The 57,671-nt window shown below is 61.5% G+C and carries 46 protein-coding genes (2 of these 46 running past the window's edge); 10 read left to right on the top strand and 36 right to left on the bottom strand.

The features are described 5' to 3' along the window. Window positions 1–1,158 carry the 3' portion of a malto-oligosyltrehalose trehalohydrolase gene (treZ, locus tag QWU44_RS00995; protein ID WP_370913854.1) on the top strand. Its footprint begins 561 nt before the window's first position, so only the last 1,158 of its 1,719 coding nucleotides appear in the window; the start codon falls outside the window, past its left edge; the stop codon is at window positions 1,156–1,158. A 34-nt stretch (window positions 1,159–1,192) separates the two neighbouring features. Here treZ and QWU44_RS00990 read toward each other — a convergent pair whose 3' ends face one another. The 3 genes from QWU44_RS00990 to dnaE form a co-directional block, all read right to left on the bottom strand. Then, on the bottom strand, window positions 1,193–2,683 hold the full coding sequence (locus QWU44_RS00990; RefSeq protein WP_370913853.1) for an MFS transporter: 1,491 nt from the start codon (window positions 2,681–2,683) through the stop codon (window positions 1,193–1,195). A gap of 82 nt (window positions 2,684–2,765) precedes the next feature. Next, window positions 2,766–4,076: a threonine ammonia-lyase IlvA gene (gene ilvA, locus QWU44_RS00985; RefSeq protein ID WP_370913852.1), complete on the bottom strand. Its 1,311-nt coding sequence runs from the start codon at window positions 4,074–4,076 to the stop codon at window positions 2,766–2,768. A gap of 459 nt (window positions 4,077–4,535) precedes the next feature. Continuing rightward, window positions 4,536–8,093: a DNA polymerase III subunit alpha gene (gene dnaE, locus QWU44_RS00980; protein WP_370913851.1), complete on the bottom strand. Its 3,558-nt coding sequence runs from the start codon at window positions 8,091–8,093 to the stop codon at window positions 4,536–4,538. Between the two features lie 140 nt (window positions 8,094–8,233). Here dnaE and rarD point away from each other — a divergent pair, with 140 nt between their 5' ends. Next, window positions 8,234–9,124, top strand: coding sequence for an EamA family transporter RarD (rarD, locus tag QWU44_RS00975; protein ID WP_370914277.1), 891 nt, complete (start codon window positions 8,234–8,236; stop codon window positions 9,122–9,124). Here rarD and QWU44_RS00970 read toward each other — a convergent pair. Genes QWU44_RS00970 through lspA form a run of 3 tightly spaced genes read right to left on the bottom strand, consistent with a single transcriptional unit; the run spans window position 9,111 to window position 11,134 of the window. Continuing rightward, entirely contained in the window at window positions 9,111–9,683 is a 573-nt protein-coding gene (locus QWU44_RS00970; RefSeq protein WP_370913850.1) for a hypothetical protein, read from the bottom strand. The two genes, rarD and QWU44_RS00970, sit on opposite strands and share 14 nt — an antisense overlap. A 3-nt stretch (window positions 9,684–9,686) precedes the next feature. Then, window positions 9,687–10,616 (bottom strand): RluA family pseudouridine synthase, encoded by a 930-nt coding sequence (locus QWU44_RS00965; RefSeq protein ID WP_370913849.1) that lies wholly within the window; start codon window positions 10,614–10,616, stop codon window positions 9,687–9,689. Continuing rightward, on the bottom strand, window positions 10,613–11,134 hold the full coding sequence (gene lspA, locus QWU44_RS00960; RefSeq protein WP_370913848.1) for a signal peptidase II: 522 nt from the start codon (window positions 11,132–11,134) through the stop codon (window positions 10,613–10,615). Before lspA ends, QWU44_RS00965 begins: the two co-directional genes overlap by 4 nt. Before the next feature lie 68 nt (window positions 11,135–11,202). On the opposite strand from lspA, the gene QWU44_RS00955 reads away from it, so the two are divergent. Continuing rightward, on the top strand, window positions 11,203–12,258 hold the full coding sequence (locus tag QWU44_RS00955) for a hypothetical protein (protein ID WP_370913847.1): 1,056 nt from the start codon (window positions 11,203–11,205) through the stop codon (window positions 12,256–12,258). A gap of 65 nt (window positions 12,259–12,323) precedes the next feature. On the opposite strand, the gene QWU44_RS00950 is transcribed toward QWU44_RS00955, so the two are convergent. Further along, window positions 12,324–12,914, bottom strand: coding sequence for a hypothetical protein (locus QWU44_RS00950; RefSeq protein WP_370913846.1), 591 nt, complete (start codon window positions 12,912–12,914; stop codon window positions 12,324–12,326). A gap of 233 nt (window positions 12,915–13,147) precedes the next feature. Between QWU44_RS00950 and QWU44_RS00945 the strand changes: the two genes are divergently transcribed. Next, entirely contained in the window at window positions 13,148–14,116 is a 969-nt protein-coding gene (locus tag QWU44_RS00945; protein ID WP_370913845.1) for an asparaginase, read from the top strand. Window positions 14,117–14,490: 374 nt separating this feature from the next. Here the strand turns inward: QWU44_RS00945 and QWU44_RS00940 are convergent, their stop codons facing one another. From QWU44_RS00940 to QWU44_RS00830, 23 genes are all read right to left on the bottom strand, one after another. Beyond that, a complete protein-coding gene (locus tag QWU44_RS00940) occupies window positions 14,491–15,882 on the bottom strand; it encodes a DNA polymerase IV (protein WP_370913844.1) in 1,392 nt (463 codons plus the stop codon). Window positions 15,883–15,983: 101 nt separating this feature from the next. Beyond that, window positions 15,984–19,175, bottom strand: a complete 3,192-nt coding sequence (ileS, locus tag QWU44_RS00935; RefSeq protein WP_370913843.1) for an isoleucine--tRNA ligase — start codon at window positions 19,173–19,175, stop codon at window positions 15,984–15,986. Between the two features lie 297 nt (window positions 19,176–19,472). Beyond that, window positions 19,473–19,652, bottom strand: a complete 180-nt coding sequence (locus QWU44_RS00930; RefSeq protein WP_370913842.1) for a hypothetical protein — start codon at window positions 19,650–19,652, stop codon at window positions 19,473–19,475. Between the two features lie 117 nt (window positions 19,653–19,769). Further along, window positions 19,770–20,780, bottom strand: a complete 1,011-nt coding sequence (locus QWU44_RS00925) for a DivIVA domain-containing protein (RefSeq protein ID WP_370913841.1) — start codon at window positions 20,778–20,780, stop codon at window positions 19,770–19,772. A gap of 206 nt (window positions 20,781–20,986) precedes the next feature. Continuing rightward, window positions 20,987–21,274, bottom strand: a complete 288-nt coding sequence (locus tag QWU44_RS00920; RefSeq protein WP_370913840.1) for a YggT family protein — start codon at window positions 21,272–21,274, stop codon at window positions 20,987–20,989. Window positions 21,275–21,406: 132 nt separating this feature from the next. Then, a complete protein-coding gene (locus tag QWU44_RS00915) occupies window positions 21,407–21,874 on the bottom strand; it encodes a cell division protein SepF (RefSeq protein WP_370913839.1) in 468 nt (155 codons plus the stop codon). Between the two features lie 76 nt (window positions 21,875–21,950). Next, complete coding sequence (locus tag QWU44_RS00910; RefSeq protein WP_370913838.1) at window positions 21,951–22,649, bottom strand: YggS family pyridoxal phosphate-dependent enzyme; 699 nt, start codon at window positions 22,647–22,649, stop codon at window positions 21,951–21,953. Beyond that, entirely contained in the window at window positions 22,646–23,404 is a 759-nt protein-coding gene (gene pgeF, locus QWU44_RS00905; protein ID WP_370914276.1) for a peptidoglycan editing factor PgeF, read from the bottom strand. The genes QWU44_RS00910 and pgeF overlap by 4 nt, the downstream gene beginning before the upstream one ends. Before the next feature lie 13 nt (window positions 23,405–23,417). Then, on the bottom strand, window positions 23,418–24,695 hold the full coding sequence (gene ftsZ / locus QWU44_RS00900) for a cell division protein FtsZ (RefSeq protein WP_370913837.1): 1,278 nt from the start codon (window positions 24,693–24,695) through the stop codon (window positions 23,418–23,420). 209 nt (window positions 24,696–24,904) lie between these two features. Next, entirely contained in the window at window positions 24,905–25,561 is a 657-nt protein-coding gene (locus QWU44_RS00895) for a cell division protein FtsQ/DivIB (protein WP_370913836.1), read from the bottom strand. Then, complete coding sequence (gene murC, locus QWU44_RS00890) at window positions 25,558–26,997, bottom strand: UDP-N-acetylmuramate--L-alanine ligase (RefSeq protein WP_370913835.1); 1,440 nt, start codon at window positions 26,995–26,997, stop codon at window positions 25,558–25,560. Before murC ends, QWU44_RS00895 begins: the two co-directional genes overlap by 4 nt. Window positions 26,998–27,030: 33 nt before the next feature. Next, window positions 27,031–28,122 carry a glycosyltransferase gene (locus QWU44_RS00885; protein WP_370913834.1) on the bottom strand — a complete coding sequence of 364 codons (1,092 nt, stop codon included), beginning with the start codon at window positions 28,120–28,122 and terminating at the stop codon, window positions 27,031–27,033. A gap of 7 nt (window positions 28,123–28,129) precedes the next feature. After that, a complete protein-coding gene (locus QWU44_RS00880; RefSeq protein ID WP_370913833.1) occupies window positions 28,130–29,635 on the bottom strand; it encodes an FtsW/RodA/SpoVE family cell cycle protein in 1,506 nt (501 codons plus the stop codon). A 22-nt stretch (window positions 29,636–29,657) separates the two neighbouring features. Further along, on the bottom strand, window positions 29,658–31,040 hold the full coding sequence (murD, locus tag QWU44_RS00875) for a UDP-N-acetylmuramoyl-L-alanine--D-glutamate ligase (protein WP_370913832.1): 1,383 nt from the start codon (window positions 31,038–31,040) through the stop codon (window positions 29,658–29,660). 1 nt (window position 31,041) lies between these two features. Continuing rightward, window positions 31,042–32,142 carry a phospho-N-acetylmuramoyl-pentapeptide-transferase gene (gene mraY, locus QWU44_RS00870; RefSeq protein WP_370913831.1) on the bottom strand — a complete coding sequence of 367 codons (1,101 nt, stop codon included), beginning with the start codon at window positions 32,140–32,142 and terminating at the stop codon, window positions 31,042–31,044. After that, window positions 32,139–33,638 (bottom strand): UDP-N-acetylmuramoyl-tripeptide--D-alanyl-D-alanine ligase, encoded by a 1,500-nt coding sequence (gene murF / locus QWU44_RS00865; protein WP_370913830.1) that lies wholly within the window; start codon window positions 33,636–33,638, stop codon window positions 32,139–32,141. Before murF ends, mraY begins: the two co-directional genes overlap by 4 nt. Before the next feature lie 5 nt (window positions 33,639–33,643). Further along, window positions 33,644–35,191, bottom strand: coding sequence for a UDP-N-acetylmuramoyl-L-alanyl-D-glutamate--2,6-diaminopimelate ligase (locus QWU44_RS00860; protein WP_370913829.1), 1,548 nt, complete (start codon window positions 35,189–35,191; stop codon window positions 33,644–33,646). 132 nt (window positions 35,192–35,323) lie between these two features. Beyond that, complete coding sequence (locus QWU44_RS00855) at window positions 35,324–37,165, bottom strand: peptidoglycan D,D-transpeptidase FtsI family protein (RefSeq protein WP_370913828.1); 1,842 nt, start codon at window positions 37,163–37,165, stop codon at window positions 35,324–35,326. 128 nt (window positions 37,166–37,293) lie between these two features. Next, entirely contained in the window at window positions 37,294–38,184 is an 891-nt protein-coding gene (locus tag QWU44_RS00850) for a hypothetical protein (protein WP_370913827.1), read from the bottom strand. After that, window positions 38,181–39,191 (bottom strand): 16S rRNA (cytosine(1402)-N(4))-methyltransferase RsmH, encoded by a 1,011-nt coding sequence (gene rsmH / locus QWU44_RS00845; RefSeq protein WP_370914275.1) that lies wholly within the window; start codon window positions 39,189–39,191, stop codon window positions 38,181–38,183. The genes QWU44_RS00850 and rsmH overlap by 4 nt, the downstream gene beginning before the upstream one ends. Before the next feature lie 178 nt (window positions 39,192–39,369). Continuing rightward, entirely contained in the window at window positions 39,370–39,801 is a 432-nt protein-coding gene (gene mraZ / locus QWU44_RS00840; RefSeq protein WP_370913826.1) for a division/cell wall cluster transcriptional repressor MraZ, read from the bottom strand. A 501-nt stretch (window positions 39,802–40,302) separates the two neighbouring features. Further along, entirely contained in the window at window positions 40,303–40,716 is a 414-nt protein-coding gene (locus tag QWU44_RS00835; protein ID WP_370913825.1) for a DUF3040 domain-containing protein, read from the bottom strand. Between the two features lie 147 nt (window positions 40,717–40,863). Further along, the gene (locus QWU44_RS00830; RefSeq protein WP_370913824.1) at window positions 40,864–41,292 is read right to left on the bottom strand and encodes an SAV_6107 family HEPN domain-containing protein; all 429 of its coding nucleotides are present in this window, start codon (window positions 41,290–41,292) and stop codon (window positions 40,864–40,866) included. 232 nt (window positions 41,293–41,524) lie between these two features. Here QWU44_RS00830 and QWU44_RS00825 point away from each other — a divergent pair, with 232 nt between their 5' ends. Then, window positions 41,525–42,142, top strand: a complete 618-nt coding sequence (locus tag QWU44_RS00825; protein ID WP_370913823.1) for a GNAT family N-acetyltransferase — start codon at window positions 41,525–41,527, stop codon at window positions 42,140–42,142. Here QWU44_RS00825 and QWU44_RS00820 read toward each other — a convergent pair. Beyond that, on the bottom strand, window positions 42,117–43,103 hold the full coding sequence (locus QWU44_RS00820) for a methylenetetrahydrofolate reductase (protein WP_370913822.1): 987 nt from the start codon (window positions 43,101–43,103) through the stop codon (window positions 42,117–42,119). The two genes, QWU44_RS00825 and QWU44_RS00820, sit on opposite strands and share 26 nt — an antisense overlap. 117 nt (window positions 43,104–43,220) lie before the next feature. Here QWU44_RS00820 and QWU44_RS00815 point away from each other — a divergent pair, with 117 nt between their 5' ends. After that, window positions 43,221–44,309, top strand: coding sequence for a polyprenyl synthetase family protein (locus QWU44_RS00815; protein WP_370913821.1), 1,089 nt, complete (start codon window positions 43,221–43,223; stop codon window positions 44,307–44,309). A gap of 13 nt (window positions 44,310–44,322) precedes the next feature. Continuing rightward, entirely contained in the window at window positions 44,323–45,861 is a 1,539-nt protein-coding gene (locus QWU44_RS00810) for an alpha-(1->6)-mannopyranosyltransferase A (RefSeq protein WP_370914274.1), read from the top strand. Here QWU44_RS00810 and QWU44_RS00805 read toward each other — a convergent pair. Further along, on the bottom strand, window positions 45,830–46,195 hold the full coding sequence (locus tag QWU44_RS00805) for an Rv2175c family DNA-binding protein (protein WP_370913820.1): 366 nt from the start codon (window positions 46,193–46,195) through the stop codon (window positions 45,830–45,832). The two genes, QWU44_RS00810 and QWU44_RS00805, sit on opposite strands and share 32 nt — an antisense overlap. Before the next feature lie 109 nt (window positions 46,196–46,304). Between QWU44_RS00805 and pknB the strand changes: the two genes are divergently transcribed. Then, a complete protein-coding gene (pknB, locus tag QWU44_RS00800; RefSeq protein ID WP_370913819.1) occupies window positions 46,305–48,575 on the top strand; it encodes a Stk1 family PASTA domain-containing Ser/Thr kinase in 2,271 nt (756 codons plus the stop codon). 176 nt (window positions 48,576–48,751) lie between these two features. Here pknB and QWU44_RS00795 read toward each other — a convergent pair whose 3' ends face one another. Then, entirely contained in the window at window positions 48,752–50,143 is a 1,392-nt protein-coding gene (locus QWU44_RS00795) for a class II 3-deoxy-7-phosphoheptulonate synthase (RefSeq protein WP_370913818.1), read from the bottom strand. Window positions 50,144–50,226: 83 nt separating this feature from the next. Further along, window positions 50,227–50,742, bottom strand: coding sequence for a polyadenylate-specific 3'-exoribonuclease AS (locus QWU44_RS00790; RefSeq protein WP_370913817.1), 516 nt, complete (start codon window positions 50,740–50,742; stop codon window positions 50,227–50,229). A 131-nt stretch (window positions 50,743–50,873) separates the two neighbouring features. Here QWU44_RS00790 and QWU44_RS00785 point away from each other — a divergent pair, with 131 nt between their 5' ends. Further along, complete coding sequence (locus QWU44_RS00785; RefSeq protein WP_370913816.1) at window positions 50,874–53,177, top strand: glycosyltransferase 87 family protein; 2,304 nt, start codon at window positions 50,874–50,876, stop codon at window positions 53,175–53,177. On the opposite strand, the gene QWU44_RS00780 is transcribed toward QWU44_RS00785, so the two are convergent. Then, on the bottom strand, window positions 53,164–53,910 hold the full coding sequence (locus QWU44_RS00780) for a cyclase family protein (RefSeq protein ID WP_370913815.1): 747 nt from the start codon (window positions 53,908–53,910) through the stop codon (window positions 53,164–53,166). The genes QWU44_RS00785 and QWU44_RS00780 overlap by 14 nt on opposite strands. Before the next feature lie 96 nt (window positions 53,911–54,006). Then, window positions 54,007–56,376 carry a 5-methyltetrahydropteroyltriglutamate--homocysteine S-methyltransferase gene (metE, locus tag QWU44_RS00775; protein ID WP_370913814.1) on the bottom strand — a complete coding sequence of 790 codons (2,370 nt, stop codon included), beginning with the start codon at window positions 56,374–56,376 and terminating at the stop codon, window positions 54,007–54,009. Between the two features lie 402 nt (window positions 56,377–56,778). Here metE and QWU44_RS00770 point away from each other — a divergent pair, with 402 nt between their 5' ends. Then, window positions 56,779–57,671, top strand: the 5' portion of a protein-coding gene (locus tag QWU44_RS00770) for a hypothetical protein (protein WP_370913813.1). Its footprint extends 133 nt past the window's final position; 893 of the gene's 1,026 nt are visible here — the first part of the coding sequence; it begins with the start codon at window positions 56,779–56,781; its stop codon lies off the right edge, out of view.

Here is a 57,671-nt window from a genome sequence, read left to right as displayed (position 1 = left end):
AACCATTTCGGCCCAGACGGAAATTACAACGGATTCTTCGGCCCCTACACCGCCGGTGGCTCCACCGGCTGGGGTGACGTGGTCAACCTCAACGGACCAGACAGCAACGAGGTGCGCCGGTACATCATCGACGCCGCACGCGGCTGGTTCGAGGACTTCCACGTCGACGGGTTACGCCTCGACGCGGTGCAGGCCTATCACGATCCGGGTGCCCTGCATCTACTGGAGGAACTGCAGATCATGGCTACCGAGGTATCCGCAGCGACAGGTGTGCCGCGCAGTCTCATCGCCGAATCGGATCAGAACGATCCCCGCCTGGTCACCGCACGCCAGGCCGGTGGTTACGGTATCGCCGGCCAGTGGGACGATGACATCCATCACGCACTGCATACCCTCGTCTCCGGGGAACGCCACGCCTACTACGCGGACTTCGGCACCACTGAGGTCCTGGCAAAGACACTGCGGGAGGTGTTCCTCCACGACGGCACGATGTCGACGTTCCGGGGCAAGCGCCACGGTCGTCCGGTGAACCGGGAGTTCACCCCGGCTAGTTCCTTCGTCACCTACACCACCACGCATGACCAAGTGGGCAACCGGGCCACCGGGGACCGGCCAAGCATGAACCTCTCCCCCGCCCAGCAGGTACTCAAGGCTGCGACAATCCTCACCTCGCCCTACACCCCGATGCTGTTCATGGGAGAGGAGTTCGGTGCGACGACGCCGTTCGCGTTCTTCTGCTCCCACACCGACGACGAGCTGAATCGACTCACCGGTGAAGGCAGAAAGCGCGAGTTCACCCGCTGGGGCTGGGATGAGCAGGAGATCCCGGAGCCCTCCGATCCCGCGACGTTCGAAGCCTCGAAGCTGGACTGGGACTTCACCACCGAACAGTGTGGCATCCTCGAGGCCTACCGGACGCTGCTCCGGCTCCGCCACGAGCACCGGCTCGCACGCCCGTGGCTGCCTGACGTCGGCGTCACCCACGGTGACCGGTGGGTGGCGGTCGACCGTGGCGACGTGGTGTTCGTGGGTAACTACTCCGACCAGCCAATCGAGGTCGAGGTCGGCGGTGAACTGATCTACTCGTTCACCGCGCCCGAGGTCCAGACAGATACGACGACGCTGGATGCCTGGGGCTTCGCGCTCATCAAACGCTGACTCCCGCTCAGCGAGAAAGATGCTTCCTGCGGTCTCAGTCCGACTCTCGCAGAGTCCGGTTCGCGACGAGAACGGTCAGGAGCGCCACGAGCGCGGCGACCGCGCTGGCGGCGACGACCCCGTAGCGGAACGCCAGGTCCGCGGCGGCGATGAGGTCGGTGTTCCCGCCCGCCAGATGGTGGGCGCGCACGAGGGAGTCTCCGGCGGTCTCGGGGAGATCGGTTGTCACGGCCAGCCGGTGGCCGAACACCCCCATCACCGTCGCGCCGAGTACCGCGGTACCGAACGCCCCACCGAGCTCGTAGCCGGTCTCTGACAGTGAGGCGGCGGCACCGGCGCGCCTGGGTGGTGCCGCTGTGAGGATGTAGTCGTTGCTGACGGGGTCGATCATGCCGCAGCCGATGCCGAGGACCGTGAATCCGATAGCGAGCCACGGGCCCGAGCCGCCGAGGTGCTCCCCCATGCCGAGGGCGTCGGCGGCGAAGATGACACTCGCCACGGCGGCGAGGATCAGTGCGGCGACGAGCAGGGGGCGGGGCGGGATCCGCACCATGAGCCGACCGGTGACCAGCGTCGCGAGGACCGAGGCGATCAGCCCGGGGAACATGAGCAGACCAGCGGCGAGCGGGGTGTATCCGAGCACCGTCTGCAGGTACTGGGAGAGGTAGAACAGCACCCCGATGTAGAGGAACATCGACACCCCGTTGATGACGACGACCGTCGCGTAGACGCGGTTGCGGAGGAGCTCGACGTCGATCAGCGGTGTCTCCGTGGTCCGTAGATGCCGGACGAGCAGACGGGCGGAGACGACGCACACTGCCGCGCATGCGAGGACCCAGACGTCGATCCCCTCGACGGGCACGACCTTCACCACATAGACGAGGGTGAACAACGCGAGAATACTCAACACGGCGCCGGGGCCGTCGAATGCCGCACCGTTCTTCCCGGCGGACGCCGGGAGACTCACCAGTCCCCCGACGATGATCACGGCGACGAGTGGCACGTTGATGAGGAACACGGAACCCCAGTGGAAGTGCCCGAGCAGATAGCCGCCCAGCACGGGGCCGATGGCGGCACCCACGGCGTACACCGACACCCACACCGATACGGCACGTGCCCGTTCCCGGGAGTCGGTGAACATCTCCCGGATGAGCGACAGCGTCGACGGCATGAGCGTCGCCCCGGCGGCACCCTGGAGTGCACGCCCGACGATCAACCATTCGGGCGTCTGGGCCGTGGCGGCGAGCACCGAGGCCCCACCGAACAGTCCCGCCCCGATGAGCAGCACCTTCCGGCGTCCCACCCGGTCGCCGAGCGTCCCCATCGTGATGAGGAGCGCGGCCAGCACGAAGGCGTAGACGTCGATGATCCACAGCATCTGCGTCGCGGACGGGTCAAGGTCCGCGGCAATCGCCGGTACGGCGAAGTTGAGTACGGTGGTGTCGATCGCCAGAACAGCGATGGCGAAGCAGAGGACGGTGAGTCCCCACCAGCGTCGCGGGTGGGCCTGAGCGGTATCTGTCACGGGTTCTTCCGGGGTCGGTCCGAGTGTGCTTACCTAGTTCAGATAACACGACCGCTTCCGACCTCGACAAACCGGTGGAGCGCTACGTGAGGAAGTGGTACTCCGGGGTTCCGGGCTGCAACTGGCGGCACCCGATCCGCGACTGCGCCATCCGCTCGAGCAGCGGGTCAAGATCCGTGGCGGCACCGAGCTGGAGACCGACCAGTGCGGTTCCGGTCTCCCGGTTGTTACGCTTCAGGTACTCGAACAGCGTGATGTCGTCGTCCGGCCCGAGGATCTCCTCGAGGAACATGCGCAGTTGCCCCGGTTCCTGCGGGAAATCAACCAGGAAATAGTGCTTGAGCCCACGGTGAACGAGCGAACGTTCCACGATCTCGTTGTAGCGCAGCACATCATTGTTACCGCCTGAGATGATGCACACCACGACATCCCCCTTACGGGGGCGGAACTCCTTGAGCCCCGCGACGGAGAGCGCCCCGGCGGGCTCCGCTACGATCCCCTCATTCTGGTACAGACCAAGCATTTCCGTACAGACCGCGCCCTCGCTGACACTCATCATGTGCACCCGGGAACGGTTCCGGTCGATCACCTCGTAGTTAAGATCACCGATCCGTTTGACGGCGGCACCGTCAACAAAGGGGTCGATGGAGTCGAGTGCGACGGGACCGTCGGCCGCGAGTGCGGCCTGCATGGATGCAGCACCGGCGGGTTCGACGCCGACGACCGCGGTGCGCGGGGCCATGTCCGCGAGGTAACTCGTGACACCGGCGATGAGTCCACCGCCACCGACAGGTACGAGGATGCTGTCGGCGGTCTTCCCCAGGGACGTGAGCTGGGAGAGGATCTCTGCAGCCACTGTTCCCTGGCCGATGATGGTGTTCCGCGCGTCGAAAGGTTCCACGACGGTCGCACCGGATTCCGCAGCCGCGGCCCGTGCCGCGGCGGAGGCCTCGTCGAAGTTGTGGCCGGTCACGACGACCTCAATGCGGTCCCCACCGTGGACGCGGATCCGGTCAAGTTTCTGCTTCGGAGTCTGGTCCGGCACGAAAATCCGACCGTCGATCCCGAGAGTCCGGCACACATACGCAACTCCCTGTGCGTGATTACCGGCGGATGCGGCGACGATCCCGGCCGCCCGCTGTTCCTCGGTAAGCTGAGCCACATTGTTGTAGGCCCCCCGGATCTTGTACGAGCGGACATCTTGAAGGTCCTCGCGCTTGAGGTACACCTCGGCGCCGGATTCCTCACTCAACCGGGGACAGTACTGGAGCGGGGTCGGGCCGATCACCGTGGAAATTCGCGCCTGTGCCATCTGGATGTCTGCAGCATGAATCGGCATGGTCGCCGTCGATACAGGGTCGGATGAGACAGAATTGGTTCGATGATCGGTCATGACCGTTGATTGTAGTGCGCCCAACATCATCTCCGTATCTCCGGGTCTCGGGCACCGGAACACACCCCGCAGTTACCGGGACTGTTCGCCCAACCCCAGCTTTCCGTGCACCATGATGCAAGAAAATGGAGCTCCCCGACCAAGGTCACCGTGTTCCGACAATCACTGCGCCACAATCCTCCGCCGTCGCCATACCACCGGATGGGTGTTAGGACTCTTCCAATCCCAGCGATAATCCCCCACCCCACTACAGGGATCTCACCTGGAAGCTCGGACGTCCCAAGGGAAAGAAACACCCAGAACAGCACCTCAACCCGGGCCCGGAGCTGCTGTATCCCGCCATCACACTGGTTTCGCAGAAGATACCCCCTGCTTCAATGGCGATCGATTCAGTGTTCGCGTCCGCATATTCAAAACGGTGCTTTCATCGGCGACCGTGACTTGACGGAATACCGTCAGCTAACCCAATATCCCCGGCCCCATTGTTGCCTTCAAGTCACCCATGAGGTTTCCGTCACGGTTGACCCGCAGATGCTCCCCGAGGATCATCACCGTTGATTCATCGCCGTCGACCAGGTTCAGGTACACGTCCGAGTCCCCCTTGTTCGCCATGAGCACCTGCTTGAGCTTCGCTATGGTGGGCATGGTGCATTGGTCGGTGCGCAACGTCAGCCGTAGGGGAAGCCCGGCGCCGTTGCCCGGCCCAAGATCCGGCGTCTTCAGATCATCGCAGAACAGGCTGGTGCGATCGTCGCGGATCGAGATGTGGGCCTTGGCGAGGATAATGTTGTCCTCCACGATCTGTGGCGCAACCAGTGCATAGACCTTGTTGAACACGAGCAGTTCCACGGAGGCCCCGTTGTGGTCCTCCACGGTGACGATCGCCCACGGGGAGCCATCTTTCTTGGAGAAGCGTCGGTCGACGGCGGAGATGATCCCGCCGATCTTGACCTCGGCCTTGTTCTTCAGTTCCCCGGCGAGGATCGTCGTGAGCGGGGTATCGGTCTGCGCGGCCAACGCCTGCTCGAACCCGTCGAGCGGGTGCCCGGAGACGTAGAGGCCAAGCATCTCGCGTTCGAGGGCGAGCTCGTGTTTACGCTCCCATTTCTCGTCCGGTACCTGTACCGCGAACGCGTTGGCGAGGGTCTCGTCCTGTCCACCGAGATCGGCGAAAAGGTCAAACTGTCCCTTATCAGCAGCCTTCTTCGTGGTGATCACGGCATCGACCGCTTCCTCGTGGATGAGCATCAAACCCTTGCGGGGATGTCCGAGGGAATCGAAGGCACCGGCCTTGATGAGGGATTCGGTGACGCGTTTGGAGCAGGGGCCGGTGTCGATCTTGTCCAGGTAATCAGAGAAGTTCGCGAACGTCCCCTTCTCCTCACGGCTCTTCACGATGGAGGCGACGACGTCGGCACCGACATTGCGCACCGCCCCGAGACCGAAGCGGATGTCCTCGCCAACGGACTGGAACGTGAGCTGAGATTCGTTGACGTCCGGGGAGAGCACCCGGATGCCAAGGTGTCGACAGTCGGCGAGGTAGATCGCCGACTTGTCCTTGTTGTCCGCGACCGAGGTCAGCAGGGCGGCCATGTATTCGGCGGTGTAATTGGCCTTGAGGTATCCCGTCCAGAAGCTGACCAGGCCGTAACCGGCGGCGTGGGACTTGTTGAACGCGTAGGCGGCGAACGGCTCGATGGTGTCCCAGAGTTTCTTGATCGCCTCGTCTGAGTAGCCGTTGGAGCGCATACCCGCCTGGAAATTCACGAACTCCTTGGCCAGCACCTCGGGCTTTTTCTTACCCATGGCTTTGCGGAACCCGTCGGCTTGGCCGGCGGTGTAGTTCGCGAGTTTCTGGGAGATACGCATGATCTGCTCCTGGTACACGATCAGACCGTAGGTGTCCTCCAGGATTTCCTTGAGTGGTTCCTCCAGCTCGGGGTGAATCGGGGTGATTGGCTGGCGGCCGTTCTTCCGGTCCGCGTAGTCCCAGTGCGCGTTCATTCCCATCGGGCCCGGGCGGTAGAGCGCGAGAGCGGCGACGATATCGTCGAAGCCGGTGGGCTCCATCCGCTTCAGTAGCTCACGCATACCGCCGGAGTCGAGTTGGAACACGCCGAGAGTGTCTCCGCGGGCGAGCAGCTTGTAGGTTTCCTCATCATCGGTGGTGAGTGCTTCTAGGTCAATGTCGACGCCCCGGTTGACCTTGATGTTCTCGATGCAGTCACCGATGACGGTGAGGTTGCGCAGACCCAGAAAGTCCATCTTCAGCAGGCCGATGGCCTCGCAGGACGGATAGGGCCAGCCGGTGATGATCGCGCCGTCTTGGGCACGTTTCCACATCGGTATGCAGTCGAGCAGCGGGACGCTCGCCATGATCACCGCGCAGGCGTGCACACCGGCCTGGCGGATGACGCCCTCGAAACCACGTGCGGTGTCGTAGATGGCACGCACATCAGGGTCATTCTCGATGAGCGTACGCACCTCCTGAGCCTCCCCGTAGCGTGCATGTGAGGGATCCATGATCCCGGACAGCGGGATGTCCTTGGCCTGCTGTGCCGGAGGCAGGGCCTTGGTGATCCGGTCGGCGATCTGGTAACCGGGCTGACCGAACTGCACACGCGCGGAGTCCTTCAGCGCCTGCTTCGTCTTCACGGTGCCGAAGGTGATCACCTGCGCGACCTTGTCCTCACCCCACTTGTCCGCCGCATATCGGATCATCTCACCCCGGCGGCGGTCGTCGAAGTCAATGTCGATGTCGGGCGCGGAAGGACGTTCCGGGTTGAGGAACCTCTCGAAAAGCAGATCGTGCTCGATGGGGTCGATGTTGGTGATCGTCAGGGCGTAGGCAACCAACGAACCGGCTGCGGAACCTCGACCTGGCCCGACCCGGATTCCCACCGAGCGGGCGTGCTTGATCAGCTCCGCGACGATGAGGAAGTAGGAGGGATAGCCCTTGCCGTCGATGACATCGATCTCGTAGGTCGCCCGATCCAGGTACTCCTGCGGAACCTGACCACCGTTGAAACGCTCCTTCAGTCCTTCCATCACCTCGTGGGTGAGCCACGAGGTGGGGGTGTACCCATCCGGAACGGTAGCAATCGGCATGCGGTCGTGAGTGTGCGGCGTCCACAGTTCGCTGTAGTCCTGGACCCGCTCCGCGATGAGCAGGGTGTTGTCGCAGGCCCCTGGGACGGTGTCATCCCACATGGAGCGCATCTCCTCGGCGGATTTGATGTAGTAACCGTCACCGCCGAACTTGAACCGGTCCTCATCGTGCAGAGTCTTGCCGGTCTGCACGCAGAGCATCGCCTCGTGGGCTTTGGCCTGGTCCTTGACGACGTAGTGGCAGTCGTTGGTCACCAGCGGCGGTAGGTCGAGGCGTTTACCGATCTCCAGTAGTTCGCGCCGGACCCGGGTCTCGATGTCGATCCCGTGGTCCATCAGCTCGAGGAAATAATTGTCTTTGCCGTAGATGTCCTGCCACATCGCCGCAGCCTCGAGAGCCTGATCAAACTGCCCCAGGCGTAGGCGGGTCTGGACGTCACCGGACGGGCAGCCGGTCGTAGCGATGATGCCGGTGGCGTTCTCCGCGATGAGATCGGCGTCCATGCGGGGCCACTTACCAAGCTGCCCCTCGTAGGACGCCATCGAGGACAGGTAGAAGAGATTACGCAGCCCGGTGGCGTTCTCCGCGATCATCGTCTGGTGCAGATATGCACCGGAGGCCGAGACGTCATCGGATTTCTGGTGAGGTTCACCCCAACGAATGCGCTGCTTGTTGAACCTCGACTCCGGAGCCAGGTATGCCTCGATGCCGATGATCGGTTTGATCCCCGCATCAGTCATGGCGTGATAGAAGGCGTCGGAACCGAACATGTTGCCGTGGTCGGTCATACCAACGGCGGGCATCTTCTGTCGGACAACCTCCTCGGCGAGCATGTCCACCTTGGCCATGCCGTCAAGCATGGAGTATTCGGTGTGGTTGTGCAGATGGACGAAAGAAGAGCCGCTCATGGCCGCATAGTCTATCCGTCGGAGCAGACCCCGGCGAGGGGTGCAGGTCATGACCCCACCCCGTGGGTGACAGCAATGCGATCCGGATCAAGACGAAACGTGGGACAGTCACCGGAAACGGGAAGAGTAGTGTGTTCCGAATGATATTCGGTGTTCTCGCCTATCTTCTCTGGGGAGCGTTCGCGGCCTATTTTCCACTGCTCAAACCGGCTTCACCGCTAGAGATCCTGGCCCATCGCATCGTGTGGACCGCGCTGGTCATGCTCATCATCATGGGTACCACCAGAGGAATCCCCGCGCTCCGCCGCGCTGACCGGCGAACCTGGCTGACAATCATCGCAGCGGCGTTCCTGATCGCCCTCAACTGGCTGGTCTACGTCATCGCCGTCAACACCGGCCACGTGTCGGAGGCCGCCCTCGGCTACTTCATCAACCCACTCGTCAGTGTCGCTATGGGGATGATCTTCCTGAAGGAACGACTCCGCCCGGCGCAGAAAATCTCGGTCGCGATCGCTCTCGTCGCCGTCCTCATACTCACCATCGTCGGGGGTGAACCGCCGCTGCTCGGACTCACCCTCGCCGTGACTTTCGGTGCCTACGGCCTACTCAAGAAAAGAATAGGGATCTCCGCCACGGCTTCCCTCGCCGGAGAGACCCTCGTCCTTCTCCCCATTGCAACCGGTTACCTGGTATTTCTCGGAGTACGGGGAGAAAGCACATTCACCGGCCACGGCACCGGACACACACTGCTGCTCATGAGCACCGGTGTCGTTACTGCAGTCCCGCTGCTGTTGTTCGGTATGGCTGCACGTCGCATCCCGTTGGCCACGGTCGGCATGCTCCAGTACATGACCCCGTCGATTCAGATGCTGTGGGCCGTACTCATCGTCGACGAGACTCTCTCCCCCGTCCGGTGGATCGGATTCTGCATCATCTGGGTCTCAGTGGCGATCTACCTCACAGACCTGCTCGCGCAGCAAAGATCCCGGCGCCGATCCACCGCGACGATCGAGGACGTCACTCCGGCCTGATCACCGGCTGCACACCGATCCGCCCCCAGACGGCATCCGGTGGCAGTACCTCGATGGCCAGTACCTCCGGTTCCCGGGCGAGGAACCGGAGGTGCCGACCGTCCTCCCAGACCACCACTGCACGGAGTCGCCGATCGAGAAGATCGTGACCTTCTCCGAGAGAGTCACCGATGAGGGTCAAGGTTCTGTCGAACACTTCGCGCCGCCCCTCCGCTCCCGTGGGCTCTGGGAGTGCGACTGGAACAGCTCCCTCAAGAACCAGGGCGTTGACCCGTCCGATGTCCGCCTGCTCCAGAATCTGGGCCGCGGACTCAGTAGGCTGCAGTTCACGGAAGGTCACCAATGCAAACCCTGGATCATTCGCCGACGCCGAGCGAAGACTCTCGGACGCCCTCAACCGGTATTCCTCCAGGGATTCGGTGTTATCCCGGCCGAGGGTGTCACCGTTGACGGGCATTGGTTTCGCCACCCGGTCTGAGGTGGACAGCCAGGCCACGGATCCCACCAGCACCGCGGTACTCACGACCGCGATGCCCATCCGGATCTTCTCGACGTCCATTGTTCAGACCTGCCGGAGGATATCCAAGGCGTGTTGAAGATCGTCAGGATAGGGGGAAACGATCTCCATCGCCCGACCATCGGCCGGGTGCGTGAAACCGAGGGACACTGCGTGCAACCATTGGCGGTCGAGCCCCAGTCGTTTACTGAGATTCGGATCTGATCCATACATCGGATCACCGCAGCACGGATGATGCAGTGCGGAAAAATGCACACGGATCTGGTGGGTGCGCCCGGTTTCCAAATGAACGTCGAGAAGCGACGCCTCCCGAAACGCCTCGATCGTCGAATAGTGGGTCACCGAGTGTTTCCCATCACTACGTACACAGAACCGCCAGCCTGCGGACGGATGCCTACCGATGGGCGCCTCGATGGTACCCGTCGACGGATCGGGATGCCCCTGCACCAGTGCATGGTAGGTCTTGGTCACGGTACGGTCCCGGAACGCGCGCTTCAGGTGAGTATAGGCACGCTCGCTGGCGGCGACCACCATAACTCCCGATGTGCCCACATCGAGTCTCTGGACGATGCCCTTCCGTTCCGGTGGACCCGAGGTGGAAATCCGGAAACCGGCTGCTGCGAGACCACCGACCACAGTCGGCCCCTCCCAACCGACAGTCGGATGTGCGGCCACACCGACGGGCTTGTTCACGGCGATCACATCATCATCGGAGTAGAGGATGTCCATGCCTTCCACGAACTCCTCCTTCGGGACCAGAGGACGCTCGGGTTCCGGCAGAGTGACGTCAAGCCAGTCACCCGCGGTCAACCGATCTGATTTACCGACCACCCGCCCGTCCACCAGTACGTCACCCGCGGCAACGAGGTCCGCGACGACCGTACGTGACAGACCGAGGAGCTTCGCCAGACCCGCGTCCACACGCATGCCTGCGAGACCATCCGGCACCGGAAGTTGCCTCGAAGGACGGGTCATGCCGACACCTCCGACCGATGGCCCCCGGCACGCGAATCCAGGAGAGCCGACACCAGGAACACGATGACCCCGACGGTAATACACGAATCCGCAACATTGAAGACAGCGAAGTTCCCCACAGAAATGAAGTCGACGACATGCCCGAAGAAGAAAGCGGGATCACGGAACAACCGGTCAATCAGATTCCCCGCAGCCCCACCACCAACAAGCGCCAGACCGAAAGCGGCAAGCCTCCCGTCGACACGAGGCGAATTCCAGAGGATACCGACGACGAACAGCAACTGGATCGCGGTGAACACCCATGTGAATGAGGTACCGAAGGAGAACGCCGCACCAGGATTGAACACCAGGTGGAACCGGAACCACTCCCCGATGAGCGGCACAACCTCACCCGGTTCCATACCCGCCAACACCAGAGCTTTACTCATCTGGTCAACGGTGGCGGCAATGACGATCACGACCACCGTGAACGCCAGATAACCCTTGTTTCGCCTCACCATGTCAGTCACGGACACCATCTTCCCCCAAAACGGACGCAAAACCCACTTGACCACCTGAACCGGCGGTCACCGGTAGCGTTGTCGGGGTGAGACGCTCCCCGATCAAAACCAGCAGCCGTATCCGTACCGCTTGTGTCGTCGCAGCAACAGTGTTCCTCCTGACCGCCTGTTCCGGCGTCACGGACCCCATTGAGGATCCGGCACAGAGCAACCAGGACTCCGAAGACACCGTGACCATCACCCTCGACCCACCGCGCGTCACCCTGCTCGATGCCGGAGACGCCACGAAGGTGCTCACCTACGGAATTCCCACGGAGGAGGCGGACACCCAGCTACTTCCCGTGCGGCTCGGTGGCGGCTTCAGCACACTCATCGATCCTGACACCGGGCTGGACACCACACCCCCCGCTGAACCAGACAACCTCCCAGTGTTGAACTTCGACGCAGAAGCTACCGTACGGGCAGTTGACGGTGACACCGTCACCGCAGAAGAAACCGGTGCGACACGAAGGGTGACTATCACCGCACGCACCCCACGGTTCGCGGGCGGAGACCCGCGCCTGACCAGTTATGGTGACTCCGACATCGACTGGAACACCGAGCTGGCGGGTGCCGATGGATTCACGCTGAGTTATGCGACCACCCCGTCAGGCAAACCATTGACAATGTCGCTCCACGCTCCTGAATCGGCATCAGACATCAGTAGAGCGAGTATGGAAACCAAACTGGGAAGTCTCGTGACGCTAGCGGTCGTGTTTCCCGGGGAGCCGGTGGGGCCGGGCGCACGATGGACCGTCGAGAGCCGCATCACCGGATCGACCACAATGCTGCAGACCGTGACCTACACGCTCACCAGCCTGAATGACCGAACCGTCAGCCTCAACGTCGAAGTCGATCAACGCCCGAGTATCGGGGCGTTGTCCCTCGATGCGATCCTGCCCCCCGGAGCAGACGGGACATCCGCCGGTGAACTACGCGTCCAGAGTACAGAGACCACATCCACCGGCCGACTGGACCTTGATCTTGGTGACCCGTTACCGAACTCCGGTGGTGTGGCCTTCACCACCCGGATCATCTACACCGGAGACGGCTCCGATATCCGGGTGGTCCAGGACAGTCACACAGCCACACACTTCGGCTGAGACACACATTGAAAAAGCCGGCCCCGCGTCGGGGACCGGCTTAGCTATCTGCGGGACCGGAAGATCTACTCCGCCGGAGCTTCCAGCGTTGTTGCCTCCGGGGCAACCGGATCAACGGCCGGCAGCGGAGCACCACCGTCCTCAAGACACATCGGAGGAACCTGTTCCGGCGGGACAGTGTTCGTGATCAAGGTACATGCCCAACTCTGGGACAGCTTCCATGTCCCGTCCTCATAGACAAATTCAACGTTGTCGGCGACCTGACTGGGCCGATCCGGAAGCGTGAAGTTCACTGTTGCCAGGACCGAATCGGTGGTGTATCCCGGAAGAACCGGGGGAACCACCTGGAAATCAGCACCGGACTCCTGCTTCGACCGGGTCATCGTCTCGAAGAGTTCAGGGGCCTGCTCTCCTCCCTGCACCGTGCGGATCTTCTCTTCGACGGAGGCATCCGGGTTCGTCGCCGTGGCCAGGATGGCATTCAGGTCCTCGGCTGTCGGCTGCTGCTGAATCGGTGCAACACCCGTACTGGAAGCAATGCTCTCCGACGACGAAACGACAGTGGCGTCCATGCCCTCATCACCACCGGAGCAGGCTGCGAGCAACAGGATGGCGGCCCCCGCTGCGGCGGGGGTCAGGTAGGTGCGAATGTTCACGTTATCTCCTCATGAGTAGGACGCCCGGTACCTCGTTCGGTGTCCGTACGGGGTCCAACGAAACCGAGCCGGTTCACGGCTACGGCCGCGATCCACCGCATGGCGGGCGTGCACAGGTGCCCAGCTTACCAGCGTGTCTGACGGGAACAGAAGTTACTGACGCTGCCATTCAAATGGTTGCACGCCCTGTACCGAGCCATTCTCCAGCCACACGATATGGCAGGCTTGAACCCATGAACAAGCATCAGCACGGTTCACAGACGCTCCTCGATACTCCTCCACAGCGAATCGTCGTGATCACCACAGGAGGAACAATCGCCTGCACCGCGGCACCTGACGGTGCGCTGGTCCCCACGGTGAACGGTCACGATCTCCTCGCCCCAGTGGCGGCACGATTCGATACCGCAGACGTGGTTTTCGACATCCGTGAACTGAGCCGCCTCGATTCCTCCTCGATGACGTTCGCCGACATCGATGAACTCCGTCGCGCAGTGGAGGAAGCGCTGGGGGACCCGGATGTCACCGGTGTGGTTGTCACCCACGGGACCGATTCCATGGAGGAGACAGCGGTCGCGCTCGACACCTTCCACCGGGACGAGCGGCCAGTAGTACTCACCGGTGCACAACAGCCCTACGACCATCCGGAGTCCGACGGCCCATTGAACCTTCTTGACGCGATCAACGTGGTCACCTCACCGACCGCCCGGGGAATCGGGGTTCTGATCGTTTTCGGAAGGGCCGTGCTACCTGCCCGTGGCGCGGTGAAGTGGCACACCACTGATGAACTGGCCTTCGCCACGAACGCTCCCGAGGAGCCCACCCGCGCGGACCCCGTCCCCCCGGTTGATCTGGCCGATATTACGGTGCACATCATCAGCGCCTACCCGGGAGCTCCGAGAGAACTCGTCGACTCGGCTCTGGCATCAGGAGCAGATGGCTTGGTCATTGAGGCGATGGGGTCCGGAAACATCGGCACAGCACTCGCCACAGGTGTCGGTGATGCGCTACGCGACGGGGTACCCGTCGTAATCAGCACGCGGGTTCCTCGAGGCAACGTCAGTGGATCGTACGGTGGCGCGGGTGGCGGAGCCACACTGAATTCTCTCGGAGCGGTCGGCTCCACATACTTCCGGGCAGGGCAGGCACGGGTTCTCCTGGCTATCGCGATTGCAACCGGGCGACACCCGGCGACCTTTTTCTAATTTTCTGATTGCCCACAGATCATCCCGTTCCGCCGCCCGACCGGGCGCGTCGAGCTCCCGATAACCACTGCAGCGAATCTCCACGGGGATCCCCGGAAATCGACCCGATGAGAAGCTTGCCGAGATAGGCTACGAAGCACTCTCGCCCCCCAGGAAAGGAAAGCGGATAAAAATCCGCTGTTCATACGCAACCTCAAGGGATAATGGGATCGTTTACGGGAAAGTCCCCCGCTTTCAGCGCAGTGCGTGTTTTCTTCAGGAATCGTTCCTGTTCAGATAATCTGAGGCAACCCCGATGCCGCCTTCCTGCAGAGAACCACAAGCCTCACCAGAACCACCCGCCCGGTCTGATTTCTCACCGCCGTGATGAGAAATCAGCCGGTCGAGTACCTCTGGTCCGCAAACCAGTCCCCCCAATCCAGTGAGTCGAGGGGGTCCGCCGCCTCCAGGGCAGAATCATCCTCATCAAATGTCCGTGTCTTTCCGGGGCCCGTGGTACGTGTCTCGAATCGAACCGAGACAATCCCGTGTCCCGCCCCCTGCACCCAGCCGTGACCGTACTCCGGATGGCGTACATCCTGGGTGGCTTTCCATCTCGATTCCGGTGCAGGTTCCGTCACCGTGATCACCGGAGTTTGGTGATCCGTTCCACGAACGCCCACCTCATAGTCAGCATCAGCTCGGGGCACGGTGATCTTCTGATCGAGTTCGGGAAAGAGGATGTTCTGCCTGGCGTGCTCAAGCCCGGAGAAACTCACCCCGACCAAACGGATCGGGCCGACCTCATCCGGGTAGCGGGCGAGGTTGTGCGCCACGGCGACGAGAGTCGCCTTCTCATCCGTCGTGTACGGCAGAGACTGGGAGCGGGACTCAGTACGGAAGTCCGCCATCTTGAGTTTCACCGTGACGGTCCGCGCTCCTCGTCCGTCAGCGAGCAGCCGGTTGTACGCCCCGGAAGCCGCCCGGTCAATCGCGTCATCGACCTCCGCCACGGTGGTCAGATCCTTCGGATAGGTGTGCTCGGTGGAAATCTGTTTGGCGACGGCACGCGGCATGACAGGTCTGTCATCATGACCGCGAGCGAGATGCCAAAGCGCCACGCCAACGGTGCCACCGAGACTGATACGTACCTCAGCTTCCGTCATCGCCGCGAAGTCCGCGATGGTGTTTACGCCGAGCTGACGCAGCTTCGCCTCCGCAACCGGCCCGATCCCCCAGAGCTTGCGTACCGGTAAGGGATCGAGCATCTCCCGTTGACGCTCCACCGGAATCACGTACACCCCGTCGGGCTTCGCTTCACCGGACCCGATCTTCGCGTACTGTTTTCCGGATCCCGCACCGATCGAACACGGGAGACCCGTCTCCGACTTCACCTCCGCGCGCAGATTCTCCGCCCAGGACAGAACCTCTTCCGACGTCGCTCCAACGAGTTCCGGTGGCTCCATGAACGCCTCGTCGATGGAGAGCTGTTCAATGACACCTGCCTGCCGACGTATCACTTCAAAGACCCGCCTCGACGCCGCCGAGTACACTTTTCCACGCGGACTCACCACGACGGCCCCGAATCCGACGAGTTTCCTGGCCTGGTGCATGGGCATCGCAGAGTGCGCGCCGAAAGCCCGTGCCTGATACGACGCGCCCGCAACCACGCCTCTCCCCGAGACTCCACCAACCAGTACGGGCCGCCCACGCAGCGTGGGCCGGGTCATCTGTTCAACTGACGCGTAAAACGCATCCATGTCGACGTGCAGCACCCACCGTTGCATACCGGACAGCGTAGCGTGAAACGAACATGTGGGCGAATGTCCGCAACCACACCCCGCCACCCGGATCGCACAACCACGCGGATGCCGACATCGGCACCGAGTCAGGCCTTGGCCACCATCGCGGTCACCCCGCTGATCACCTCATGGATGTCCGCTGCGTCACCATCGAGTTCACCGGTCACCAGTTCACACTCGACGGCGAGCACCTCTCCCGCGATGAAGTCACGGTGTCGTTCCGCCCATTCCAGTTTTTCCCCGGGAACCGACAGCACCACGGTGATCCTGTCCGAAACCTCGAAGCCACTGGATTTGCGGGCATCCTGAAGACCCCGGACAACGTCCGCAGCCCACCCCTCGGCCTCCAGCTCCGGGGTGACACTGAGATCGAGGACAACCAGCCCCTCGGCTCCGTCCACCTGTGCGGTCGACTCCGGATCAGCCGCTTTCAGACGTTCGGTGTACTCGTTAGCTTTCAGCTCGATGCCATCCGCGATGACACTGTCGCCCTCGCGAGTGTAGTTCCCTGACTTCACGGCCCTGATCACACGCTGTACGTCCTTGCCCAGACGCGGTCCCGCCTCACGTGCATTGACCACGACCTCAAAACGTCCAACCGAATCAACATCGTCAGTGAGTGCGACCTCCTTGACGTTCACTTCGTCGCGAAGAATCGAAGCGAATGGTGCGAGCAGGCCAGACTCTGGCATCGCGACCGTGAGTTTGGGCAGAGGCAGACGATTACGCAGTTTGTGTGACTTGCGCACGGAGCTCGCCGCCGAGCAGACACCACGAATCTGATCCATAGCGCGCACCAGATCGTCATCCACCGGGAAATCGGACGGATCAGGGTAATCCGCCAGATGCACGGAACGGCCTCCCGTGAGGCCTCTCCAGATGACCTCCGTAACCAGCGGTAGCAGGGGTGCCGAAACACGGGTCAGAGTCTCCAACACCGTGTAAAGGGTGTTGAAGGCCTCCGGATGCTCGGTATCACCCGCCCAGAAACGCTCGCGGGAACGCCTCACATACCAGTTCGTGAGCGCATCGCAGAACCATCGCACCTCATCACAAGCCCGCGCAACATCGGTCCCGTCGAGTGCATCCCGGACATTGCCCACCAGATTATGCAACTTCGCCAGGATGTACCGGTCGAGAACATTGTCAGAGGCGGTACTCCACTCCGCAGACTTCGACGAATAGAGCTGCAGGAAACTGTAGGCGTTCCACATCGGTAGTAGCGCCTGCCGCACGCCCTCACGGATTCCCTGCTCCGTGACGATGAGATTACCTCCCCGCAGAATCGGGGAACTCATCAGGAACCAGCGCATCGCGTCGGACCCGTCGCGGTCGAAGACCTCGTTCACGTTCGGGTAATTACCCTTGGACTTGCTCATCTTCAGGCCGTCGTCACCGAGCACAATGCCGTGGGCGACGCACTTCCTGAATGCAGGCTTGTCGAACAGCGCCGTCGAGAGCACGTGCATGGTGTAGAACCAACCACGACTCTGACCCGAGTACTCGACGATGAAATCTGCGGGCCAGTGGGTCTCCACCCAATCCTTGTTCTCGAAGGGATAGTGCTTCTGTGCGAAGCTCATGGACCCGGACTCGAACCAGCAGTCCAGCACCTCGGGGACACGGCGCATGGTGGACTTACCCGTAGGGTCGTCGGGGTTCGGACGGGTCAGCTCATCGATATGAGGACGGTGCAGTGACTCAGGACGACGACCGAAGTCACGCTCGAGTTCGTCGAATGAGCCGTAGACGTCGACGCGGGGATACTCCTCGGAATCGGACACCCACACAGGGATCGGAGAACCCCAGTAACGGTTGCGGGAGATATTCCAGTCCCGTGCACCTTCGAGCCACTTACCAAACTGGCCGTCCCGGATGTGAGCCGGCATCCACTCGATTTCCTCACGGTTCAACTCAACCATGCGATCACGGAACTTGGTGACAGCGACGAACCAGCTCGGTAACGCCATGTAGATGAGCGGTTCACCGGAGCGCCACGAGTGCGGGTAGGAGTGTTCGATAGTCTGGTGCCGCAGCACACGCCCCTTCGCTTTTAGATCCCGGATGATGTCCTTGTTCGCATCAAACACGAGAGTCCCCGCATAGTCCGGGACCATGGAGGTGAACTTGCCGTCCATGTCGACGGGCACGACAACCTCGACGTCGTTGGCCTGACAGATGAGCATGTCGTCCTCACCGAAAGCCGGAGCCTGATGGACGATACCGGTACCGTCCTCGGTGGTCACGTATTCAGCCGCGAGGATCTGGAATCCATTTTCCACCGGGAAGAACGTGAAGATGGGTTCGTAGGTGAAGCCCACCAGATCAGCGCCCGCAAAAGTCGCCAATACCTCGTGATCTTCCCCCAGCTCCTTAACGTACGCCCCGACGAGGGCCTCGGCGAGGAGGATCATCCGACCGGTGAAGTCCGAATGCCCCTGCTCTCCTATGCGGACGAGTACGTAATCAACACCCGGATTCACCGCGAGTGCGGCGTTGGACGGCAACGTCCAGGGCGTCGTCGTCCAGGCGATAGCCGCGGCATCTGCGAGTTCGGGGTGAGTGGACAGGGTCTTTTCCGCGGCCGAACCGGGGAGCGCCCCAGTCAACGGCATCGTGATAGTCAGGGTCGGATCCTGGCGCATCTTGTAGGAATCATCCAGTCGGGTCTCCTGGTTCGACAGAGGCGTGTGCTCCGCCCAGGAGTAAGGAAGAACACGGAAACCCTGGTAGATCAGCCCTTTGTCATAGAGCTCCTTGAAGGCCCACATGACGGATTCCATGAAATCGGAGTCCATCGTCTTATACCCGTTGTCGAAGTCAACCCAGCGGGCCTGCCGGGTAACGTAATCTTTCCATTCCTCGGTGTACCGAAGGACAGAGGAAGCGCAGTACTCATTGAACGTCGACAACCCCATGGACTCGATCTCGCCTTTGTCCTTGATGCCGAGCTGCTTCTCCGCTTCCAACTCAGCAGGCAAGCCGTGACAGTCCCAGCCGAAGACTCGATCAACCTTCTTTCCCCGCATCGTCTGAAACCGTGGCACGATGTCCTTCACGTATCCGGTCAGAAGATGACCGTAGTGCGGCAGGCCATTCGCGAAAGGCGGACCGTCATAAAAGACATACTCCGGTGCGCCCTCTCGCTGTTCGATGGATTTGCGGAACGTACCGTCCGTCCGCCAGAAGTCTAGGACCGACTTCTCCATGTCGGGGAAACGGGTGGAACCACCGGTAAGATCCACCTTCGGGTAGACACCGCCAACTGGGTTATTCATGGGAGATCAACGCTCCTTGCGTTCGAGGACAATCACTGTCAGGTGTTCATCGTGCGCGGGGACGCGTCGGAAAACCGACACGCGGTACCACCCTGCTTGGACACCGGTGTACGGCGCCCCACTTGATTGTCTTCGAGAAGGTCTATCACGGTCCCAACCGTCCGGTTCTACTTAGCTCCCCCAACAAGGGGAAACTGTTCTTCCGGAAGGCTCCCCGGTGATGGCCGGATCATAGCCTAGCGCGCTCCGAAAACGGAACCGCAGCGTGAATAAAGTATAACTCACCACCGCACCGGATCAATCTTCGGATGCCGTCCGTCTGCGTCGACGTTTTACAGTGAAGTCCGCGGCCAGTAGCCCGAGACCGACCGCGGCATCGACGATCAGCAACCATGAGTAGACGTCAGAACCGGACTGGACCGTCATCACCAGCAGACCAAAACCGATGAGTGCGGTGATGAGCGCAGCAATCAGCATGAAATTCCTTCCTCTTCCCGACGAGAGGCCATGTCGGTTGTGTCAACCGCAAACGACAGGCCTCCCGAACGCATAACCGCCGGGAGGCCTGTCTGTGTATAAAACCGTGGTGAGGGGTTAAGCCTTACCCTCGGTGTCCCCACCGTTGGGGGCAGCGAAACCGCGACTAGACAGCTCCTCAAGCTGGCTCTCGAGGAAGGTCTTCATGCGAGTACGGTACTCCCGCTCGAAGGTGCGCAATTCAGCGATCCGAGCTTCCAGAACCGACTGCTTGTTCTTGACCGTCGCCATGATCTCGGTGTGCTTACGCTCAGCGTCCGCCTGAAGTGCATCAGCCTTGTCCTGAGCCTGCTTAACCTGCGCGTCAGCTTGTGCATTCGCATCCGCAACCATCGACTCGGAGGTCTGCTTCGCCTCCGCAACCATGGTTTCCGCCTTATGGGTTGCCTCATTCACCAGGTTCTCTGCGCGAGAATTTGCTTCCGCGATCTTCTGATCAGCCTCGGAGTTCGCCGCGGCGAGCTTCTCGGAAGCACGCTTCTCGGCATCGGAAACGAGCGACTGAGACTTGCGGGATGCCTCGGAGATCTCCTGCTCTGCAGCCGCGTGAGCCTCATCCAGCATGGACTTGGACTCCGCACGGGCGTCTGCCTGGATACGATCCGCAACTTCCTGGGCCAGGCCGAGAACACGGGCAGCCTGAACCTGCGTGTCCGCACTGGACGCTGCGGGCTGGGAAGCTGCCGACGAGGAAGCCTCGGCAGCCTTCGCCGCCTCCGCCCGGGCCTCTTCAGCGTCAGCACGGGCCTGTTTCGCATCGGCGCGGGCCTTGTCAGCCACCGCGTTCGCATCAGCGAGCTTGCGCTCGTACTCCGCGCGGATTTCCTTCTCGAGCTTGGACCGGAGAGCGCCCTCATCAACCCCAGCAGAGCCGGATCGGGCCTGCCTCAGTTCATTGTGCGCTTCCTCGACCTGCTGCTGCAGATCTTCCTTCTCGTCGATCAGACGACCGAGGGTGTCTTCAACCATGTCGAGGAACTGGTCAACCTCGTCCTCGTTGTAGCCACGCTTTCCGATCGGCGGTTTGCTGAAAGCGACATTGTGCACGTCGGCTGGAGTCAGCGGCATGGACGGTTCCCTTCGCTCGTTGGTGGACCCTGGTGAAAACGGAGAAATCGGGCCCCTGGTGCCCACAGGGGTCACCTGTGGCTCATTGACTGAACCAATATTACTTCTAATTATCAGGAAAGTGTATCCGGACACTTCACTGTGTCGGAATTAAACGACCCACCCTTTGGCAGCCCGAACATCCGTGTTCCAGAATACACATCTCCTCAGAGCAACATGTAGAGAACGACACGGGCCAGCGAAAGCAACAAAAACAGCACGATGATCGACATGTCGAGCGCGACATTTCCCATCCGGAGTGGAGGAATTACACGACGCAACGCCTTCACCGGCGGGTCGGTCACCACAAACAGAGGTTCCGCGAGATACGCGAACCACCGCGGCGGGCGGAAATTCCGGGAGAAGGAGTGGATCATCTCCACAATGATCCGGAGGATGAGAATGTAGCTGTAGAGCCGGAGAAGGAGCAGCAGAATCAGGATGAGAGAGTACACCGTTCTGAGCTTATCGGATCGTAGTGCCGACGAGCGAAACCCCCGTCTCCGGGCAATTCACGCCGGAAACGGGGGTTGGTTCAGTACCGGAGAGATGGTACCCGAGATATTCGGACCGACCGCACGAAGTGACTAACGGAGCCCCGCCGCGTCCTCGAGCTCCGCGATGGTCACCTCAACCCCATCAGGGATCAGCGCGAAGGTGAGCGACGAGAGCTTACGCATTTCCCCGCGCAAAGCGAACACGAGTCCTGCGGCGAAATCAATCACCCTGCGGGCTTCCTCGCGGTCCATCGCGTTGAGATCAATCACCACCGCGTCACCGGCACGGAAGGGTTCCCCGACACGGGTGCACTGCTTGAAGCTGACTAGGCGGACAGGAACGATCGTGGGGGCGTACGTCGGAGCTTCATATGCTGGACGCCCCGTTCCGTAGCCATACCCGCGAGATGACGCAGCACGCGGAGCTGCCCCATAGTGGTCCTCGGGACCGACCATCTCGTCGTACGCGACATCATCACGGTAGTAGGCCGCGTCGTGCGTTCCATCCTCGTAGGGCGCCAGTCCGAAGAACTCCTTGAACTTCTTGACACTCGACATGTAAATTCCTTTGCTTCTCAAGGGACGTCGACTTAAGCGACCTCCGGTCATCTCCCACTGCGGTTCGGACCCCACCCTATCCACGCGGACCGAGAATCGCGGTACCGACACGCACGATCGTCGAACCCGCGGATACCGCCTCGGTGAGGTCTGCGGACATTCCCGCGGAGAGCTCCATCGGTCGCCCCTCCGCCTGGGCAAACCGATCCCGGATCTCCGCAGCAACCGCGAAGACCTCGGCGGGGTCACTGTCCAACGGCGGCACACACATCACACCGGCCAGGATCAGACGCGGACAGCGGGACAGCGCGTCCAGAAGTTCTCCGAGATCCCCCTCTGCGACCCCACCACGAGCCGGATCACCGTCCGCACTGAACTGGACGAGTACCGGCAACGGCGTATCCGGCCGCTGGCCCCGATCAATCGCCAGCTCCATACCCCGATCGAGCGCCTCAGCGAGCCGGACACTGTCCAGGGAGTGCACCGCCGCCGCGATCCGGGCGGCAGCGTTGGCCTTGTTGGTCTGGATCTGTCCGATCAGGTGAACCGCTATATCCGGGTACGCGGTAGCTTTCTCCACAGCATCACGGACCCTGCTCTCGCCCACCGCCTCGATACCGAGACCACGCAGGATTCCGATGTCGGACACCGGGTGGAACTTCGTCACCGGGAGGAGCCGAATCCCGGAAGGATCACGGCCTGAGCATCGTGCAGCCTCTGCGATCCTCCCCCTCACCACCAACAAACGGCGCTCGATCTCCTCGGCACGGTTCACGGTGAATCTTCCTCGGGCATCCAGATCAGCCCGGCCTGTCGACCGGTTTTACCATCCCTGCGGTACGAGAAGAACTCGGGATCCGCGATAGTGCACCTTAGATCGGCGTCGATATGCGTGACTCCAAGCTCCTCCAACCTCCTGGAGATACCGATCCGGAGATCTGCACCCCAGGTACCGAGGAGTGTACGGGTCCGGACACCCGGAAGCCTCGCTTCGAGATCGGTGAGTACGGGTTCCGGGAGTTCATAATTGACGCCACTGGCTGCGGCACCCATCCAAACATGCATACGCACCGGATCCGCCCCCAGGTCAACCATGCATGAAACGGTACGTTCCACGATGCCGTTACGCGCACCGATCCGACCGGCATGGACCGCCGCAATGACACCCGCCTCGTGATCACTGATCAGAAGCGGTACGCAATCAGCGGTAAGAACAGCGAGGGCCAGTCCCCTGACCGTAGTCACCAATGCGTCCGTCGCCGGGACTGGTTCAGAACAGGGCCCCTCGACCACTGTGACCGTCGGAGTGTGTAACTGCTCCATCCAAACGATCTGATCCGACGAGAGCCCCATGACCCGAGCCAGCCGTTCCCTATTCGCTCCGACCGCAGAAGGGTTATCACCGACGTAGTCGGCAAGGTTGAAGGAGTCGAAAGGCGGCTCCGAGAGACCTCCGGACCGAGTGGTGAACACCTTCCGGACCGGACGTTCCCCGGGGTCTTTCTCCCCGGGTACTGCATCATCGACCATCATCGTTTTCCGGTCAGCGCAGGAAATCCGGGACGTCCAGATCATCGGTGTCATCGATGTCGTCACGGCGGCCACGTGAGCCGGTGAACATCCCTCCCGCCGACCGGTCGGCCCCAGTCCGTTCTGAACCGAGCCGATGCCGCACCGAGTCCGCGCGCTGATCATAATTGGAGCTCTCCGTGCGGCCGACGGGATCACGATCCGTAGGACGGTCCTCCTCGTGACCACCACCGCCAAACAAGGACTGTCCCCGGGCCGGTTCCGGCGTCGGGGTCGGGGCTGCCGGGGGAACCGGCGTCGAACTCGTTTCCCGGGGCGCCTGTCGACTACTCTCCGCGGGGGCAGGCTTGAAATCGAATCCTGCCGCAATCACGGTGACCCGTACTTCATCACCGAGATTGTCGTCAATGATCGTTCCCCAAATGATGTTGGCGTCTTCGTCAGCCTTCTCCTCAACGAGAGCCGCCGCCTCATTGACCTCCTGCAGTCCCAGGTCGGAACCGCCAGCAAAACTCAGCAGGACACCCCGTGCCCCCTCCATAGTGGATTCCAGCAGCGGTGAATTGATCGCCTGTTGTGTGGCTTCAACCGCACGATTCTCACCGCTCGCGGAACCGATTCCCATCAGTGCAGAACCGGCATCAGCCATAACAGAACGGACATCCGCGAAGTCGACGTTGACCACGCCGGGAGTGGTGATGAGATTGGTGATGCCCTGGACGCCGTTATGCAAAACCTCATCAGCGGTACGGAATGCCTCCATCATGGAGAGATTGAGGTCACCGAGCTGCAGCAAGCGGTCGTTCGGAATGACGATGAGGGTGTCACAGACAGCGCGCAGTGCCTCGATCCCCTCCATAGCCTGCTTAGTACGGCGGCGCCCCTCGAATCGGAACGGGCGGGTAACCACACCGACGGTCAGCGCGCCCGCCTTCTTGGCGATGTTGGCCACGACGGGGGCCGCACCGGTACCTGTTCCACCGCCCTCACCTGCGGTGACGAAAACCATGTCGGCACCCTTGAGGCAGTCTTCGATCTCGGACTTATGGTCCTCGGCGGAGGTACGTCCGACATCGGGGTTGGCTCCCGCCCCAAGCCCCCGGGTGGCCTCACGTCCGATGTCGAGCTTGACGTCCGCCTCTGAGAACATCAGTGCCTGCGAGTCGGTGTTGACGGCGATGAACTCGACGCCCTTGAGCCCCTCCTCGATCATGCGATTGACGGCATTAACGCCGCCACCGCCGACACCGACGACTTTGATGACGGCGAGGAAGTTTTTCGGTGAGGTCATGGTCTTAGGCACTCGCCTTTCAGGTTGTTGGATCAGATGGAGAAGGCCGCACAGCTCCAGCACCGTGCGCACGGGAGAGTTCGGAAGACTTGTTGTACACCATCATGTGCGATGGAGACACAGATGTGGCGGACATTCGCGCGGCGTGTCGGTAGTCTCAACCACAGCTTTAAGGTTTCTGACATGGGCAAACAGTCGCTCCAGAAACGCTATTGACGTACCGTGACCTGCACCGGGTCCGAAACATTGTAGACCCGGCCTGCACGACTCAGTGCAGCAGCGGCGGCACGTGCCTTGTCCCGGTTTCCCTCCGGAGCACCCCAGTAAATTTCACGACCGTCTAGAAGGAAGAGTGTTATCTCGTAGGTATCGGGTGCACGCACTCGCGCAAGCTGCCGACGCAGGGGATTGTCGAGGCTCTCAAGGACCGAGGCTACACCCGCAAACACATCGGGATCGTCCTCGGACGTACCCGTGATCTCGACCGCACCGACCGGTGGATCCGCGATGATGAATGGAACACCCCTGGCATCTATGAGATGATCGCCGTCCGACCGCGTCGCATACAGCACCGCGTTCCGCTCGGCGACCTCCACAACTACGGTTCCCGGAAGGTGACGCTCGACATGGGCGCGCTCAACCCACGGCAACGCGGCGACCTTCTGAGCCGCTCCAGCGGGATCAACGCGCACCATGTTCGCCCCGGGAACGATACCTGTGGCAGCCACAATCTCGGCTTCGGTTGTCTGCTTCGCCCCGCTGACCTTGATCTCACCGACCTGCAGTACCGGCGCGAACCACACGATGAACCCGATACAGATGACGGCTGCCAGCACACCGACCGTCCAGGAGGTCCGCCCTCTCACTGCCCCAACTCCGCGAGAATCTCCTCGGCGAGGACAGTGACACTTCCGGCCCCCATCGTCAGCACGATGTCACCAGGACCCGCCAGGTCCGCTACGACACCGGGGACTCGGTTGAATTCCGGCACGTAAACACAGCGTTCCGTCTTCACCTTGTCCGCGATAATTCGTCCGTCGATGCCCTCGACGGGTCTTTCCCTGGCACCGAAGATGTCCAGGACAACGACACGCTCAGCTAGGGAGAGCGCCTCCGCGAACTCAACGGCGAATTCACTGGTCCTGGAATAGAGGTGTGGCTGAAACACCACGACGATACGACCGTCCCCGTCCTCACCGTCTAGTTTTTCCCGGGTCGCCCGAAGCACCGCACTGACCTCAGTCGGATGATGGGCGTAGTCATCGTAGACACGAACTCCCGCATGTCGCCCCGCTCCATCGAGAATTTCACCGCGTAGCTCGAACCGACGGCGCACCCCCGTGAATCCGGACAATCCTGCAGCGAGACGATCCGGATCAGCTCCGAGCAGAATCCCCGAAAGGAGAGCCGCGGTCGCGTTCAACACCATGTGTACACCCGGGGTGTGCATGTTCACCGTCAGCGTTCGCCCGGAGACGTCAACGGTGGCACGTGAGCCGAACGCTTCTGTGGTGATCCCCGTGACTCTGGCCCCGCACTCGATGCTCGGATGAGCTGCGGCTGCAGCGGCGGTACCGTACCCTTGAACACGGATTCCAGCTTCGATGCATCGCTGACCTAGGGCGGCCGCGTGATCATCATCAAGACAAACCACCAGTGTGCCATCCGGGGTCAGACGGCGAGCGAAGTCGTCGAACACCCGGAAGTACGCTTCCGGAGTGCCGAAAAAATCGAGGTGGTCAGGCTCGATGTTGGTCACCACGGCGACTGTCGGTTCATATCGGAGAAGTGAGGCGTCCGATTCATCCGCTTCAGCGACAAAAATATCCCCCGTACCGTGGTGCGCATTGGTACCAGCTTTATTGAGCTGACCACCGATAGCGAAGCTCGGATCACAGCCTGCGGTCTGGAGAGCCACGACAGCCATCGAGGTAGTCGAGGTCTTGCCGTGTGTGCCCGCAAGCAGGAGCTGCCGGCGCCCCGACATCAGTTCCGCGAGGAGATCCGAGCGTCGGATAACCTCGATACCTGCGGCGTGAGCACCCGCGAGTTCCGGATTGTCCTCCGGAATCGCCGCAAAAGAGGTGACAACGACGGTAGGTCGTTCACCCAACAGTTCAAGATTCTTCACATCGTGGCCGATCGCAATAGTCGCCCCCATCGCCCGAAGCGCGAGAACGATGCGGGAGTCCTTCACATCGGAACCGGAGACCTGCATTCCACGGGCGAGGAGTATCCGGGCCACCCCCGACATCCCGGCGCCGCCGATGCCGATCAGATGGACACGGGAAAGGTCAGTCATCATCTACCTCGTTGTTTTTCTTGGGGCGGGAATTCAGTTGGTTTGGGCGGCTTCGGCCACCAGATCGGCAATCGTCTCCGCGGCATGCCCGAGACCACTGCCACGGGCGGCCGCGGCAAACCGTGCGAGGACGTCCTCATCGCCGAGGATAGCGTTCACCCGCTCCGCGAGGACGGAGCCGGTGAGGTCGGCATCACGTATGAGTTCAGCTCCCCCTGCCCCGATCACGGGGCGGGCGTTGAGTTCCTGCTCTCCATTTCCATGAGGAAGCGGAACATAGATTGCGGGGCGGGCCGATGCCGTAACTTCAGCGACCGTCATCGCGCCCGCACGACAGACCACGAGGTCAGCCGCAGCGAGAGCAAGTTCCATCGCGTCAATGTAGGGCAGTGCACACCAACCATCACAGGTCTCCGGTGCCGCATTACGAGGCCCGTACGCGTGCAGGATCTGGTGACCCGCAGCAGTGATCGCTGGGGCGGCCTCACGCACAGCACGGTTGATCGATGCAGCCCCCTGAGATCCGCCGGTGACCAGCAGCGTCTTCTTATCGGCGTCGAGCCTGAATTTTGCGACGGCCTGCGCTTTACGGGCGGCCCTCCCGGAATCGGTGAGTTCTTCACCGGACAGTCCCGGCCGAATCGGAACCCCTACCACTTGTCCCCGTAGACCCGAGCCTTCCACCGCGTTGAGACCGGTTCCTCCGCACCAAACACCAAGCTTGTTGGCAAGTCCCGTACGTGCGTTGGCCTCATGAACGAAGAAGGGGATCCCCACCTTCCGGGCGGCGAGATACGCCGGGGCCGCGACATAGCCACCGAAACCGATGAGAACATCAGCGTCGACCTCCCTAAGAATGTCGACTGTCTGGCGGACCGCACGACGAACACGCAGCGGCAACCTGGCGAGATCCAGACCTGGCTTTCGAGGTACCGGAACAGGATCGATGAGTGCGAGTTCGTACCCGCGCGCCGGAACCAACTCCTGTTCCAGGCCACGGCTGGTTCCCAGCGCCGTGACCCGAGCACCGTGGCGGCTACGCAGGGCATCCGCGACCGCGAGTGCAGGCTCAATGTGACCGGCGGTTCCACCTCCAGCGACAACGACGGACAACGGGGTGTTCATGGGTGTTTCAGCCTCTTCTGCGAGTGTGACGACGGTCGGATCGGGTGGGTTCGCCGAGCTGCGTTCTACGCGGCGGGGTCTTCCTGCCAGTGACGCTACCATCGGTGGAGCGGGCGGATCGTGCTGACTGACGGGCACGTGATTCTCCCGCGTCCCCACCCCGTGATCTCCGAGTCACCTGTTCCGCCCGCTTCCTCGTCGGACGCGGCTTCCTGTGCACGAACCCTCGTGATCCCTCAGGGTCGGGTTCCCGTAACCGGAGGAGTCGGTCGAGTGCGGGACGTCCATAGGACTGCATCGTCGACACAGCCTCGGGTTCATGGCGGGCTGCGCTGGCGAGTAATCCCATCGATCCGATTGTGATGATGGCTGAACTCCCACCGGAGGAGATCATCGGCAACTGGATACCCGTGACCGGAAGCAGCCCGATGACATATCCGATGTTGACGAAGGCCTGGGAGACGACACCTGCCGTGAGCGTACCGGCGAGGAGTTTCAGGAACGGGTCCGAAGACCGGATCGCACACCGGAGTCCGACGATACCGAGCGCACCGAAAAGCATGATCACGATGGTTCCACCGACTAGTCCGGTCTCTTCACCGATGATCGCAAAAATGAAGTCGTTCTTCGCTTCCGGAAGATAGAACCACTTCGCCCGGGACTGTCCCGGGCCGACGCCACTGGCGCCTCCCTCAGCGAGAGAGAGGAAACCCTGGTATGACTGGAATGCTTTACCACGGACATCATCGAAGTCACCGAGAAGGGCATCCCAATAGACCTCAAGTCGGTGCGTACGGTAGGCACCGTTATTGTTGCGGAGCCGGGACAGCACAGAGAAACCGATAGCCAGGAACCCAAAGGCTCCGACAATCGCTGCGATGAACCGTCCGGGGACACCTGCGAAAATGAGAACAAGGGCTGCAACTGAAAAACAGACGATTGCCATTCCCACATCGGGCTGGCCGAGGATCAGAAACACGATCAACATTGAGACCGCGCTGTACTGCATGTAGGGGTTGTTGATCCAGTGCCGGACAGGTCCACGATCACTGAGATGGTGTGCACCCCACACCGCGAGGGTGACCTTCGCCAGTTCAGAAGGTTGGAATGTGAAGGAGCGGTACGCTAACCACGACCTCGCACCGGATTGCTCCAGTCCCGTACCGATTCCCGGGATGAGCACCGCGACGAGAAGGATGATCGTGACCACGAGCAGAGGATTCGCGAGTCGCCGGACCATCGCCGGATGCATCCAGAGGGCCAGCCACAGGACTCCGTAACCGATGAGGAGGAAAATCATGTGGCGGATTCCCTGCGTCCAAACCCCGCTCTTGAGTGCGGACCAGGTCGTGGACGATGAAAGAACCATGACGGCCCCCACCGCAGTGAGGAGCCCAACAACGGACAGGATGACGAAATAGTCGAAGAAAGGGCGCGAAAGATAGTCTCGGCACCTGGCACTCAGCCGGTCCGGTGCTGATTGTTTTCGTTCTGCGGTGGTGTCCTGGGTCATGGTCGTAGGGCCTCTCTTCAAATCAGTCGGTCAAAACTCGGGCGGCCCGGGCGAAGCAGTCACCGCGGTGCCCCATGCCGCGGTACATGTCGAGCGAGGCGGCCGCCGGGGCAAGTAAGACGATATCTCCGGTTTCGGAAATCTGGATGGCACGGTTGACCAGTTCTGTCATCGCCTCCTCCGGATCAGTGGAGCCGGTGCAGTGGATGTGTGCTTGCGGTGCGTACTTTTCGACGGCATCAGCGATCAGACGCCGGTCGACGCCCAGTAACAGCACTGCCTTCAGTTGGTGGGCGTGACGCGCGACGAGATCATCGACGTCCGCTCCCTTGAGCTGTCCACCCGCGATCCAGATGACGGAATCATGTCCGGTGAGCGCGGTGTCCGCGGCATGAGGATTCGTCGCCTTCGAGTTGTCGATATAAGTCACACCGGCATGCGTGTGGACCACCTGTCCCCGATGCCCGGATACCTCGAATACCTCCAGTGCCTCTCTGATCGCCGAAGGTCCGAGTCCCTGGGACCGTGCCAGCGCAGCCGCGGCCAGAGCGTCGTAGATACCCGCTGGGCCGGGAGGAGAGATACCGTCAGCCGACGCCAGGATCAGATTGTCGCCATAGGCGTTGTCGATGAGATGTCCGTCGTGTACTCCGAGTTGCCCTTCCTCCGGGTAACCCAGGGTGAAGCTAACGATCCGGTTGGCGGTTGTCTCTACCCCCGATACGCGGGTGACCACTTCTGCATCATCTGCACCGATGACCGCAGTCTTCCCGCGAAGTGCCCTGAGTTTCGCGTTTGCGTAACCATCGAAGGATCCGTGCCAGTCGATGTGGTCCTCTGCAAGATTCAGCAACACGCCTGCATCTGGGACGAGTGTCGGTGCCCAGTGCAACTGGAAGCTGGAGAGTTCCACAACGAGGACGTCAATACGTGGTTTCGCGGAAAGAGCGTCGCCGATGGCCACACCGATATTCCCGACCGCGGCGGCTGTCCCCGATCCCCGCATCATCATCGCGGCGCACATTGCGGTGGTGGTGGTCTTTCCGTTGGTTCCAGTCACCACGAGCCAGGTCCTCGGGTTCCCGAAACAACCGGCGCGGTCGAGCCTCCATGCGAGTTCGACGTCTCCGATGACCTCGACTCCGCATTCCGTCGCTTTGCGGAGCAGCGGCGTATCTGGACGCCAACCGGGTGAAGTGATCACCATGCTGTACTCCCCGATCTGAGAGAGCGCCGTAACGACATCCGTCGTCTCACACCCAGTAGCTTCCGAAACCCGCAGTCGGGCGGTCTCGTTATCATCCGCAACCACCACCCGTGCACCAAGCTCACACAACATGCGTGCGCATCCGGTACCGGAAACACCGGCTCCTGCGACGAGGATCGAGTCATCGAAAGAGATCATTTTATACCCCGGAACTTGTGAGCCACTCGCCGTAGAACAGCGCAATGCCTGTCATGCACGCCATAGCGGTGAGTAGCCAGAAACGAATGACCACGGTTGTTTCTGCCCACCCGCCGTTCTCGAAGTGGTGATGGAAAGGGGCCATGCGGAAGAACCGCTTGCCGCGGGTCCGGAACACCACTATCTGGATCGCGACGGAGGCCACTTCGATGACGAAGAGCGCTCCGACGACAACCATCAGAAGTTCAGTGCGGGAGGCAACGGAGACACCGGCTACGAGACCTCCGAGAGCGAGAGAGCCGGTGTCTCCCATGAAGATCTTGGCGGGAGCTGCGTTCCACCACAGAAATCCGAGGCATGCACCCAGGCCCGCCGACGCGAGGATCGCCAGATCCAGTGGATCACGCACCGAGTAGCAGCCGGGCTCCACTGAAACTGAACAGGAGTTCCGGAACTGCCAGAAAGTCACCAACGTGTAGGCTCCCATGACCATCGCGGTCGCCCCTGCAGCCAGACCGTCAAGTCCGTCCGTCAGGTTGACCGCATTGGACCACGACGCAATGACGATGTTCATGAACACAAGGAATAGGATGAGCCCGATGGCGCCACCTCCGAGAGCAATGTTGAAGGTGTCGATGTCCCGGATGAAACTCAGATTGGTGCCACCAGGGGTCAGACCATCATCGTTCGCGAATTGCAGGACCAGCCAACCGAAAGCCAGAGCGAGAACCATCTGGCCAATAAGCTTGGCTTTTTTGTTCAATCCAAGGTTGCGTCCCTTTGCGAGCTTGATGTAATCGTCGGCGAATCCGAGTAGCCCCATCCCCACGGTGAGTCCTAGGACGATGAGACCGGAGGCGGTGAAACCTCCGAATCCACGGGCTACTCCGATCAGAGACGCCAGAACATAGGCCACGACGATTCCGACGATGATCGCGACACCTCCCATCGTCGGAGTTCCGCGCTTACGCATGTGGGAGGCGGGACCGTCTTCGCGGATCTGCTGTCCCAGGCCTTCGTTGCTGAACCAGCGGATCAGCACCGGGGTGAGGAAAATGGCGACGAGGAAGGCGATGGTTCCACTGATGATGATCTGAGTCACTGTTCTACGTCCTGCTCCTCTAGATTGTCCGTTACCGGCAGTGCGAGCAGCGTTTCAGCCACCCGCCAGAGTTGCTCGGAGGATGACGCTTTGACCAGCACCACATCCTCCGGTGCAAGCGCCGGTTGAACCAGGTTGATCGCCGCATCAACTGAATCAGCCGTGGCAACCCGGGTTCCCGCAACTTCCGCCGCCTGTGCCAGAGCGTGGGTGTTGACCCCGGTCCCGACAACGACGAGGCGCTGAATTCCGGCATCACCGAGCAGGGTACCGATTTCCGCGTGCCGCTCCGCGGAATCAGGACCGAGTTCGTTCATCTGACCGAGCACCGCCCACGCGGTACCTCCGCGGGCACCGGCACTGTGCGCCAGTGCCCGGATCCCGGCCGCCATCGAGTCGGGATTGGCGTTGTAGGAATCATTGATCACGGTGACCCCGTCACCCCGCTGGGTAACTTCCATCCGACGCCCAGACACGGGTTCGTGCGCAGCTACCGCTGCGCACGCGGACGCGGGATCCGCTCCCGCAGCTATACCGGCGGCGACCGCTGCCAACGCGTTGGAAACCTGGTGCTCCCCCACGAGTTTCAGCTTGATGCTCGCCGAAAGACCGTCGGGACCGGTGAGCTTGAAGCTGGGTCGACAACCGTCGTCAAGACGAATATCTGCAGCTCGGTAGTCGGCTTCGAGCCTGCCGGCTGCGCTAAACGTGACAACCCGGGCACGGGTGCGCCCCGCCATAGCGGCGACCTGTGGATCATCGGCGTTGAGAACGGCGACTCCGCCGGCCGAGGACGTCGGCAGCACCTCCACCAGTTCCCCCTTGGCCCGGGCGATGGTGTCCCGGTCCCCGAACTCCCCGATGTGAGCGGTACCCACGTTCAGTACTGCCCCCACCACCGGGGGCGCGATCGCCGCAAGCTGCGCGATGTGTCCGGTTCCCCGGGCGGAGAGTTCTGCGACCAGATAGTCGGTGTCCGTGGAGCAACGGAGTGCGGTGTACGGGTGCCCGATCTCGTTGTTGAAGGATCCGGGCGGAGCTACAACGGATCCCGCGGTATGCAGTACGGAGGCAATCAGGTCCTTGACGGTGGTCTTCCCTGCTGAGCCTGTGACTCCGACCACGCGCATCCCGTGACCGGCTGTGACATCGACGACGTGGCGGGCGAGCCGACCCAACGCAGCGAGCACCGCAGCACCGTGGCCCGCAGGATCATGCTCATACGCCGCCGCGTTACTTTCTGGAATCGGTACCTCCGGGACGACGATCGACGGGACACCGATCTCGCGTGCCGCGAGCACCACTACTGCGCCGGCTTCGATCGCGCTGCCTGCGAAATCGTGACCGTCCACCTGCGCTCCAGGTAAACAGACGAAGAGTCCCCCGGACCGGACCCTCCGCGAATCAAACTCGACCGACCCCGTGACAACGGCGTTCGGGTTGGCTCCATCAGCGAGATAGCCGCCGGTGATCCCGACGATGTCGCTCACAGACATCCGAATCATGCCGGTTCCTCCGTTTCTGCTTCCGCCCGTACCCGGGCCTCGATGGCTTCGGTCAGAATCTCCGCATCATCAAAATGATGGCGAACATCACCGATCAATTGCCCTGTCTCATGTCCCTTACCTGCGATGATGATCGCGTCCCCCGCACGCGCCCAGTCGACGGCGGTCCGGATCGCATCCGCCCGGGAACCGATCTCCCGGATATCAGCCAACCTTTTCTTTTTTCCCGTATTTTTACCTTCCCTCGCAGCTTCCCGGGCCCCCTGAAGGATCGCCTCCCGGATCGTCTCCGGATCCTCGCTCCTCGGGTTGTCATCCGTTACCACGACGAGGTCCGCCAACTGAGCCGCCACAGCCCCCATCAACGGCCGCTTCGTCGTATCTCGGTCTCCCCCGGCCCCGATGACGACACCGACTCGCCCCTCAACCTGATTCCGCAGGGTCGTGAGTACCGCGGACACTGCGGCAGGCTTGTGTGCGTAATCGACGACCGCGAGGAAATCCTGACCACGGTCGATGTTCTGCATGCGGCCCGGTACATTCACGTGGCTCAACCCTTCCGCTATGGTTTTCGCATCCTCACCCACCGCGACAGCCATACTCAACGCCAACGCTGAATTAGCAACGTTGAACCGTCCGGGCAGAGGAACATCGCAACCGATGTCGAGTCCGTCAATACGCATCGTGAATCGCTGAGTACCCGCCTTCCCCGTCTCCGTATCAGTCACCGTTACCGAGGCGGGGTGTGAACCCGTGGACACGGTGACGGCTGCCGGGCCAGCGAGGCGGGACAGTTTCTGCCCAAATTCATCGTCAACGCAGATGACCGAATGCTTCGCACGGATCGACGATCCCGGGCGGAAGAAGCGGGCCTTGGTGGCGAAGTAGTTCTCCATTGAGCCGTGGAAATCAAGGTGATCCTGCGACAGGTTGGTAAAACCCGCGACATCGAATTCAGTGCCGACGATCCTCCCCAGAGCAATCGCGTGCGAGGAAACTTCCATGACCACATGGGTGACCCCCTCATCCCGCATCCGGGCCAGCAGCTCCTGTAGGACGGGTGCCTCGGGTGTGGTCAGTTCCGTCCGGAGCGGCTCACCATTGATCCGGGTACCGTTCGTACCGATGACACCGACACTGTGCCCAGCAGCGAGAAGCCCGGCTTCCAGCAGATAGCTCGTTGTCGTTTTACCCGATGTACCCGTCACACCGAACAACGTCAGATCACGGGACGGGTGTCCATGCACCGCGGCAGCAACCTCGCCCAGAACCGACCGGACATCATCAACAACGATGAGCGGTCGTTTCTCGTGCCGGTCCATCAGTATCCGCTCTCCCTCGGCGTCAGTCAGGATTGCAGCCGCCGCGGACTCCCGTGCGTACGTTGCCCCATGTGCCCTGGTCCCGGGAACAGCGGCGAACAATCCCCCGTCAGGTAACTCCTGGGCGTTGATACCGACCGCGTTGATGCATACCGAAGTGTCGGCACCCTGGCTCAGGTTTCCGCCACTCGCTTCGACGATGGTATCCAGTGTGATGGCCACGATTCTGGCACACTCCTTATTGCTTTCATATGTGTACTGCCTCGGTTAAGGGGCGGAACGTGATTCTATCTGTGGTCACCGAAGGACGAGAGTCCTGGGCCGCCTTCCGGGGTGGATTCCGATTCGGCGCCCTCACTGCGCCTGGAGGATCAGGTCTTCCTCCAGGGGGTCCGACAACGGAACATTGTCCCGGTTCAACAGCCACGCCGCGATGTCGTGGAACAACGGTGCAGCGGACTGACCTCCTTCACCGTGCACACCCCGCTCCGGATCATCCAGCATGATCCCGATCACGAAACGGGGCGCATCCGCCGGAGCGATACCCGCGAAAGTAATCCAGTAATCGGAGTTGGAGTAACAGTTGCACGTCGGGTCGACCTGCTGGGCGGTTCCGGTCTTCCCGGAAATTCGGTACCCCTCAACCGCAGCCTGCGGCCCTGTCCCCTGCTGAACTCCCGAAGGATCCTGCTGGGTAACGGCCTGGAACATGTCCCGAACGGTCCTCGCGGTCTCCGGACTCACGACCCTCACCCTCCCGGGCTCCGGCTGTTCGATGACCTCCCCGTCCGCGGTGGTCACGGACCGGATGATACGTGGCTCGATCCGCTCACCGTCGTTCGCGATGGTCTGGTAGACCCCCGCCATCTGCAACAGGGTAAGAGACATACCCTGTCCGATCGGAAGGTTGGCGAAGGTACCACCGGACCACTGGGAACGATCGAGAAGCAGACCAGGGGATTCACCCGGAAGCTCGATTCCCGTATACCTGCCCACACCGAACCTATCCAGCATCTCCGCGAACCGATCCTGCCCGACCCGATCAGCCAACATCAACGTGCCGACGTTCGAGGACTTTCCGAACACACCGGTTGTGGTGAACGGGACTACACCGTGCGGCCAGGCATCCTTGACGGTGACCCCGGACATGTTGATGGACCCCGGTACCTGGAGAACCTCATCGGGTGTGGTGACTCCGTCCTCGATCGCGGTCGCGGCGGTGATGATCTTCGCCACGGAACCGGGCTCGAACGGAGCCTGAACCGCCGGATTCCCGAAGAACTTTCCTCTGGCGAGCTGTGCTTCAATGTCACCGGTCGGATCGATCGTATCCGTGTTAGCCATCGCAAGTACCTCACCAGATTCCGCATCAAGGACAACCGCGGATGCAGACTTGGCCCGGGAATTCTCTTTCGCTTGTTCAAGCTCCTGTTGCACGTAGGTTTGCAGGTTGAGATCGAGAGTCAGCCGAACATCTGAGCCGTGTACCACGGGAACCTGATCCCGGAGGGTCCCCGGAATGATCTGTCCGTTGGTGGACACATCTTCGGTTGATTTCCCGTTGATTCCGGACAATACGGCATCTGACGCAGCCTCCAACCCAAACTGCCCCTCACCGTCGATGGAGATCTTCCCGATCACGTTTTCCGCGATCGCACCGTTCGGATACTGCCGGATATCCTGGCGGTCCGCGGCGACACCGGGAAAACGCTCGGCGATCTCCACCGCGACGTCTGGATCAACGTTGCGGACCAGAACGGTGTAGGAGTTGTCCGCCCGTAGCTTTTCCAGGATCTCCGTGGGTTTGACCTTCTGGACCGAGGCCCCCGCATCCTTCACCATCTTCGGGATGACCTCGGACATCTCTTCTAGGACGTCATCCAACGGCGGATTTTTCTCCAGCAATTCCGGATCACCACTCCTCACCGCCAGTTCATGCCGTTCCGTGATCTCCCGGCGTAACACGAGCGGTGCTACCGTCAACGAACGAGCTTGCATCGTGTAGGCGAGTTGCGCACCGTCACGATCGGTCACCATTCCACGACGCGCGAAATCGGTGTACTCCCGGGTACGTTGACTCTGCGCATGAGCCGCTAGTTCAGGCCCCCAGACGAGCTGCACACAGGCGAGCCGAACCGCGAGTACCACAACGCCCACGACAACGAGTGATCGGACAATTTTCATCCGACGCACCATCTGATCGGTCCCCTGCGCCTGCCGCGGAACACTTTCATTTCTGAACGGCACCGTCGACACGGGCTTTCCGGACCGGGAAGTCCGGGGCGCCGAACGACGTTTCCCGCCCCCCTGGTCCGGAGGTGTCGTCACTGTCCGCTCCCACCCGTCCGGTCAGTTCGGACATTCGGCGCATATGGTGCGATTGCAGGAACCAGACTGTTGGCACCTGACACCGGAGGAGCCGCGGGAGATTCAATCGGTGCAGGAGCAGGGGGCTCAGATGGCACGGGAACAGGCATCTGCTCCGCACCGGGGAGTCCACCGCGGGGTAACGGCTGAACCCGGTCCACGACAGCGTCGGTCTCCACCGGATCACTACTGGCAGGACCCGGAATGACACGGGATCCGTTGACGTCGATAATCGGTCGGACGGCATCGGGTTCCGCTGCACGCAGCTCGTCAACACCTCCATCGGACCTGACGGAGAGAACACCGGGCTGATCCGGAATGACCATTCCGAGTTCCGCCGCCCGGCGCGCGATTTCCGCGGCAGACGTCGCCGACTGATGATCCCGGTTCAGTGTCTCGATCTGATTTCCCAGTCGACTGTCCGTACGCGACAGTTCCTGGAGCCGAAAGGTCTGCTGAGTGGTCAGACCGGAAAGGTAAATGGTCAGCATGACCCCGGCGAGAAGCGTCACAACGAGAACAATCGCGAATCGGACACGAACCGGATCGGCCTTCGGAGCCACGATACGACGACCTCGGACCGACACCACCTGTCTGGATCCAGGTGCCCACTGGAACCTCCGACGCTGCGGCATCGGCGGAGTCGCATTCGGACGCTGAGGACGGACCCGTGGAGCAGGCCGCAGATCAATCACCGTAGCGTCAGCTCCACCTCCCCCACGTACCGGGGTTCTGGTATCTCCTCCTGGGGTAGACATCCGACCCCGTGAGGGGCCACGGGTGGGGGTTGCAGGGACATGGGCGAAATCTGATTCAGGGGTCGCCCGGAGGCGTGCTGTCGTGCTCATCGGGTCTCTCCGTTCGACTGTGCTATCCGTTCCACTGCGCGCACCCGCACTGGGGCAGCCCGGGGATTGTCTTCAATCTCGTTCTGTGGTGCCTTTTCTGCACCACGTGTCACGAGGCGGAACTCAGGGGCGGTACCCGGTAGATCAACCGGTAGCCCCTGTGGAGTCCTGGAAACGGTCAGTCTTGCGAGTTCCCGTTTCACGATGCGGTCCTCCAACGACTGGTAGGCCATGAACACAGCACGGCCACCAACCCTCAATTCCCGGGTGATCGCCGGAACCATCGCAGCCACCGAATCAAGTTCACCATTGACCTCGACGCGCAGTGCCTGGAACGTCCGCTTCGCGGGGTGCCCTCCCGTACGTCGGGCGGCCGCCGGGATCGTGGTATAGAGCAACTCGACGAGTCGGCCGGACGTCGTGAACGGTTCCTTCTCCCGTTCACGGAGCACCGCTGAAGCAATCTTGCCTGCAAAACGCTCATCCCCGTAGGCCTTCAGTACATGGGCCAGTTGACCGTGGTCGTAGGTATTGAGGATGTCCGCGGCGGTGATCCCTGAAGTCGGATCCATCCGCATGTCCAATGGTGCGTCCTTCGAATACGCGAAACCACGTTCAGTCTGGTCGAGCTGCATGGATGAGACGCCCAGATCAAACAGCGCACCAGCGACCCCGCACTCCCTCACGAGAGCACAGACTGCACCACCATCATCGGAAATCGCGGAAGAGAAATGGTCGAAGCGGGTGTGAATGCCACGGAACCTGTCTCCGAAGGACGCCAACCGCTCAGTCGCCCGGGCCAGCGCGATGGGGTCACGATCCAGCCCAATCACGCGAACATTGGGAAAAGTCGTGAGGAAATGCTCTGTGTGTCCACCGGCCCCGAGTGTCCCGTCGATGATCACCGCCTGGTCTCCTGCGGCTTCAACCGCAGGTTGAAGCAACTCCGTGACTCGGTCACGCAGGACGGGAACATGTCCGTGGTCGCCGTCGACGGTCATCATCATCGCCCCCTCCTGGTCGGTCGGCCAGGCCACCGGGCCCGGGTTGCTGTTCATATGGTCGATGGGGTGAGTGCAGGGCCCTGTCCGGGGCATCTATCTGATGTCGGGGAAGTACACCAGAGCGACGCTCCGGACAGAGTCCGTGCACGCACTCCACTCGATTCGGTTGTTGTGGTCACGGTCAGAGCAGACCACTGAGATCCGGATCAGCAGCAGCAGAGAACATCTCCTCTGTCTGCTTCTGATATTCATCCCAGGACTGGGCGTCCCAGATCTCGAGGGATTCGACTGCACCGATGACCACGCACTCCTTGGTGAGCCTCGCGTATTCACGATGCGCCGGAGAGAGCGTGATCCGACCGTGCCCATCAGGCCGCTGCTCCACCGCGCTCGCGGCGAGATTACGGATGAAGGCACGCGCCCTCGGATTGGTCCGTGAGATCTCGGCGGCACGCCGGGTGCGCGCCTCGAACTCTTCTTTGGGGAAGACCGCCAGAGAGTGATCCTGCCCCATGGAAACAACGAGACCACCGGCAAGCTCCTCACGGAACTTCGCCGGAAGAGTCAGCCTTCCCTTGTCATCGAGCTTCGGGGTGTAGGTGCCGAGAAACATGTCCGGCACCGCCTTTCACTCGCGTGTCCTCAGGAGGATGAATCCATCTCCGACGGTCCAACCGGGACACGTATCCCCGGTCTTCCCGCCACTGAGCACCACAGTACCCCACTTTCCCCCACCAGCAACACCAGAGGACTCAATTCACAAACCTACAGTTCATCAATCAATGCTTTAACCTGCATTTTTTATCAAGATTTCAAGTGGGAGACACAGAAGCTCCACAATTACTACACTCCCCCAAAAGTGACCTCACACAACTCCAACCCCATCCACACCACCGGACCCAAAGCCCTCAATTACCCCATCTACCTGGTGATTTAAGAATGCAAAGAACACTCGCCCATGACAGTGGGGCAAAGTGGGGAAAAATGGTGGGGGAAAGTGGGGATGCGCGAGTACACACCTTCGGGCCCACTCCCGCGAGCAAGCAGACAGATGAGAACCCCGCCGGAAAGGTTCTCCGGCGGGGTTCTCATCTACGGTCGATAGAGCCCTGAATCACTCCTCGAAACGTTTGCGGAACCGATCCTCAATTCGGGAGCCGAAACCGGACGACGAGTCACGCGCCCCGAATCCACTGAATCGCGCCCGGGACGTCAGGTCGCCCAGATCATCATCGAAGCCGTCATCGAGACCCCCGCCACCGCGCAGCATCCACACCCCCGCCCCGAACATAATCAGGAAGCCGAGCACACTCAACGCGACAAACCAGAGACTGTGGAGACTGAAGGCCACGCCCCCGATAAGCAGCAGCAACCCCACGGCACCGACCGCAATTCCCCTAATGGACACCGCAGGTGAAGCCGACCCACTCGACACAACCCCACCGAGCCCCGACCCGAACTTCGGGTCCGCCATCAGCGACTCTTCGATCTCACGGAACATCCTCTGTTCCTGCTCAGAAAGCGACATGGTGATCCTCCCGGGGCGTGGCGCCATACTTCTGTGTCTTGCTGTCATAAACGATAACGCTCAGATTATCCGGAAAGTTCCCACCCCACCTCCACCGCAACACAGTGAGGCGATACGGACACCGCCATCCATCCACAGAGACGCCACTCAGGCCGCAGACCGCAGTATCCCCTCCCGCCGCTCCGCCACATCAATAAACTCCCCCACCTCATTCAGAAACTTATCCACCACGGCACCATCGAGAAAACCGGTCACACACATAGCCCGATTCCGAAGACCAGAATACCGGGATAGACGCGCGGCCCAACACGCACACTCAGCATCCACCAGTGACAATTGATCCCACGCACTCGACGGCAGCCGGCGCCTCCGGGAGACGGAACTATTCGCCACCAGAGCACCCGCAGTTCTCAACGCGGCCCGATACCCCTCTTCCACGGCCGCATCAAGCACACCCCTTTCCTGCTGAGAACGAGCTTCCGACAGGAGAAGAACCGCACGCCGAAGAAACTTCGTCCGGGCCCCCACATCCTGATTGAAACGCGTGGTTGCGGAAACAACGTTGGACACGATCATTCACCTTCCTTTCCATCGAAACCCAGCCACACCCATCCCGGAGACTGTTTTCTCAAACAAGGTAGAACACCCGGGGGACACACCGAACCAAATTTAGAACATATATTCGATATATTCCTCGGGGTGCAGTCAGGAATGAGTCACCGATTCCCCAACCAGGAAACCCCCAACAACTGCTCCGCGACCGGAATCACACCCCGTCCCTCCCGTCAACAGGGATACACATGGTTCCATGGAGCCTGTGAATACCGCCATCCTCCCCATGTCCCCCCTGGATTTCGTAAACCACTGCCCGGAGTTGGTGGACATCTACTGGATCGCAATGGACCTCGATGCCCAAGGCCTAGGTGGACATTCCCGACAAGGCCGAGTCCGCCAATGGCGGAGTCTCGTCCACAACCCCGGGTTCAAAGCCGTCTGTTCGGTATCCGACGGTCAGATAACCGGAATCGCATACGGAATGAACGGTGAGCCCGGAAAGAACTGGACCCGCGCGATCGCCGATGGCCTCGCCAGATCCGGAGGAGTGGATCCCCGGTGGCCTGAGATGCTCGCGGATTATTACGAGGTCAGTGAACTCCACGTACTCCCGGAGATGCAGGGACGCGGTATCGGGAGAAAACTACTCACCGCACTGCTCGAGGATGCCCCCCAGTCCTGGGCCTTGCTTTCCACCCCCGAGGTACCCCATGAAGCAAACCGCGCATTCAGCCTCTACCGGTCCCTGGGCTTCACCGACGTCATCCGCCACTTCACCTTCTTCGCGGATCCCAGACTCTTCGCCGTTCTAGCGGCCGAACTCCCCCTCCGGAACACGGAGAGAGTCATCCCGCCACGAAGCTCCCGATAACCCCGTTGCCACTCCATTCAGGCGCCATCCCAAGGTTATGCAGAACCTCCTGTGTCGCCCGAGCATTGTTCAACGTCATGAAATGAAGATCTGGCGCCCCCTCGGCGATGAGACGTTCAGCCATGCATGTGGTCCATTCGATCCCAACCTCCCTGACAGCATCTGCGTTCGCGTTCTCATCCCCGCCCGCCGCCCGAACCATCTGCTGCTCCAGTTTCTTCGGTAATTTCGCGCTGGACAATTCAATCTGTCTACGGAGTGATCGAAGAGAGGTAATCGGCATCAGCCCTGGAATGACAGGCTTCGCGCCATGCACCGGATCAGCCGCGGCAAGTCGATCCCGCAACCGGAGATAGTGGTCGCAGTCGAGGAACATCTGGGTAATCGAGTACTCGGCTCCCGCACGGAGTTTATTCAAGGTGTGCAGTGTGTCCGCTTCCTCCGAGGTCGCCCGGTAGTGGAGTTCCGGGAAGGACGCGACACCGATCTCAAAGTGTCGCGTTTCCGGAAGCGCACGAGTCATCTCGATGAGGTCGATGGCATAGGTGAGCCCTCCCGGGGTTGGCTTCCATTCGCCGGTCGGGTCACCCGGGGGGTCTCCTCGGAGCGCGAGCAGATTTGTTAGGCCGACCCCCGCATAAGTCCACAGAATATCCTCAAGCTCCTCGACGGTGTGGTTGACCAGGGTCAGATGCACAAGCGTCGGGAGTGGACGTCTCGCTAGCTGCCGGGCTATCCGACTAGTCCTGGAACGTGTCGACCCACCTGCCCCGTACGTCACGGAAACGAAAGCGGCACCGAGACTGTCAAAGGTGTCGACCGCGTGCCACATCCGCTGCTCTGCGGCATCATCGCGAGGCGGCATGAATTCGACCGAAAACGGGATACGCCCCTTGGCAGGACGGCTTATCGCTTCAGTTACCGAGGTCTGGTTGACGGCAGGTGTATGTGATGGAGACATCTCTGGGTATCTTGTTGGTGAGGCAGGAACGGTTGCCCAACGAACCTACCCCGAAATAGACCGCTCTGTTCATAATTCGGTCCACCATCCCCCCTCAACCACCCCCCGAGGACTCGCATGACCAGCACAGACAAGCCCCACGACCTGAGCATGATCCCAGCACTCGTCCAGTGCCACCTGGCCACTTTCTTCGCCACGAGAAGAGAGGTAGTTACCGGGATCGACGCACACGTCGTCGAGGCGACGGATCTGCTCGAGGACTTCGTTCTCGGGGGTGGAAAACGCATTCGTCCCCTCTTCGCTTGGGTGGGCTGGTTGGGTACGCAATCCACGTCAGAAAATCCCGACGCGGTGCTGGAAGCCGTGAGTTCCCTAGAACTGATTCAGGCCTGCGCATTGATCCATGACGACATCATCGATTCCTCCGACACTCGACGCGGCCGACCAACGGTCCACCGTATCGTCGAGGACCGGCACCGCGAGGCTGGGTGGGCGGGAGATCCAGCACATTTCGGCCTGTCAACGGCTACGCTGCTGGGGGATCTCGCACTCGCGTGGTCCGATGAGATGCTTCTGGGAGCGGACCTCCCGGTGGAAAGACTCCGTGCAGCGATGGAACCGTGGTGGGCGATGCGAACCGAGGTGATCGCCGGGCAGATGCTCGATATCACCGTGGAATCCTCTCGTGATGAACGGATCGAGGTCGCAGAAAAGATCAATCGTTACAAGTCAGCCGCTTACACCATCGAACGTCCTCTCCATCTCGGAGCAATGCTGGGCGGGGCGTCCCCTGAGCTTGTCTCCGCCTACCGCAGTTTCGGACATGACATCGGCATCGCATATCAGCTTCGGGACGATCTCCTTGGGGTGTTCGGCGATCCTGACGTGACCGGGAAGCCTGCCGGAGACGATCTCCGGGAAGGAAAACGGACAGTACTGGTGGCGGAGGCTCTGCGCCACCTCGATGCGAACGCTCCCGCCGAGGCAGAGAAATTGCGGGCTGGAATCGGCGCAGTGACCTCACCGTCCGACATCGCGGACCTGACCGATCTGATTCGTATGACCGGCGCTGAGCAGAAGGTCGAGCACCGCATCCAAGAACTGACGGCGTCGGGGCTCTCAAAGTTGGACGCGGTCGAGCTCACACCGTCCGTCCGGTCGATGCTGGACGATCTCACGGTCCGTGCCACCACCCGGCGAATGTGACACCGTGAACACCATCCTCCGCTTCCGCCTACTCGACGGACTGTCCACCCGTCACCCGGACGCCCGCCGAGTGGGGGCCGTGGCCGCCATCATCATCACACTCGCCTCATTCGGCGGCGGTGCGATCCGCTACCGTGGCGGTGTTCTCGACGCATTGGGCCTGTCCTTCCTCTCCTATGGACACGGTGCCGCGGTATCCACCGTGGCGATGTGGCTGGGGCTCGGATTGATGAGTCTGGCATGGGTTCTTTTGGGACGTGGCGTACTAAGGGGCATGGTGGACTGCCGTGGCGTGGTCCGTTCACTTACTTGGTGGACTCTGCCATTCCTGTTCGCCGCTCCGATTCTCTCCCGCGACGTCTACTCGTATCTCATGCAGGGGGCGATGGTCCGCGACGGATTCGATCCTTACTCCCAGGGGGCGGCCGTCAACCCAGGCCCCATGCTCCTTGAGGTCTCCCACGACTGGCGGAACACCACCACACCGTACGGTCCTCTACACCTCTGGTTGGGAAACGGGGTGACCACCCTCGCGGGAGACAACGTCACGCTCGGAGTACTGCTCTACAAGATCATCACCATGGCCGGTTTCTGTGCAATCGTCTGGAGCATTCCCCGGATAGCGGCGAAAATCGGTGGCGACGGAGCGACGGCACTTTGGCTCGGCGTCGCAAACCCGGTCACGGTGCTCCATCTCATCGGAGGCATGCACAATGAGTCCGTCATGGTCGGCCTGGTTTCCCTGGGGCTGCTGCTCGCCCTCGACCGACACTTCACATCTGCTCTGGTATTGATCGCGGTTTCCGTGTCGTTCAAGGCCACCGCGGTCATTGCTCTTCCATTCCTCGTCTGGATGATGCAGCGACATCTGATCCGCCGGAGTCCAATGTTCGGAAGTCTGTTTTCTTTCCTGGCCGCAGGGTTGTGGGCCGTTGTGACGACCCTTGTTGTGGTGACCGGATGCACCGTTCTCTCCGGTGCAGGCTGGGGATGGATCGCGCAATTATCCGGAAATTCCAAGGTGATCAATCCACTCGCTCTCCCGTCCTTGTCTGCGGGAGTGCTGACCCCTGTACTCGGGGTGCTGGGAAACGACGTCAGCTACAACACGGTCCTAGCGGTTCTGCGGCAGGTCGGGATGCTCGGCATGCTCGGTGGTCTTGTCACGGCATGGTGGGTGTTCCGAGATGGTGACCGGAGGAACATCATGGGAATCGCGGCAGCCTACACAGCAGTGGTAACGCTCAATGCCGTTACCCTTCCCTGGTATTACGTCAGCCTGCTCGTGTTGCTGGGTACTTTCACCCCGTCTGGGCGCATCGTCGGGGCAACGCTCTGGTGTTCGGTGGTCGTGGCGATGTCGTTCACCGGCGGCGGCAACCACCAGATGTACAACCTCATGTGGATGGGCGCGCTGGCGGTGATCGCGTGGTACCTCACCAGGTGGTTGCTCACAGACACGGACGTGCCCCGAATATCAACAGAACCGGAAACCGGGTCCGGGGCTGAGCCGACCTCTGTCAGAGCCCCGCAGCCTGAGCGCGGCGCATGACCTCTCGGGCGAGGTGCCCGTGCAAACCGTCCACCGGACGACCTGGAAGGGAGTCATCGGCGGTGAACAGCCAATCGAAAATCTCACGGTCGTCGTAACCACCGTCCGTCAACAGGGCGATAACACCGGGAACAAAGCGGTTGACCCGGCCGTCCGCGCCGAAGAAGACGGCGGGCAGCATCCTCGTTCCGTCCACGGTGACGGCGATGAGCTTGTGCTCACCGAGAAGATCAAAAACATGGGTGACAACGACCCCCATCTTCTCGGCAGCTTCGGGGATACTCAGCAATGGTTCATCGGCGGGCAGGACTTCACGGGCTTCTGGGAAACTCACACCAATCAATGTAGCGCGTCGTAACGTTCTACCCTACTCAGCCGCCATACGACGCGTTCTGACCATCAGTCGGCTGGAACACTCGGCCTCCTTCGACCATACTGGGTCCATGACACACCTGGACGTCGGAGAAGTTCTGGAGAACCGGTACCGGATCGACACGCCGATAGCCCGCGGTGGGATGTCCACTGTCTACCGCTGCGTGGATCTTCGACTCGGACGAAGCGTCGCGGCCAAGGTGATGGATGACCGTTACGCAGGGGATCCTGTCTTCCGCAACCGTTTCCGCAGGGAGGCCCGCTCCATGGCCCAGTTGTCGGATCCGTGTCTCGTCAATGTGTACGACACGAGCGCGGACGGCGGGCATGTATTTCTCATCATGGAGCTCATTACCGGGGGGACGCTCCGTGAACTCCTGGCCGAGCGGGGGCCGATGCCACCACACGCTGCGGCAGCGGTCATGCGGAGCGCCCTGACGGGACTGTCGATCGCCCATAAGGCGGGGATGGTGCACAGGGACATCAAGCCCGACAACATCCTGATCAACTCTGACGGGCAGGTGAAACTCGCGGACTTCGGCCTGGTTCGTGCGGCCGCCGCCTCCCCCGCCGCAGGTGATCGAATTATCGGCACCGCGAACTATCTCTCTCCGGAGCAGGTCGAGAACAGCGAGATCGGACCACCGAGCGACGTCTACTCCGCAGGTATAGTGCTCTTCGAGCTTCTCACCGGAGAAACCCCCTTCTACGGTGAGGATGATGTCACCAGGGCCCGCGCGCGTCTGACGTCGGATGTTCCGCCACCCAGCACCCGTATCGAAGGGGTACCCCGGCTTTTCGACGAGCTGGTCGCCACTGCGACCAGCCGCAACCCGGGAGACCGGTTCACCGATGCCGGTGAGTTCCTTGATGCACTCGAAGACGTGTCCACAGAACTCGGGCTCGCGGCGTTCAGAGTTCCTGCACCGAAAAACTCGGCGGCACATCGGGCGACCGGTTTCATCGACATGCCCACAGACATGCTCACAGGCACCATCTCGGTGCCTGACCAGATTGATTGCCGAGGAACCGATCATGGTGTCGGCGATATGGAGACCACCCACATCGCTACCCAGAACGCACCGGCGGACGAGACCCGAATGCTACCGCCCGTTTCTGCAGCACCACCAGGTTCAATTGAGACGACGTTTCTCCCCGCCACCGGGGTCACCTCCGGTGCACATGTCCCCTCCGTCCACACGACACCGACACCGGAGTCAGAAGCAGAACCGGAACTGGACTTTCATTACCGACCACCGGTGACGAGCGGATCAAAGGTCGGTCTGATCATCTGGTTGACACTGGTCGCAGTCAGCACGACAGCAATCGCGGTAGGTGCCTGGTGGTTCGGATCCGGTCGATACGGTGAGATACCACAGGTTCTCGGAATGGATCCCGCGACGGCCACTGCGACTGTCACCGAGGCCGGGTTTGAACCTGTCTCCCGCAGTGTCTACGACGACACGATCCCCTTAGCTCAGGTTGTCGGCACCGACCCACCGGGAATGGAACGAATTCCCCGGGGCAGACAGGTTTCAGTTCTCGTCTCGCTGGGAGCCCCGACAGTTCCAGCCCTCCCCACCGACCACGACGCCGCCCGGTTCAGGGCGGCGCTCGCCGATCGGACCCTCGAATGGAACGACGGTGAATCCGTATACTCCGATGACATTGCCGCTGGCGGGGTGGTCAGGACAGAACCGCCCTCCGGCGGAGTCGTTCCGGTCGGTGGAAAAGTAACCGTGTATCTGAGCAAGGGACCAGCTCCCATAAAAATTCCCAGGGTCACCGGCATGTCGAAAGACGAAGCCATGGATGCTCTGCAGAGGGCAGGGCTCACCGTAGCTGCCACAACCAACGAGTTTGATCCCAACGTAGACGCAGGCAACGCGATCACCACCGAACCAGCGCCAGGGACCACACTGAAACGGGGTTCCGACGTCGCACTGCTCGTTTCAAATGCACTCACCGTTCCCGATGTCATCGGTATGAGCGAGCCAGATGCCCGCAGAGAACTCTCCGAAGCCGGATTTGCGATAGGAGATGTATCCCGCACAGATCTCGTCGGGGCAACTGCTCATGCAGTCATGGATGTCTCCCCCGATCCCGGTACCAGAGTCAATCCTTCGGACCCCAGAGTCAATCTTCTCGTCGCCAAGAAGGTTAACGTCCCTTTCCTCATCGGAAAGCGCACCGATGAGGCCCGGAAGCTCCTAGAGGATGCGGGGCTACAGTACACGGGCCTCGATGGCACCTCTGACGGGGCTCGCGTGGTCACCCAGTCCCCTTCCGGGAACCGTGACGTTTCTCCGGAAACGACGGTGAAGATCAGGACAGTCGGATAAAGAACAACCTATGCCGGGAAATCGCGGTCCCGCGGTCTCAGAGGCGCGACGAATGACTCCCTACCCTTACCTACAACAAGAAGACTCCCGCATTCTAAGCCTGGGGAACAAGCAGAACACCCCGCACGGTGATTAACCCGTGCGGGGTGTTCATTTATGCACGTTCAGCGGAAAAACTACTGGTTGCGCAGCATCTCCGCGACGAGAAACGCCAGTTCTAGGGACTGCTGGGTGTTCAATCGAGGATCACACGCGGATTCATAACGACCCGGGAGGTCAATGTCCGTGATGTCCTCTGCTCCACCGAGACACTCGGTGACATCTTCACCGGTCAACTCAATGTGAATGCCACCCGGGTGCGTACCCAGTTCACGGTGCACTTCGAAGAAGCCCTGCACCTCGTCGATGACATGATCGAAGTGACGGGTCTTGTAGCCATTCGACGAAGTGGTGGTGTTGCCGTGCATCGGATCACACTGCCATATGACACGGTGCCCGGATTCCTCAACCGCCCGGATGATGTCCGGTAGTACTGTCCGAACCTTGTCGTGGCCCATCCTGGCCACCAGTGTGAGCCGTCCGGGCTCGCGGTTCGGGTCGATCCGTTCAGCGTAGGCAACCGCTTCTTCCGGCGTACACCCGGGACCGATCTTCAGCCCGACCGGGTTGGCGATGAGGGCCGCGAAGTTGACGTGGAAGTCTTCCATCCCACGGGTACGTTCACCGATCCACACCTGGTGTGCGGACAGATCATAAAGTTCGGTCTTCCCGTTCTCATCTTCCGCGAGTCGCAGCATTGCACGCTCATAGTCAACGAGGAGTGCCTCATGAGAACAGTAGATGTTCGCCGAATGCAGGTTCTGGTCGTTCACTCCGCACGCGGCCATGAACTTGAGGCCCGCCTCGATCTCCTGACCGAGTTGCTCATAACGGGCACCCGCGGATGATGTTGCCACGAACTCGCGATTCCACTCGTGCAACTTGTGGAGATCAGCGGTACCCGAAGACGTGAGGGCACGAACCAGGTTGAGTGCCGCCGACGCATTGGCGTAAGCACGGATCATCCTCGCCGGATCGTGGCGCCGAGCTTCCGCGGTTGCCTCGACCGCGTTAACGATGTCTCCGCGGTAGTTCGGCAGACCGTTCTCATCCAGGTCCGAGGACCGGGGCTTGGCATACTGGCCTGCGATCCGCGCCATCTTGACCACCGGTGTTGAAGCACCGTAGGTCAGAACGACAGCCATCTGCAGAAGCGTCTTGACGTTCGCACGGATGTGCGGTTCAGTGTTCGATTCGAAGGTCTCCGCACAGTCACCGCCCTGCAGGAGAAACGCCTTGCCGAGCGCAACATCGGCGAGCTGCTTCTTCAGCCTCCGAATCTCGGGCGCCACGACAACCGGGGGTACGGATTCCAGGATCTTACGAACATTGTCGGCCTGGCGCTGATCCCAGGTCGGTTGCTGCTTCGCGTCCCTGGCTATCACAGCATCGAAGCGTTGCTGAATACCGTCGGGCAACGGAGGAAGATCGGGAAGTTCATCTACTGGGAGGTCTACTGTCCAACTCACGCTACATTCATACCACGTGCGCAGTACATCTCCGGCCCCCGACCCCCAAAAAGAAAGCCGCACCGACCCGCTGAAAGATAATATCAGTATGCAGACCGGACACGATTCAGGCTGTCAACCGGAAGATACCGTTCACATAACCTAAATTTATCCAGGTTATGTCGGGCATCCACGAGCGCATCATGGTTTCCCTCTGGGAGATCCGGGAGAGTAGGGCGACCGGCCGCCTCCCAGTACTGGCGAAGTTCGTGGGTGAACCGGGGCAGCGAACGGGGCATAGAACGCATATCCCCGAAGAGCTGGGCCAAAACGACGTGATCATAGGCCCCCACCCAGGCCCAGAGTTCCGGGGTTCCGGGCGCATTGGTCAGAAACTCCTTCACCTCATCCCTGATCCTCATGCGGTCCCGCCATAACGGAGAACTGACGTTCGGTAGTTGCGAGAGCACGTTTCGGTTCACCCAGTCATTCGCTTTCCGGGGATCAAACTCCGTGGACACCGCGTAGTACTCACGGCCGTCCTCGCCCACGATCCCGATGGAGACGAGTTCGATCGTACGTCCGTCCTCGATAAATTCGGTGTCATAGAAGAAGCGCACGCTCTGTAACCTCACTGTTCGTCATCAGGCCGATCAAATCGGCGGTGGCGCCCGGATCATGGCGTCATCCTCTCCAGCCTAACGGGGCACTCCATTCCACGGACGGCCCGGGGCAGATAGAATCCCGGATCATGTCCGCTTCCGCCCCGGTGACCGTCGGCGACCGCCTTCCCGACCCACTCTATGTAGGCCTCAGAGCCGCAGCGCTCATCGCGACCGTGATCGCGGTACTCCCGTTCGTGTTCAATACCTCACACCCCGGAAATCAACAACTCCTGCGCTACCACATAGATTTCGATGTCTATCGCAACGGTGGCCGCGCGCTGCTCGATGGAATCGCCCTCTACACCGCCTCATTTCCGGTTGGCGGAATCAAACTGCCCTTCACTTACCCCCCGCTTGCGGCAATCCTGTTCGTCCCAACGGCTTTCCTGGACCGAGACCTAGGCGCCGCACTCCTGAACATCACGAGCGTAGTGGCGCTGTGGTGGTGCCTAGTCGTGGTACTTGAACGGTCACGACCCGGGTGGAGCCGTTCAACCACCTGGTCAACGGCACTGGTGCTCCTTCCCATTGCTCTACGTCTGGAACCTGTGGCGGAGACGCTCAACTTCGCACAGGCCAACATCCTGCTCATGTTGGCTGTCATCATCGATGTTCTGGGCCGCCGGACAGTACTCCCGAGGGGAACACTCATCGGCCTGGCTGCGGCGATCAAGTTAACTCCCGCCGTGTTCGGTCTCTATTTTCTCGTACGCGGAGACTGGCGTTCCGCGGGTGTCTGTGTCCTCTCCGGCATCGGATTCACTGCGGTTGCATGGACGATCACCCCGTCCAATTCCGTTGAATACTGGCTGCACACCATTTCCGATCCAGACCGTATCGGACAACTCGCGTACACCGGAAACCAGTCGCTCAGAGGTGTTCTCGCACGGACCCTCCCGGAGGGCACACAAACAACCCTATGGCTCATGACTGTCGGACTCATCCTCCCTGCTGTCATCTTCGCCATGATCAGAGCAGTGAACCGCGGTGCGATGACAGGGGCACTCCTCCTGAACGCAACCGTCGCACTCTTATGTTCCCCGGTCGCGTGGACACACCACTGGGTGTGGCTGGCACCCCTCGTGGTGGTACTCGGATTCCGCGCAGTCGATCTCCGGGGCACCCGGTCGGGAGCACTGGCACTGTGGCTCACTGCCCTGTTCACCACAGCCTGCATTGTCGCTCCGCAGTGGACGCTTCCTTACCGAGGGGCCGAGGTCGACTGGTCACCGGGCGCTCATCTCATCGGGAACACCTACGTCCTACTCACTCTGATTCTGATCGGAGCAGTGATCGCGGCACCGGAGATCCTCGGTGGCGATCCGGGGCGACTCGGTGGAGTCAACACGAAACTCCCGGCCTGGCCGGGAGCCATTCTTGCCGCAGTGGGGATCATCATCTCCTCGGGGGTGGTCAGCGGTACGGTACCCGGCGTCGTACCCGTTGATGTCAGCCAGGAGGCTGCGGTGGCGATTCGCCACATGCTCACGGGCACCGGAGGTAACGCCGATCCCAGGGTCTCACTACTGGCTGCGATACTGTTCATAGTGGTCATCGCGGTTGTGGTTGTCCCGGGACACGGCTGGAGGGTACTGGCGTTCAGCGCCCCCGTCATCATGCTCTGTCTGCCCGTGCGCTTAGGGGTGTCCACCCAACCACTGACGCTGTTGGTTGTGGGACTACTCGCAGCCGATGCGTTCGCCCCACGAAGCAATCGTCTTCCGGGAGGGCTTCTGAGCGGAATCGCGATAGGTCTCGCGGGGTGGCCACTAATGACCCTCGGCGCGATAGTGGTACGCGGTACCCGCCGTGGACTGGTAACAGCCCTGGTGACCGGAGCAACGACAATGGTAATCCTCTGGCCGGTTGCTGGGTTCCTCCCCGCGTTGACGGGGATATCCCTGGGGTCGGCGCTCAACGCATCCCCGGTGGGATTCCTCGCTCGCACCACCACAGGAACCAGCCCCTTCACGACGGTCGCCCCGGTACTGACCGCCGCAGCTTTCGGCGGCTGGGTACTGTACCGGTTGCACCACTCAACGGCATCCGAGCACGAGAAAATGGCGGTGTGGTTCACCATCCCGTTGCTGGTACTGCCGATGGTATCGGTCCCGCTGTGGTCTCTCGCGGTGCCTCTGGTGGTGATGTTGATGATACGAACCCGGTCGGAAGTGGGTACCGAGCAAGTTCGGAGCACCGTTGCCGCCGCACTCGGTGTCTGGATGCTCCTTTTCTTCTGGCCTCCCACTGCACTCGAAGCCGGGTTCTCCGGCCCCACCTCCGGGTGGAACCCCTTGACGGAGTTCCTCGCGTTGCTTCCCGCATTCTATCTCGTGGTCACCTGGCTGATTTTGGTCCAGAGAAAACCGGCCACGGTCACGGCAGGATAGCGAACACCCGGGCTGGGAACCCGGTTCCGCCCTTCGGCTTCGCCCAGGTAGCTACGATGATGGCGCCGGTCTCCGGAACCTCCTCGAGGTTCGCCATGAGTTCGATCTGCCAGCGGTCCTGCTGGAGCAGGAACAACTCGGTCGGGAGAGTTCCTCCGCTGACCACGACACCGGGATCTGTATCGGTGGTCTCGTGGCCGATGGCGGTGATCCCCCGCTCCTCCAGGAGGAAGCGGACGACCTCGATGTTCCAGGCCGGGTAGTGGAACACGCCGTCAGCGTCGGCGTTGAACATCGCCTCCGCGTCGGGCCAACGTTTCGACCAGCCGGTCCGCAGCGCCACGAACCCGCCCTCGGGGAGGCGGCCGTTCCGGTCTTCCCAGGCGAGGACGTCGTCCACGGTCGGCGTGTAGTCCGGGTTCCCGGCGACCTGTTCCGTGACATCCAGGACGGCGAACGGGAGGATCATCTCGTTGACGGGAAGTTCGTCGAGGGTTCGCGCATCGTTGACGAAGTGGATCGGTGGATCGACGTGGGTGCCCCATTGCCCGACGAACCGGTACTCGTCGACGGTGAATCCGTGCTCGGTGACGGTGAACAGGCGCGTGCGGTCCTCGTCGGGGAGTGCCGAGAACTTCGGTTGCCCCGCATGGAATGCGTGGGTCAGATCGACGTAGCGGTGTCTGCTACGGAGCCGGGTGGCGAGTTCCCAGAGTGAATTGTTGTCGGTCATGGTGTGTCTTTCGTGGTCGGGAAAGGGACGACCCCCGCAGTCGTCATCGTGCATGTCGACGGCCGCGGGGGTCAGTGTCGGTGGGTGTCACCAGGGTCAGACGGTGGTTCGGGCGTTCTTCGCGGCGGCGACGAGCACCTCGATGCTCGCGGTCGTCTCAGGCCAAGCGCGGGTCTTCAGACCACAGTCGGGGTTGACCCAGAGCTGACGCGGATCAACGGAATCGAGAGCAGCGGCGAGAAGTTCGTCGACCTCTCCGCGGTCGGGGACACGCGGTGAGTGGATGTCCCAAACACCGGGGCCGACGCCGGCGTGGAATCCCGAGTCCTTCAGCGCGGTCAGAACCTGCATCCCGTTTCGGGCGGCCTCGATCGAGGTGACGTCCGCGTTCAGGTCACTGACGGTGCCGATGAGCTCGTTGAACTCCGAGTAGCACATGTGGGTGTGGATCTGGATGTTCGCGGCGACACCCGAGGTCGCCAGGCGGAAGGAACCGACGGCCCAGCGGAGGTAGTCGGTCTGCTGCTCGGCCTTCAGCGGGAGGAGCTCTCGGATGGCGGGCTCGTCGACCTGGATGATCTTCGCGCCTGCGTCGACAAGGTCGTCGATCTCATCGCGCAGGGCGAGGGCCACCTGGTCGGCAGTCTCGCCGAGCGGCTGGTCGTCACGCACGAAGGACCAGGCGAGCATGGTGACCGGGCCGGTCAGCATGCCCTTGACGGGCTTGTCGGTGAGCTCCTGGGCGACGCGGAACCAGTCGACGGTCATCGGGGTGGGCCGGGTGACGTCACCGAACAGGATCGGCGGGCGGACGCACCGGGACCCGTAGGACTGGACCCACGCGAGGTCCGTGGAGTGGTAGCCCTCGAGCTGCTCGGAGAAGTACTGCACCATGTCGTTGCGCTCGGGCTCACCGTGGACCAGGACGTCGAGGCCGAGTTCCTCCTGGCGGCGGATGACGTCGGCGATCTCGTCCTTCATCGCCTGCGTGTACTGCTCGTCGGTGAGTTCGCCCTTCTTGTGGGCCGCGCGGGCGCGACGGATCTCGGTCGTCTGGGGGAAGGAACCGATAGTGGTGGTGGGTAGCGGCGGCAGGCCGAGTTCCTCGCGCTGGGCGACGACACGGGTCTCATAGTCGTCGCGGTCGCGGTCGGCGTCCGTGACTGCGGAGGTACGGGAGCGCAGCTGCTCGTTGTGGGTGCGGGCCGAACCGCGGCGAGACGCGACCGCCTCGGCGGATTCCTTGACCGCCGCGCGGTCGGCATCGGTGTCCTCACCCGTCAGGGTGCGGGCGAGGAGGGCGACCTCCGCGGCCTTCTCCGCACCGAAGGAGAGCCAGGAGCGCAGCTCGGCATCATCGTCCAGGGAGGTTTCCTGGGCGAGGGAGTAGGGTACGTGCAGCAATGAGCTGGAGGTGGACACGGCGACAGAACCGCGCTCCTTCAGTGCCTTCAGGGTGTTCAGCGCGGCGCTGAGGTCCGTGCGCCAGATGTTACGCCCGTCGACGACTCCGGCGACAAGCAGTTCGGTTCCCTTCCAGGACGGGAGGAGATCCCCATCTGCAATCGCGGTGGCGTCGGAACGGCGCTCATCGGTGCGGCCTGTAACGAGATCGACGCCGATAGCGGCGACACCGGTCCCGGTGAGGGTGCGCACGGCGACGTCGCCGTCACCGAAGTAGGTCTGGACCAGCAGCTCGGGAGCACCGGGGACGGCGGCCGCAGCGGCGGCGAGACGCTCGTAAGCGACACGGGTGCGCTTGAGCAGATCATCACGGCGACCGGCGTCGGAGGCCACATCGGTGACCAGCCAGGGTTCATCGAACTGGATCCAGGTGACACCGGCCTTGGCAAGGTCGTCGATGAGCGCGACGTATGCGTTCGTCACCGATTCAAGGTGGTCCAACGCATCTGAGCCATCGGTGGTCCGGGCGAGAGCAAGATAGGTCAGCGGGCCGATGACAACCGGACGAGCGGGCATACCCGCTGCAACCAGTTCCCTGACATCCGCGACGAATGCCTCGTCATCAAGTTCAAAACGAGTGTCCGCCGTCAATTCCGGGACAATGTAGTGGTAGTTGGTGTCAAACCACTTGGTCATCGCGGATGCGGGAAGCTCCGAGGTGCCGCGGGCCGCAGCGAAGTAACGGTCGATAAAGGCGGGCAGATCATCCCCCTCGCCGGTGCTGTCATGATCGGTGATGTCCGCGACCCGCCGCGGCAGTACCCCGAGTAGTGCTGAAGTATCCAGAACCTGATCGTAGAAACTGCGACCGATGGTGGGTACAGAATCCAGGCCTGCGGAAACCAGATCGGCCGCGGAGTTTCGGGCCAGAACCCGAGCTGTCTCCGCGAGGTCGGATCCGGTCGATGAATCACGCCAGTAGGTTTCCAGCGCCTTCTTCAGCTCTCGCTTCGGTCCAATGCGGGGTACGCCGACGACAGTGGCGGTAATCGAGTTACTCATGATGGATGGAGGGTCCTTTTGTTCGTCTTGAACAGATCAGATGTCTGACCGCTGGGGCGGCCCAAGGTGGCCTGTGGCCATGCAGACAAGCCAATACTAGACCGCTTGGTCTGTCAAGCGTGTGGACACCAAACCACCCACCGACTCACATCCCCAAAACCATCGAACACCCAAGCATCCTGCCAAAACTATCCGTTCAACAGGGCAGATAACACGCATGTTGCGATCCCCCACCGAATCAACACCCCCTACGCCAACCACCCCCGGAGCATTGCCAGATCCAACTCTGACCACCAGTTCCACGGACCGGTCTGTCTAAGCGAATGTTCAGGGTCCGGAACCCCACCCCGATATTCCACGGACGTTGCTTAAATCCCCAGACAGGCGCGTAACATGGGTATCATGAACGAAGCCACCAGCGGCATTCCACCCCGTACCCGCGCGGTACTCGCCGTCCTCGCGGTGATCCTCCTGGCTTTCACCACCTTCGTGGTCGTGAAGTCAGTGACCTCTGAGCCATCAGGTCTCAACACAACCGCGGAGGCCTCCCCCCATGCGATGAACCCATCATCAACGAGCTCCACACCCCCTTCAACCAGTGAGTCTTCGTCAGATCAGGACATTAGTCCCGCACAATCGACCACGCACCCCACATCGGTGGATCCACGGAAGGAATCCGATCCGGCTTCGGTTCGACCACTGGTCCCGGTACCTGACGCCGGAGCAGGTTCGGCTGACATCCCGCCGTCACCGACACCGGATTCTCCCAGTGGAAACACCGATCACACCCCCGTCGCTGCACATGTCGCGCACCCGATTCCTATTGCACCACCGCTCATTCCCACACCCGCAGCCGTGATGAACCTTCCCGGCCACAATCCCAACGTAGGACCCGCCCCAGGTGAAACCGGGATCTTCCGGATGACTGGTCCAGCCCCGGTGGAGAGAGCAGATTACGGGCCGATGGCGTACGTGCTCCCACTGAATCCCCCCGGCCCGCAGAACAGCATGGTCCGGTGGGTCCGTGGGATGGGAGTATCGCCGACCTCCGCCGACCGGGGTACGGTCTATGTCCTCGGCCACGCGTGGGCCCAGCAGTGGCTGGTGTTCAACGGTTTCTCCGAACTGGCGACGCGTTCCGTGAACCTTTCGGCTCCGCCACAAATGGTTCCCGCCTATGGTGGGGGCACTGTACGCCGTTGGGCGACGCCGGTCCTCAACGGTTCCCTGATCACACTGTCGGACAGCATGGGACGTCAACGACAGTGGGTGGTCGACAATACCTGGCTCGTCCC

Source organism: Corynebacterium sp. CCM 9203 (assembly GCF_041357675.1).
Classification (GTDB): Bacteria; Actinomycetota; Actinomycetes; order Mycobacteriales; family Mycobacteriaceae; genus Corynebacterium.
Note: the sequence above shows the minus strand (reverse complement) of the source record. Positions and strands in the feature narration are given on the sequence as shown.

Coding starts and splice junctions, on each gene's coding strand:
- ilvA (WP_370913852.1), bottom strand. CDS start 4,076: ATGACCGATCATCGAACCAATTCTGTCTCATCCGACCCTGTATCGACG.
- dnaE (WP_370913851.1), bottom strand. CDS start 8,093: ATGAGCGGCTCTTCTTTCGTCCATCTGCACAACCACACCGAATACTCC.
- rarD (WP_370914277.1), top strand. CDS start 8,234: ATGATATTCGGTGTTCTCGCCTATCTTCTCTGGGGAGCGTTCGCGGCC.
- QWU44_RS00970 (WP_370913850.1), bottom strand. CDS start 9,683: ATGGACGTCGAGAAGATCCGGATGGGCATCGCGGTCGTGAGTACCGCG.
- QWU44_RS00965 (WP_370913849.1), bottom strand. CDS start 10,616: ATGACCCGTCCTTCGAGGCAACTTCCGGTGCCGGATGGTCTCGCAGGC.
- lspA (WP_370913848.1), bottom strand. CDS start 11,134: ATGGTGTCCGTGACTGACATGGTGAGGCGAAACAAGGGTTATCTGGCG.
- QWU44_RS00945 (WP_370913845.1), top strand. CDS start 13,148: ATGAACAAGCATCAGCACGGTTCACAGACGCTCCTCGATACTCCTCCA.
- QWU44_RS00940 (WP_370913844.1), bottom strand. CDS start 15,882: ATGCAACGGTGGGTGCTGCACGTCGACATGGATGCGTTTTACGCGTCA.
- ileS (WP_370913843.1), bottom strand. CDS start 19,175: ATGAATAACCCAGTTGGCGGTGTCTACCCGAAGGTGGATCTTACCGGT.
- QWU44_RS00930 (WP_370913842.1), bottom strand. CDS start 19,652: ATGCTGATTGCTGCGCTCATCACCGCACTCATCGGTTTTGGTCTGCTG.
- QWU44_RS00925 (WP_370913841.1), bottom strand. CDS start 20,780: ATGCCGCTGACTCCAGCCGACGTGCACAATGTCGCTTTCAGCAAACCG.
- QWU44_RS00915 (WP_370913839.1), bottom strand. CDS start 21,874: ATGTCGAGTGTCAAGAAGTTCAAGGAGTTCTTCGGACTGGCGCCCTAC.
- pgeF (WP_370914276.1), bottom strand. CDS start 23,404: ATGGTCGATGATGCAGTACCCGGGGAGAAAGACCCCGGGGAACGTCCG.
- ftsZ (WP_370913837.1), bottom strand. CDS start 24,695: ATGACCTCACCGAAAAACTTCCTCGCCGTCATCAAAGTCGTCGGTGTC.
- murC (WP_370913835.1), bottom strand. CDS start 26,997: ATGACTGACCTTTCCCGTGTCCATCTGATCGGCATCGGCGGCGCCGGG.
- QWU44_RS00885 (WP_370913834.1), bottom strand. CDS start 28,122: ATGAACACCCCGTTGTCCGTCGTTGTCGCTGGAGGTGGAACCGCCGGT.
- QWU44_RS00880 (WP_370913833.1), bottom strand. CDS start 29,635: ATGACCCAGGACACCACCGCAGAACGAAAACAATCAGCACCGGACCGG.
- murD (WP_370913832.1), bottom strand. CDS start 31,040: ATGATCTCTTTCGATGACTCGATCCTCGTCGCAGGAGCCGGTGTTTCC.
- murF (WP_370913830.1), bottom strand. CDS start 33,638: ATGTCTGTGAGCGACATCGTCGGGATCACCGGCGGCTATCTCGCTGAT.
- QWU44_RS00855 (WP_370913828.1), bottom strand. CDS start 37,165: ATGGTGCGTCGGATGAAAATTGTCCGATCACTCGTTGTCGTGGGCGTT.
- QWU44_RS00850 (WP_370913827.1), bottom strand. CDS start 38,184: ATGAGCACGACAGCACGCCTCCGGGCGACCCCTGAATCAGATTTCGCC.
- rsmH (WP_370914275.1), bottom strand. CDS start 39,191: ATGATGATGACCGTCGACGGCGACCACGGACATGTTCCCGTCCTGCGT.
- mraZ (WP_370913826.1), bottom strand. CDS start 39,801: ATGTTTCTCGGCACCTACACCCCGAAGCTCGATGACAAGGGAAGGCTG.
- QWU44_RS00835 (WP_370913825.1), bottom strand. CDS start 40,716: ATGTCGCTTTCTGAGCAGGAACAGAGGATGTTCCGTGAGATCGAAGAG.
- QWU44_RS00830 (WP_370913824.1), bottom strand. CDS start 41,292: ATGATCGTGTCCAACGTTGTTTCCGCAACCACGCGTTTCAATCAGGAT.
- QWU44_RS00825 (WP_370913823.1), top strand. CDS start 41,525: ATGGAGCCTGTGAATACCGCCATCCTCCCCATGTCCCCCCTGGATTTC.
- QWU44_RS00820 (WP_370913822.1), bottom strand. CDS start 43,103: ATGTCTCCATCACATACACCTGCCGTCAACCAGACCTCGGTAACTGAA.
- QWU44_RS00815 (WP_370913821.1), top strand. CDS start 43,221: ATGACCAGCACAGACAAGCCCCACGACCTGAGCATGATCCCAGCACTC.
- pknB (WP_370913819.1), top strand. CDS start 46,305: ATGACACACCTGGACGTCGGAGAAGTTCTGGAGAACCGGTACCGGATC.
- QWU44_RS00785 (WP_370913816.1), top strand. CDS start 50,874: ATGTCCGCTTCCGCCCCGGTGACCGTCGGCGACCGCCTTCCCGACCCA.
- QWU44_RS00780 (WP_370913815.1), bottom strand. CDS start 53,910: ATGACCGACAACAATTCACTCTGGGAACTCGCCACCCGGCTCCGTAGC.
- metE (WP_370913814.1), bottom strand. CDS start 56,376: ATGAGTAACTCGATTACCGCCACTGTCGTCGGCGTACCCCGCATTGGA.